This is a genomic window from Pseudomonas sp. Marseille-Q0931, assembly GCF_940789645.1.
Lineage (GTDB): Bacteria > Pseudomonadota > Gammaproteobacteria > Pseudomonadales > Pseudomonadaceae > Aquipseudomonas.
The window spans coordinates 115,344-172,215 of record NZ_CALNWT010000013.1; the positions used below are offsets into that span (position 1 = coordinate 115,344).

General features: G+C 64.8%; 50 protein-coding genes (2 of these 50 only partly in view). 27 read left to right on the forward strand and 23 right to left on the reverse strand.

Annotated elements, in window-relative coordinates; genetic code table 11:
* Window positions 1-433, reverse strand: partial view of a DNA repair protein RadA gene (radA, locus tag P3C50_RS19500; protein WP_275547223.1) — the start only. It extends 926 nt beyond the left edge of the window; the window shows 433 of its 1,359 coding nt (coding positions 1-433); it begins with the start codon at window positions 431-433; its stop codon lies beyond the left edge, outside the window.
* A 92-nt stretch (window positions 434-525) separates the two neighbouring features.
* Between radA and P3C50_RS19505 the strand changes: the two genes are divergently transcribed.
* Window positions 526-1,020, forward strand: coding sequence for a GNAT family N-acetyltransferase (locus tag P3C50_RS19505; RefSeq protein WP_275547224.1), 495 nt, complete (start codon window positions 526-528; stop codon window positions 1,018-1,020).
* Window positions 1,021-1,117: 97 nt separating this feature from the next.
* Here the strand turns inward: P3C50_RS19505 and P3C50_RS19510 are convergent, their stop codons facing one another.
* Window positions 1,118-1,396 (reverse strand): YdcH family protein, encoded by a 279-nt coding sequence (locus P3C50_RS19510; RefSeq protein WP_275547225.1) that lies wholly within the window; start codon window positions 1,394-1,396, stop codon window positions 1,118-1,120.
* 79 nt (window positions 1,397-1,475) lie between these two features.
* Window positions 1,476-1,718: a YdcH family protein gene (locus tag P3C50_RS19515; RefSeq protein ID WP_013714008.1), complete on the reverse strand. Its 243-nt coding sequence runs from the start codon at window positions 1,716-1,718 to the stop codon at window positions 1,476-1,478.
* Window positions 1,719-1,913: 195 nt separating this feature from the next.
* Between P3C50_RS19515 and P3C50_RS19520 the strand changes: the two genes are divergently transcribed.
* The gene (locus P3C50_RS19520) at window positions 1,914-2,939 is read left to right on the forward strand and encodes a CNNM domain-containing protein (RefSeq protein ID WP_275547226.1); all 1,026 of its coding nucleotides are present in this window, start codon (window positions 1,914-1,916) and stop codon (window positions 2,937-2,939) included.
* On the opposite strand, the gene P3C50_RS19525 is transcribed toward P3C50_RS19520, so the two are convergent.
* Window positions 2,940-3,716: a ferredoxin--NADP reductase gene (locus P3C50_RS19525; RefSeq protein ID WP_275547227.1), complete on the reverse strand. Its 777-nt coding sequence runs from the start codon at window positions 3,714-3,716 to the stop codon at window positions 2,940-2,942.
* A 69-nt stretch (window positions 3,717-3,785) separates the two neighbouring features.
* On the opposite strand from P3C50_RS19525, the gene P3C50_RS19530 reads away from it, so the two are divergent.
* From P3C50_RS19530 to P3C50_RS19540, 3 genes are all read left to right on the forward strand, one after another.
* Window positions 3,786-4,910 (forward strand): class I SAM-dependent methyltransferase, encoded by a 1,125-nt coding sequence (locus P3C50_RS19530; RefSeq protein ID WP_275547228.1) that lies wholly within the window; start codon window positions 3,786-3,788, stop codon window positions 4,908-4,910.
* A gap of 68 nt (window positions 4,911-4,978) precedes the next feature.
* Window positions 4,979-5,236 carry a type II toxin-antitoxin system Phd/YefM family antitoxin gene (locus P3C50_RS19535; RefSeq protein WP_197859164.1) on the forward strand — a complete coding sequence of 86 codons (258 nt, stop codon included), beginning with the start codon at window positions 4,979-4,981 and terminating at the stop codon, window positions 5,234-5,236.
* Window positions 5,224-5,520 carry a type II toxin-antitoxin system RelE/ParE family toxin gene (locus P3C50_RS19540; protein WP_275547229.1) on the forward strand — a complete coding sequence of 99 codons (297 nt, stop codon included), beginning with the start codon at window positions 5,224-5,226 and terminating at the stop codon, window positions 5,518-5,520. Before P3C50_RS19535 ends, P3C50_RS19540 begins: the two co-directional genes overlap by 13 nt.
* Window positions 5,521-5,523: 3 nt before the next feature.
* Here P3C50_RS19540 and P3C50_RS19545 read toward each other — a convergent pair whose 3' ends face one another.
* The 9 genes from P3C50_RS19545 to P3C50_RS19585 form a co-directional block, all read right to left on the reverse strand.
* Complete coding sequence (locus P3C50_RS19545; protein ID WP_275547230.1) at window positions 5,524-6,843, reverse strand: TldD/PmbA family protein; 1,320 nt, start codon at window positions 6,841-6,843, stop codon at window positions 5,524-5,526.
* Complete coding sequence (locus P3C50_RS19550; RefSeq protein WP_275547231.1) at window positions 6,843-8,285, reverse strand: TldD/PmbA family protein; 1,443 nt, start codon at window positions 8,283-8,285, stop codon at window positions 6,843-6,845. The genes P3C50_RS19545 and P3C50_RS19550 overlap by 1 nt, the downstream gene beginning before the upstream one ends.
* Window positions 8,286-8,389: 104 nt before the next feature.
* Window positions 8,390-10,792 (reverse strand): TonB-dependent receptor, encoded by a 2,403-nt coding sequence (locus P3C50_RS19555; protein WP_275547232.1) that lies wholly within the window; start codon window positions 10,790-10,792, stop codon window positions 8,390-8,392.
* A 743-nt stretch (window positions 10,793-11,535) separates the two neighbouring features.
* A complete protein-coding gene (locus tag P3C50_RS19560) occupies window positions 11,536-12,456 on the reverse strand; it encodes a FecR family protein (protein ID WP_275547233.1) in 921 nt (306 codons plus the stop codon).
* A complete protein-coding gene (locus P3C50_RS19565; RefSeq protein WP_275547234.1) occupies window positions 12,446-12,946 on the reverse strand; it encodes an RNA polymerase sigma factor in 501 nt (166 codons plus the stop codon). Before P3C50_RS19565 ends, P3C50_RS19560 begins: the two co-directional genes overlap by 11 nt.
* Before the next feature lie 119 nt (window positions 12,947-13,065).
* Entirely contained in the window at window positions 13,066-13,215 is a 150-nt protein-coding gene (locus P3C50_RS19570; RefSeq protein WP_197859157.1) for a DUF2474 domain-containing protein, read from the reverse strand.
* A gap of 192 nt (window positions 13,216-13,407) precedes the next feature.
* A complete protein-coding gene (gene cydB, locus P3C50_RS19575) occupies window positions 13,408-14,415 on the reverse strand; it encodes a cytochrome d ubiquinol oxidase subunit II (RefSeq protein WP_275547235.1) in 1,008 nt (335 codons plus the stop codon).
* 2 nt (window positions 14,416-14,417) lie between these two features.
* A complete protein-coding gene (locus P3C50_RS19580; protein WP_197859155.1) occupies window positions 14,418-15,860 on the reverse strand; it encodes a cytochrome ubiquinol oxidase subunit I in 1,443 nt (480 codons plus the stop codon).
* 417 nt (window positions 15,861-16,277) lie between these two features.
* Window positions 16,278-17,555 carry an acetyl-CoA C-acetyltransferase gene (locus P3C50_RS19585; RefSeq protein WP_275547236.1) on the reverse strand — a complete coding sequence of 426 codons (1,278 nt, stop codon included), beginning with the start codon at window positions 17,553-17,555 and terminating at the stop codon, window positions 16,278-16,280.
* Window positions 17,556-17,858: 303 nt separating this feature from the next.
* Here P3C50_RS19585 and P3C50_RS19590 point away from each other — a divergent pair, with 303 nt between their 5' ends.
* The gene (locus P3C50_RS19590; protein WP_275547237.1) at window positions 17,859-19,214 is read left to right on the forward strand and encodes a 3-oxoacyl-ACP reductase; all 1,356 of its coding nucleotides are present in this window, start codon (window positions 17,859-17,861) and stop codon (window positions 19,212-19,214) included.
* Between the two features lie 105 nt (window positions 19,215-19,319).
* On the opposite strand, the gene P3C50_RS19595 is transcribed toward P3C50_RS19590, so the two are convergent.
* The gene (locus P3C50_RS19595; protein ID WP_275547238.1) at window positions 19,320-20,312 is read right to left on the reverse strand and encodes an AraC family transcriptional regulator; all 993 of its coding nucleotides are present in this window, start codon (window positions 20,310-20,312) and stop codon (window positions 19,320-19,322) included.
* A 187-nt stretch (window positions 20,313-20,499) separates the two neighbouring features.
* Here P3C50_RS19595 and P3C50_RS19600 point away from each other — a divergent pair, with 187 nt between their 5' ends.
* From P3C50_RS19600 to P3C50_RS19630, 7 genes are all read left to right on the forward strand, one after another.
* Entirely contained in the window at window positions 20,500-21,357 is an 858-nt protein-coding gene (locus tag P3C50_RS19600) for a MaoC/PaaZ C-terminal domain-containing protein (RefSeq protein ID WP_275547239.1), read from the forward strand.
* Between the two features lie 323 nt (window positions 21,358-21,680).
* Window positions 21,681-21,986: a nucleotide pyrophosphohydrolase gene (locus tag P3C50_RS19605; RefSeq protein ID WP_197859150.1), complete on the forward strand. Its 306-nt coding sequence runs from the start codon at window positions 21,681-21,683 to the stop codon at window positions 21,984-21,986.
* The gene (locus tag P3C50_RS19610) at window positions 21,983-22,732 is read left to right on the forward strand and encodes a methyltransferase domain-containing protein (RefSeq protein WP_275547240.1); all 750 of its coding nucleotides are present in this window, start codon (window positions 21,983-21,985) and stop codon (window positions 22,730-22,732) included. Before P3C50_RS19605 ends, P3C50_RS19610 begins: the two co-directional genes overlap by 4 nt.
* Window positions 22,733-22,807: 75 nt before the next feature.
* Window positions 22,808-23,386, forward strand: coding sequence for a DUF4136 domain-containing protein (locus P3C50_RS19615; RefSeq protein WP_197859148.1), 579 nt, complete (start codon window positions 22,808-22,810; stop codon window positions 23,384-23,386).
* 21 nt (window positions 23,387-23,407) lie between these two features.
* Window positions 23,408-23,962, forward strand: coding sequence for a DUF4136 domain-containing protein (locus P3C50_RS19620; protein WP_197859147.1), 555 nt, complete (start codon window positions 23,408-23,410; stop codon window positions 23,960-23,962).
* Window positions 23,963-23,976: 14 nt separating this feature from the next.
* Window positions 23,977-24,462: a GNAT family N-acetyltransferase gene (locus P3C50_RS19625; RefSeq protein WP_275547241.1), complete on the forward strand. Its 486-nt coding sequence runs from the start codon at window positions 23,977-23,979 to the stop codon at window positions 24,460-24,462.
* A 42-nt stretch (window positions 24,463-24,504) separates the two neighbouring features.
* Window positions 24,505-24,954: a DMT family transporter gene (locus tag P3C50_RS19630; RefSeq protein WP_197859145.1), complete on the forward strand. Its 450-nt coding sequence runs from the start codon at window positions 24,505-24,507 to the stop codon at window positions 24,952-24,954.
* Between the two features lies 1 nt (window position 24,955).
* Here P3C50_RS19630 and P3C50_RS19635 read toward each other — a convergent pair whose 3' ends face one another.
* Window positions 24,956-25,888 (reverse strand): SdiA-regulated domain-containing protein, encoded by a 933-nt coding sequence (locus tag P3C50_RS19635; RefSeq protein WP_275547242.1) that lies wholly within the window; start codon window positions 25,886-25,888, stop codon window positions 24,956-24,958.
* Between the two features lie 251 nt (window positions 25,889-26,139).
* Between P3C50_RS19635 and P3C50_RS19640 the strand changes: the two genes are divergently transcribed.
* Window positions 26,140-27,267 carry a sensor domain-containing diguanylate cyclase gene (locus P3C50_RS19640; protein ID WP_275547243.1) on the forward strand — a complete coding sequence of 376 codons (1,128 nt, stop codon included), beginning with the start codon at window positions 26,140-26,142 and terminating at the stop codon, window positions 27,265-27,267.
* A gap of 117 nt (window positions 27,268-27,384) precedes the next feature.
* Here P3C50_RS19640 and P3C50_RS19645 read toward each other — a convergent pair whose 3' ends face one another.
* The 4 genes from P3C50_RS19645 to P3C50_RS19660 form a co-directional block, all read right to left on the reverse strand.
* Complete coding sequence (locus P3C50_RS19645; RefSeq protein WP_275547244.1) at window positions 27,385-29,316, reverse strand: methyl-accepting chemotaxis protein; 1,932 nt, start codon at window positions 29,314-29,316, stop codon at window positions 27,385-27,387.
* Between the two features lie 198 nt (window positions 29,317-29,514).
* Window positions 29,515-31,839: a peptidoglycan glycosyltransferase PbpC gene (gene pbpC, locus P3C50_RS19650; protein ID WP_275547245.1), complete on the reverse strand. Its 2,325-nt coding sequence runs from the start codon at window positions 31,837-31,839 to the stop codon at window positions 29,515-29,517.
* A 72-nt stretch (window positions 31,840-31,911) separates the two neighbouring features.
* Window positions 31,912-32,442: an REP-associated tyrosine transposase gene (locus P3C50_RS19655; RefSeq protein ID WP_275547246.1), complete on the reverse strand. Its 531-nt coding sequence runs from the start codon at window positions 32,440-32,442 to the stop codon at window positions 31,912-31,914.
* A gap of 82 nt (window positions 32,443-32,524) precedes the next feature.
* Window positions 32,525-37,423, reverse strand: coding sequence for an alpha-2-macroglobulin family protein (locus tag P3C50_RS19660; RefSeq protein WP_275547247.1), 4,899 nt, complete (start codon window positions 37,421-37,423; stop codon window positions 32,525-32,527).
* Window positions 37,424-37,577: 154 nt separating this feature from the next.
* On the opposite strand from P3C50_RS19660, the gene P3C50_RS19665 reads away from it, so the two are divergent.
* Genes P3C50_RS19665 through P3C50_RS19675 form a run of 3 tightly spaced genes read left to right on the forward strand, consistent with a single transcriptional unit; the run spans window position 37,578 to window position 40,443 of the window.
* Window positions 37,578-38,924 (forward strand): MATE family efflux transporter, encoded by a 1,347-nt coding sequence (locus P3C50_RS19665; RefSeq protein WP_275547248.1) that lies wholly within the window; start codon window positions 37,578-37,580, stop codon window positions 38,922-38,924.
* A 13-nt stretch (window positions 38,925-38,937) separates the two neighbouring features.
* Window positions 38,938-39,975: a sensor domain-containing diguanylate cyclase gene (locus P3C50_RS19670; RefSeq protein WP_275547249.1), complete on the forward strand. Its 1,038-nt coding sequence runs from the start codon at window positions 38,938-38,940 to the stop codon at window positions 39,973-39,975.
* A gap of 12 nt (window positions 39,976-39,987) precedes the next feature.
* Entirely contained in the window at window positions 39,988-40,443 is a 456-nt protein-coding gene (locus P3C50_RS19675; RefSeq protein WP_275547250.1) for a DUF2214 family protein, read from the forward strand.
* Window positions 40,444-40,517: 74 nt separating this feature from the next.
* Here the strand turns inward: P3C50_RS19675 and speA are convergent, their stop codons facing one another.
* The 4 genes from speA to P3C50_RS19695 all read right to left on the reverse strand — a co-directional run bounded on the left by speA (window position 40,518) and on the right by P3C50_RS19695 (window position 44,836).
* Complete coding sequence (gene speA, locus P3C50_RS19680) at window positions 40,518-42,431, reverse strand: arginine decarboxylase (RefSeq protein ID WP_275547251.1); 1,914 nt, start codon at window positions 42,429-42,431, stop codon at window positions 40,518-40,520.
* 120 nt (window positions 42,432-42,551) lie between these two features.
* On the reverse strand, window positions 42,552-42,923 hold the full coding sequence (locus tag P3C50_RS19685) for a translation initiation factor Sui1 (protein ID WP_275547252.1): 372 nt from the start codon (window positions 42,921-42,923) through the stop codon (window positions 42,552-42,554).
* Between the two features lie 312 nt (window positions 42,924-43,235).
* Window positions 43,236-43,784, reverse strand: coding sequence for an NUDIX hydrolase (locus P3C50_RS19690; RefSeq protein ID WP_275547253.1), 549 nt, complete (start codon window positions 43,782-43,784; stop codon window positions 43,236-43,238).
* A complete protein-coding gene (locus P3C50_RS19695; RefSeq protein ID WP_275547254.1) occupies window positions 43,784-44,836 on the reverse strand; it encodes a DUF2333 family protein in 1,053 nt (350 codons plus the stop codon). Before P3C50_RS19695 ends, P3C50_RS19690 begins: the two co-directional genes overlap by 1 nt.
* A 257-nt stretch (window positions 44,837-45,093) precedes the next feature.
* Here P3C50_RS19695 and P3C50_RS19700 point away from each other — a divergent pair, with 257 nt between their 5' ends.
* The 10 genes from P3C50_RS19700 to dusB all read left to right on the forward strand — a co-directional run.
* Window positions 45,094-46,707 carry a response regulator gene (locus tag P3C50_RS19700; protein WP_275547255.1) on the forward strand — a complete coding sequence of 538 codons (1,614 nt, stop codon included), beginning with the start codon at window positions 45,094-45,096 and terminating at the stop codon, window positions 46,705-46,707.
* A 108-nt stretch (window positions 46,708-46,815) separates the two neighbouring features.
* Entirely contained in the window at window positions 46,816-48,780 is a 1,965-nt protein-coding gene (locus P3C50_RS19705; RefSeq protein ID WP_275547256.1) for a methyl-accepting chemotaxis protein, read from the forward strand.
* A 181-nt stretch (window positions 48,781-48,961) separates the two neighbouring features.
* A complete protein-coding gene (locus P3C50_RS19710) occupies window positions 48,962-50,746 on the forward strand; it encodes a protein-disulfide reductase DsbD (RefSeq protein ID WP_275547257.1) in 1,785 nt (594 codons plus the stop codon).
* 165 nt (window positions 50,747-50,911) lie between these two features.
* Window positions 50,912-51,358 (forward strand): type II 3-dehydroquinate dehydratase, encoded by a 447-nt coding sequence (aroQ, locus tag P3C50_RS19715; RefSeq protein ID WP_275547258.1) that lies wholly within the window; start codon window positions 50,912-50,914, stop codon window positions 51,356-51,358.
* Window positions 51,359-51,408: 50 nt separating this feature from the next.
* On the forward strand, window positions 51,409-51,873 hold the full coding sequence (gene accB / locus P3C50_RS19720) for an acetyl-CoA carboxylase biotin carboxyl carrier protein (protein ID WP_275547259.1): 465 nt from the start codon (window positions 51,409-51,411) through the stop codon (window positions 51,871-51,873).
* 17 nt (window positions 51,874-51,890) lie between these two features.
* Window positions 51,891-53,246: an acetyl-CoA carboxylase biotin carboxylase subunit gene (accC, locus tag P3C50_RS19725; RefSeq protein WP_275547260.1), complete on the forward strand. Its 1,356-nt coding sequence runs from the start codon at window positions 51,891-51,893 to the stop codon at window positions 53,244-53,246.
* A gap of 75 nt (window positions 53,247-53,321) precedes the next feature.
* Window positions 53,322-53,993 (forward strand): DUF4272 domain-containing protein, encoded by a 672-nt coding sequence (locus P3C50_RS19730; RefSeq protein ID WP_275547261.1) that lies wholly within the window; start codon window positions 53,322-53,324, stop codon window positions 53,991-53,993.
* An 83-nt stretch (window positions 53,994-54,076) separates the two neighbouring features.
* A complete protein-coding gene (gene prmA / locus P3C50_RS19735) occupies window positions 54,077-54,955 on the forward strand; it encodes a 50S ribosomal protein L11 methyltransferase (protein ID WP_275547262.1) in 879 nt (292 codons plus the stop codon).
* A 139-nt stretch (window positions 54,956-55,094) separates the two neighbouring features.
* The gene (locus P3C50_RS19740) at window positions 55,095-56,363 is read left to right on the forward strand and encodes a DUF3426 domain-containing protein (RefSeq protein WP_275547263.1); all 1,269 of its coding nucleotides are present in this window, start codon (window positions 55,095-55,097) and stop codon (window positions 56,361-56,363) included.
* 229 nt (window positions 56,364-56,592) lie between these two features.
* Window positions 56,593-56,872 carry the beginning of a tRNA dihydrouridine synthase DusB gene (gene dusB / locus P3C50_RS19745; RefSeq protein ID WP_275547264.1) on the forward strand. It continues 719 nt past the right edge of the window, so the window shows 280 of its 999 coding nt (coding positions 1-280); it begins with the start codon at window positions 56,593-56,595; the stop codon falls past the right edge of the window.

The window sequence follows — 56,872 nt, forward strand, 5'->3', positions numbered from 1 at the left end:
TGAGCTTGTCCTGTGGCAGGTCCAGGCGCCGCGCGCGCATGGCCACCTGCTGCTGCGACTCCTCGCCGGTAACGTACAACGCTGGGAAATGCTGAGCGACATTGCACAGGGTCTGCAACAGGATGGTCGACTTGCCGATGCCCGGGTCGCCGCCGATCAGCACCACCGAACCATCGACCAGGCCACCACCGAGTACCCGGTCCAGCTCGCTGGAGGCGGTAGAGAAACGCGGAATTTCCTCGACACTGACCTCGGCCAGGGTCTTGATATTGGCCTTGTCCCCGGCCCAACCGGTGCGCCCGCTGGGCGTGGCGCCCTCGACCACGGTTTCCACCAGGGTGTTCCAGGCGCCGCACTCACCACACTGCCCCGCCCACTTGGGAAAGGTGGCGCCGCACTCGGTGCAGCCGTACATGCGTTTTGCCTTGGCCATTGCGATCGATCCTGCCGCTGAACGAAGGCTGGAACGATACCGAACAACTGGATAAATTTACAGACCACGTCCACTTCGCTCGGAACGCTTCCATGCAGATCCAACTGCTGCCAACCACTGCCGAACAGCTGCCGCTGCTGGCCAATCTGTACCAGTTCTATGCCTATGAAAGCTCCGACTGGGAGCAGGAAGACGTGGAAACGGACGGTCGTTTCTATATCCACCAGCCACACTTGCAGCGCTACTGGCAGGAGCCGGGCTGGAGCGCGCAACTGATCCTCGCTGATGGATTCATAGCCGGTTTTCTGTTGATCGAGCGCAGCGAATTGCCGGGTATCGAGGCACCGGAGTTCGCCGACCTGTTCATCCTGAAAAAGTATCGTCGTCGCGGCATCGGCCGTGCACTGATGCAACAGGTCATGGGCGACGGCCGCCCGTGGCTGCTGCGCTACTACCGCCAGGACGAGCTGGCGTGCGCCTTCTGGCAGCAGCTTCTGGGCGAGTGGCCGAGACCGGCGCGCACGGTGTGGACGGAAGAAGAGGCGGACGGGCTGCTCACCTACCTGATCAACCCGCCCGTGCATTGAAGCGGGGTCACCCCGCAATGGCGGTAGGAGTAGCTTCAGCCACGAACAGCTGTGCAGCGAGATTTGCGGCTGAAGCCGCCCCTACGGAGGTTTGCCGTCAGCCGCCACAACCATTGCCACAACCGCAGCACTGACCACTTGCGCGCTTGAGCTGTCTCGCCAGTTCGTCCTTGAGGGCGACGCGGTTGAGCTTGAGCGCCTGCAACGAAACATCGTCGAGTAGCTCGATACCGTCCTCGATGCGGCAAATGCGCTTGTCCAGTGCCTCGTATTCCTCAGCCTGGCGGGCGAACAGCGCATCTTCCTGACGCAGGCGTTGCAGTGCTTCGCGATCTTCGGAGAAATCATGGACAAGCGGGTGGTGATCGACGTGCATGGCGCAGCTCCTGAGTAAGGTGTTACTCGCAGGCTAGCCGGTCTACCGTGCATCTCCCTTGATCCCGATCAAACCCGCCTCAGGTAGCCCCGTGCAGCAGGCCGGCAATCTCATCCTTGAGGCCAACGCGCTGTAGCTTGAGCCCCTGTAGCGTCAGATCATCGGCCGCCGAGCGACCGTCCTCTATCTCGTAGATGCGCTTGTCCAGCGCTTCATACTCCGCCGCCAGGCTGGCGAAGCGCGCATCGCCCTGCATCAGTTTGCGCAACGCATCGTGATGCTGTGGAAATTCTCGATTGAGCGGATGATGTTCAAGCGGCATGAAGAATCCTCCCCGGACATAGTTCCTACTTAGCCTAGCCGAAGCTGAGCCGGGTGCAGCCCTCTAGCGATGCCGGGCCGAGAGCCGCGGTAGAATAGGCCGGACCGGCAATATGAAATGAAATGTTGCAGCTTTCCTGCATATTCCTCTGTATTTCCGCTAAATTGGCTGCCCCTTGGTCACTTATCCCCCTACATGACACTCCTGATAGCGTTCGCTGTCCTTTCCATTCTGGTTTCGTTCATCTGCTCCATCCTCGAAGCCGCCCTGCTCTCCCTAACGCCCAGTTACATCGCTCAGCAGAAGGTCGAAAAGCCTCAGCTGTACGAAAGGCTGAAAGAGCTCAAAGACAAGATCGACCAGCCGCTGGCGGCCATCCTGACCCTCAATACTGTGGCGCATACCGTTGGTGCGACCGGTGTCGGTGCGCAGGTGGCAATCGTCTTCGGTGACGGTTACCTGGGTATCGCCTCGGCGGTCATGACCCTGCTGATTCTGGTGCTCTCGGAGATTCTGCCGAAGACCATCGGCGCCCGTTACTGGCGCACCCTGGCGCCCTTTCTGCCGAGCCTGCTGCGGGCGATGATCCTGCTGCTCAAGCCATTCATCGTACTGTCGGACCTGATCATGCGCCTGTTCGGCGGCAAGGAGCCGGAGCATGACATTCGCCAGGAAATCAAGGCGCTGACCCTGCTCGGCCGCGAGGTGGGCAAGCTCGACGAAGACGAGCAGCGGGTGATCGGCAATATCCTCGACCTGCACGAGATTCGTCTGCGCGACATCATGACGCCGCGCATCGTCTGCGAGTCGGCCGCACCGGATGAGTCGATCGCCGCGTTCAAGGCACGTGCCCGGGAAAGCCAGTTCTCCCGCTACCCGGTCATTGGCGAAGACGAATCACCACTGGGCGTGGTGTTCCGTTACGACGCCCTGGCCGCGGAGAACGATGCCGAGCCCATCACCCGGATCATGAAGCCGCTCAAAGTCGTGCCGGAAAGCATGAACGTGGAAAACCTGATGACCCTGTTGATGCAGGAACGTCAGCACATGTGCCTGGTGTACGACGAGTTCGGCAGCTGGCGCGGCCTGGTGACGCTGGAAGACATCATGGAAACCATCATCGGCAAGCCGATTCTCGACGAGACCGACGATATCCCCAACATGCGCCGCTTCGCCAAGCGCCGCTGGGAGCACCGGATCAAATCGATCCGCGAAGATTGATCACCAGTAGTTTTCGACTGCCACCTGACCCGGCCTGCGGGTCAGGCTCAGGTTAAGCCCCCGCGCCTTCAGACGCTGACGAATATCGTCGATCATCTGCGGGTTGCCGCAAATCATCACCCGCGAATGCTCAGGCGTCAGCTCAAGCCCGGCGGCCTGCTCCAGCTCGCCACTGTCGAGCAGATCGGTAACGCGCGCGTTCAGGCAATCCGGCGCCTGCTCGCGGGTGACCACCGGCAGGTAGGTGAGCCTGTCAGCGAACTCGGCCAGATACTCAAGCTCGGCAAGCCCCCTGATCAGCGGTTGATACGCCAGCTCGGCACAGGTCCGGGCGCTGTACACCAATACGATGCGCTCGAAACGCTGCCACACCTCGAAATCCTGCAGGATCGACAGGAACGGCGCGATGCCGGTGCCACTGCCCAGCAGCCACAGGTCGCGACCATCGACGAAGCGGTCCAGGGTCAGGTAGCCGGTGGCCATTTTCTCCACCAGCAGGCTGTCGCCAACGACCAGACGGCTCAGCTCGCTGGTGAACTCGCCGCCCGGTACCACGATGGAGAAGAACTCGAGAAACTCGTCATGCGGCGCCGAGACCAGCGAATAGGCGCGCCAGACCAGACTGCCGTCGGCCTTTTCCACCCCCAGGCGTACGAACTGCCCGGCGCGAAAACGAAAACCGGCATCACGGGTAGTGCGTAAGGTAAACAGGCTCGGCGTCAGGCTGTGTACCTCGAGTAGCGTCTGACGGGTGAACTTGTCTTCGCTGACGGTCATAATCGCCCCCTTGTTCGAATCTGCTGCCAGTGTCGCGCATTGTGCGGCCGGCAAACACTGACGGTTTCCATGCCTATTTTCACGACTCCCTTCGCCAGCCTCGAGCTGCTGCGCCAACCGCATCAGGCGAACGAGCCTCTGCAAGCTTTCGACGCCGCGGACGAGTATCTGCTCAACCATCTGTACGAGCAGGGCCTGCGAGCCGAGGACTCGGTGCTGCTGCTCAACGACAGCTTTGGCGCCCTCGCCTGTTCGCTGGCCAGGCGTTGCCGGGTGACCAGCAGCAGCGATTCGCACCTGGGGTTCCTCGCACTGCAGAAGAACCTCGCGGCCAATGGTTTGGGCAGCGATGCAGTGTCCTTTGTGCCGAGCTGCGAAACACCGCAGGGACCGTTCGACTGGGTGCTGATCCGCGTACCCAAAACCCTGGCGCTGCTGGAGGAGCAACTGATTCGCCTGCATGGCCAGTTGACGCCGAACGCCCGCGTGGTGGCCGGGGCGATGGTCAAGCATCTGCCGCGTGCGGCGGGTGATCTGCTGGAAGAATACGTCGGCCCGGTCCAGGCCTCGCTGGCGGTGAAGAAGGCGCGCCTGCTGACGGCCACGCCAGAAGTAAAGGCAGCTCCAAGCTCGCCCTACCCCACGCGTTACCGTCTCGACAAACCGGCCATCGAACTGCTCAACCACGCCAATGTGTTCTGCCGCGACGGCCTGGACATCGGCACGCGCGCCTTCCTGCCGCACATGCCGAAGCACCTCGGGCGCACCCGCGTCGCCGACCTTGGCTGCGGCAACGGCGTGCTCGGCATCGCCTACGCCCTGGGCAGCCCGCAGGCGCAGTTGACCCTGGTGGATGAGTCGTACATGGCCGTGCAGTCAGCCCAGGAGAACTGGCGCGCGGCGCTCGGCGAGCGCGCCGTGGAGATACGCGCCGGAGACGGCCTGGCAGAGCAGCCGGCCGACTCGCTGGATCTGGTGCTGTGCAACCCGCCGTTCCATCAGCAGCAGGTGGTCGGCGACTTTCTCGCCTGGCGCATGTTCCAGCAGGCCCGCGCGGCACTGGTCAGCGGTGGCGAGCTGTGGATCGTCGGTAATCGCCACCTCGGCTATCACGCCAAGCTGGCGCGCCTGTTCCGCGGCGTTGAGCAGGTAGCGGCCAACCCCAAATTCGTGGTGCTCAAGGCAAGCAAGTGATAGACGAATTGTAACGATGGCAGAGTATCACTAAAGTAGCACTTTCAATCGAACGCCGGTCAGCCATCATGAAAGTCGAGTTGGTAACCAACCTGAAGCGACATGCCACCAAGATCCTCGCGGACCTGCAACAGACCAAGGAAGCCGTGCTAATTACCGAGCATGGGCAACCCTCGGCCTATCTGGTGGATGTTCAGGACTATGAATTCATGCAGAAACGCCTCGCGCTGCTGGATGCCCTGGCACGCGGCGAACGGGCCATTGTGGAAGGCAATACCCTTAATCACGATCAGGCCAGGGAGCGGCTGGGCAAGTGGCTGAAATAGTCTGGACAAGCCCCGCCCTGGAGCAGCTCAACGACCTCGCCGAATACATAGCCCTCGATAACCCCGATGCCGCCAGAGCGCTGGTAGGCAGGGTCATGGACACCGTGTCGCGGCTAGCTCAGTTTCCTCTCTCCGGCCATGTACCAGAGGAGCTTCCTGGCTCCGTCTATCGCGAAGTCGTGGTGCCCCCTTGCCGCATCTTCTATCGGCACAGCGAGGAAAGAGTTTTCATCATCCACATCATGCGAGAGGAGCGCATGCTGCGCGCTCACATGCTCGGTTGAAACTCACAGCGTCAGGGTAAAGCGCGAAAGCAGCGCCCCCGGCAACGCCATGGAACCCGTCTGTCTGGCGCCGTAGGTGCCACTGGGCAGCAGCAGTTCCGGTTCGCGGGTCAGCGCCTCCAGTTGCGGGCCGAGGAACTCGAACAGCGAGTCGTCGAAGCGCATGGTGTCGACGGGCGCCTGGATCTGCCCGTCCTCGACCCAGAAGGTGGCGAAGCGGGTCATGCCGGTCAGGCGTCCGGCCGGCAGGTCGGAGAAATTGCCGTACCACAGGTTGCCGATGTACAGGCCGGTGCCTAGCCGTTGCAGCACCTCCTGCTCGTCCAGCTCACCACCGTGCATGCGCAACGACAACGGGTACTCGCCTCGGCAGGCGCCATTGGCGATCAGCCCGTACTCGGCGGCGCTACGCGAGCTGACCAGGCGCTCGCCGGATCGCCCCTGGCTGATCAGGCGCAACGGCTGGCGAGGTCCTTCGGCGGTGAAGGCTGGAGCCAGGCCGCCTTCGATGCGCTCTTCCATGGTCACCCGCGGGCTGAGTTCAGCCTTGCCATTGAACAGGCGCTGCAGGGGGCTGCCGCCGGAGGCCAGCGCCTGCGCGCCGAAGCCCCAGCAGAACAGGCTGACCAGCTCTTCCAGCGCCGCAGGCGTCAGGTAGGCACGGTAGGCCCCGGGCTGCAGCGCCCTGGCCGGGCGACCGAGAAATTCCAGCTGCTGCCGGGCGCCATCGAGCTTGCGGGCGAACGCCTGAGCGTCCCACTGCTCGCCGGCATAGGCACTTTTCACTGCCTGGCCGTTGTCGTGGAACAGGCTGAACTCAAGGTTGAAACTGCTCGCCGCGTACCAGCCGAACGCACCCCAGGAGCTGGCGAAGCCCTGATACTGCGGGCCGACAGCGAGGAATCCGACCAGGTCCAGGCCGCGCGCCGCGGCGACCACCTGCTGCGCCATGGCCGCACTGTCCAGCGGCTCGCCCACGGCCGCCAGTTCACTGCGCCAGGCCTCGCGGTTCAAGCGCAGATAAGGGTCATCATGCAAGGTCGGCAGCACGGCGCGCAGTTGCTGCAAGGCCTGCTGCAGGCGCGACGCGTCCTCGTCGAGCACACCGCTGAGCGCCAGCTTGTGCTCGGCGTGACGCTGCCCCTGGTACAGCGACAGGGTGGCGTACGCCTGCTGTACCTGCCCCGCCTGGCGCACCTGCCCGTGATTGAAACGGATGAAGCTGGAGTCCTCGGCGCCATAGGCCAGGGTGAAGCCCTCCTCGCTGCCGACCTGCGCCTGCAGTCGAGCCAGCAAGGCGCTGAAATGTTGCCGTGCGTCCATCAGGCAGCCCCTCCGAATACATCGATATCGGCGAATACGCAGGCGGGCGAGGCATGCCCGACGCGGATCACCTGGTTGGGCTCGCCCTTACCGCAGTAGGGCGTGCCGAGTACCTCGAAGGTACTGGCATCGCCCACCGCACGCAGGTTGCGCCAGAAGCGCGAGCTGATGCCGCGGTAGTTGGGGTTCTTCACCACGCCCTTGAGCTCGCCGTTCTCGATCAACTGGCCCCATTCGCAGCCGAACTGGAATTTGTTGCGCGCGTCATCGATCGACCAGGAGCGGTTGTTGCTCATTAAAATGCCGCGCTCAATGCCGCCGATCAGCGCGGCCAGGCTCTTGTCGCCCGGCTCCAGGTTGAGGTTGGCCATGCGGTCGATGGGCGGCCGGTTCCAGCTGCACGCGCGGCTGTTGGCGACGCCCGGCAGGCCGCTGCGCCACTGCGACAGCGCGCCGCCCAGCGGTCGCTGGAGAATGCCGTCACGGATCAGCAACTGGCGCTCGGCCGGCGTGCCATCGTCGTCATGACGATAGCTGGACAGCTCTCCCGGCACGCCCGGGTCGAAACTGACATTGAGTAGCGGCGAACCGTAGCGGTAGTGACCGAAGTCTTCCTGGCGAATGAAGCTGGTGCCGGCGAAGTTGCGCTCGTCACCGAGGATGCGATCCAGCTCCAGCGGGTGGCCGATCGATTCGTGAATCTGCAGGATCATCTGGTCAGGCATCAGCAGCAGGTCACGCGAGTCGTTCGGCGTGTTCGGCGCCAGCAGCAACTGCAACGCCTCATCGGCGATGCGCGCGGCACTGCCCGGCACACCCAGTTGATCGAGCACCTCGGCGCCACCCTGGCGCGCCAGGTGGCTGCCGCCGAAGCTGCGGCTCTGGCTGTCGCGCTCGTCACTGGCGGTCACGCCGACTTGTGGAAAGACATAACGCTGGGCTCGGCGCAGACGGGCGCCGGCACTGTTGAGGTAGATCTGTTCATGGCAGGTGAAGGTCAGCCCGACATGGCTGTCGACCAGACGCGCATCGCGGGGAATCAGCGCCGATTCGGCCATCAGCGACTCGAACCAGTGCGCGGCACCAGCCACCGGCTGGTCGTAACCGGGCATCACGTCATCGCTCAGCTCGGCCGGTTGCGCCAGGCTGGCGAGATCCAGCAGGTTATGTCCGGCCAGGGCTCGGGCCATCCGCTCGGCTCGCTCCAGCGCGGCCTGCAGGCCGGCCTGGCTGATGTCACTGGTGGCCACATAGGCCTCAACGCCGGCGATGCGCACGGTGAGCATGGCGCCGGCGTCATCGACGAAGGACGGTGCCTGCGCGACCCGCCGGCGCACCCAGTAGGACTCCCGGCTCTCCTGCACATGGCGCAGCGAGTGGAAATCGGCGGTGGTTCTCAGCGCGGCAAAGCGCCGCTCCAGGGTGTCGCTGAGGGCGAACATCGGGCCTCCTCGGCATGCGGCAAAGGAGGTCAGTATGAAAACAATCGTCCGGCGGGATCAACCGCCGGGCGAACACAGGCAGCTTATGCGCGGCGGCGGGCGTCTCAGAAATCGACGGTCGCCGACACCTTGAAGGTGCGCGGCGCGCCCTGGGTCAGGTAACCGCCGTTGGCCGACGCCCAGTAGTTCTCGTCGGCGACGTTCTCCAGTACCGCGTTGAAAGTCACCGCGCGCTCGTCCAGGCGTGTTTTGTAGCGTGCGCCCAGGTCGACGCGGGTCCAGGCGGGAATGCTGTAGTCGTTGCCGGCGTCGACGAACTGGCCACCGGTGCGCAGTAACAGGCCATTGAGGCTCAGACCGGGCACGCCCGGCACGTCCCAGTCGGCCGCGACGTTGAACTGGAACTCGGGCACCCCGACGGCCTGGTTGCCATCATTGGCACCACCAGCGGTGCCGCGCAGCTCCGCCTCCGTCCAGGTTGCTCCGCCCAGCAGACGCAGGCCGCTGAGCGGCTCACCGAACAGGCTCAGCTCGACGCCGCGGTTGCGCTGCTCGGCATCCACGCCGTAGTTGCCGTTGCCATCGATCACGCCCTGTGGCTGCTCGATGCGAAAGACGCTCAGGTTGCCGCCAAAGCGCCCCCAGTCCAGCTTCACCCCGAGCTCGGTCTGCTTGGAGCGATATGGCGCGAACATCGTCCCGCGGTTGTTCGCGGCATTGGGCGCGGTTGGGCCCTGCTGCAGCGATTCCACGCGGTTGGCATAGAGCGACAGGTACTCGAAGGGCTTGATCACCAGGCCGTAGGCCGGTGTGGTGATGCTCTCCTGGTAGTTGGAGGTACGGCTGCCATTGGCTGCGCTCCAGGCATCGGCACCGATGGTCTGGCGCCGAACGCCCAGGGTCAGCAGCACACGATCATCGTAGAAGCCCAGGGTATCGGACACGGCCAGGCTTTTGTTCTGCACCTTGGCAGTGGTATCCGGATCGTGCAGGTCGCCGGAAGGCGGGCTGGCCGCGGGCACCGGTACGGGCAGGCCCTCGTAGAGGTTGCCGTAGCCACGATTGCCAACAGCGGTGGACTCGAAGGCATTGCGCTTTTCCTGCCAGATGCCGTTGGCTGCCAGGTTGAGCTTGTGGCTGACCGGCCCGGTCAGCAGCTCGCCACGTAGGCCGGTGGCCACGCTCAGGGTTTCCTGATCCAGCGGCGAATACAGGCGACCGATGCGCGCCGCGCCATCGGCACCGTACACGTAGCTGGAGGCGTATACACCATTCTCCCGCGTGTACTTGCCGCCACCGATGAGGTAGGCCGTCCAGGACGGCGACAGGTCATACTCGGCGCTGAACATGCCGTAGGTATCTTCCAGCTGCGACCAGCTCCAGGGCTGCGCGTAGTTGTGACTGGAGTCCGGCGCCGAGGGCACCTTGCCGTTGAGGGTGGAGGTCGCGCCAGTGGTGGTCAGGTACACCACGGACCGGCCTTCGTTCACACGCTGCTTCTGGTAGCCCAGATCCGCCGCCAGGCGCAGGCGCTCACCACGGTAGTCCAGCGCCATGCTCGCCAGGCCGAAGCGCGAGTGTTCGTCATCGATGCCCGTCTCGCCCTCACGCTGCGCCAGGTTAACCCGTACACCGAAGCGGTTGTCCTCGCCGAAACGCTGGCCGAGATCCAGGTGCCCGCCTACCCGGCTATCGTTGGCGTAATCCAGGGTGAAACTGCGCGTCGGGGTATCCTCGGCGCGTTTGGACACCACATTAATCGCCCCGCCGACGCCGCTGCCACTGGGCGACACGCCATTGAGAAAGGCATTGGCGCCCTTGAACACCTCGACCCGCTCGACCGACTCGGTGGAGATGATCTGCCGGGGCAGGATGCCGTACAGGCCATTGAAGGCGATATCGTCGCTGAACAGCTGAAAGCCGCGCACGACGAAGACCTGGGAGAAGTTGCCGAAACCGTAGGACTGGCGCACACCCGGATCGCTGGCCAGCACGTCGGCCAGGGTCCGCGCCTGGCGCGTCTCGATCAGTTCGCTGGTGTAGCTGGAAAAGGCGAAGGGCACGTCCTGCATGTCCTGGTTGCCTAGCAAACCGATATTGGCGCCGCGCGCCACCTGGCCACCGGCGTACTCACTCGGCAGGTCGCGGCGGCCGTCGGCCTGGCCACTGACGGTAGTGGCACCCAGCTCCAACACGTCGTCATCCGCGGGGCGCGGGATCAGCGTAACGGTGCCATCGGCGCCGATGCTGAAGGTCAGGCCGCTGCCCTGTAGCAGCTGCTGCAACCCGTCACTGACGGAGTAGTCGCCCTTCAACGCGCTGCTGCCGCCCACGCCACGGGTCAGGCTGGCGTCGTACAGCAGGCGGACGCCGGCCTGCTCGGCGAAATCGGTGAGCGCCGAATCCAGGGGCTGGGCCGGAATATCGAGTTCGACGGCCTGTACCTGCGCGGCGGCAAGACCAAGGGAAAGCGCGATCAACGTCGGGAGGAAGGGAAACGAACGCATGCGGGTGTCCTGTGCTCTGCTGGCTAGTCATGCGAAGAAGTCGCATTTGCAGAAACAGAAGACGAAGGCGATTCGCATTCCTGAACCGGAAGCGCGATATTTTTGCGAAGAGAGGCCCGACACCGAGAACGTAGCCCGGATGAAATACGGGAGTGGTAGCGCGAATTGTTCCCCGGATTGCATCCGGGCTACGGATTTACCTGGTAATAGCCGTTCGCTTGCGCTCAGTTCGCGGACAAGTCCGCTCCCACGAATTCAGATATGTGGCCCGGATGAAATCCGCGGTGGTAGCGCGAATTATTCCCCCGGATTGCTTCCGGGCTACGGATTGATCTGGCGATGGCCGTTCGCTTGCGCTCAGATTCGCGGACAAGTCCGCTCCCACGAATTCAGATATGTGGCCCGGATGAAATCCGGGGTGGTAGCGCGATTGTTCCCCCCGGATTGCATCCGGGCTACGGATTGACCTGGCGATGGCCGTTCGCTTGCGCTCAGCTCGCGGACAAGTCCGCTCCCACAAATTCAGATATGTGGCCCGGATGAAATCCGGGGTGGTAGCGCGAATTATTCCCCCGGATTTGCATCCGGGCTACGGATTGACCTGGCGATGACCGTTCGCTTGCGCTCAGTTCGCGGACAAGTCCGCTCCCACAAATTCAGCAGCGCCGCTTGTCCTGTGGGAGCGGACTTGTCCGCGAGTTTTTCTGCTGCAGCCCGAGCGGTCCGATCCTACGCCCAGCTCATCAGCTGCGCGACGACACCAGCAGGACGCCCGGCAGCCGGGTCAGCTTGACCGGCAGGGCGGTCTCGATGGCGTGCAGAACCGCCTGCGGATCGTCCAGGGCGAACACCCCGGTCACCTTCAGCGCACGCGCCTGCGCGTCGAGGAACAGCACCTGCTGCGACTGCTGGCGCTGTAGCTCCTCGAACACTTCGGGCAGCGGGCGATCGCGGAACACCAGGCGGCCACGCTGCCAGGCCAATGCCCGGGCGCGGTCCAGCGGCTCCAGGGACTGCAGGCGCCCGCCTTGCCAGGCGATCTGCTCGCCGGCCTGCACGGCCCGCTCGCTGCCGCCAGCATCGCTGACCTGCACATGCCCCACGGTGACTGCGAGCAGTACCTGATCGCCCAGCAGGTTGACGTCGAAGCGGGTACCGGTGACGAGGATGCGCGCTTCGCCGGCCTCGATCACGAAGGGACGCGCCGCATCGGCGGCCACCTGGAAATCCACCTGGCCGCGGTAAAGGCGCACGCGGCGCAGGCCATCGGCGTTGGCGTCCCAGTCCAGGGCGGTGGCGCCGTTGAGCTGCAGCTGCGAGCCATCGTCCAACGTCACCTCACGGACCTCGCCGGCCTCGGTACGCACGTCGGCATGCCAGCCGGGCGGCGCCAGCCACAGAGCCAGCAGCAGGCAGGCCGCGGTGGCCAGGGGCAGCGGCCAGCGCCGCACACGACGCGGCATCGCCTGCACCACGGCAGGCGGGCGCTCGACCTGGCCGAGCAGCGTCCACAGGCGTTCCACTTCAGCCAGGGCGCTGGCGTGCTCGGCACTGGCATGGCGCCAGCGCTCGGCTGCCGCGCGATCGGCCGCGCTGGCCCGCCCGGAGTTCAGCAGCACCAGCCACTCCCGGGCCTGGCTGCGCAAATCCGCCTCAGTTGTCATCCATGCGTTCCTGGCAATATTCGAGGGCCTTGAGGATATAGCGTCCGGCCATACTTTCCGAGACGCCAAGGCGCTCGCCGATCTCACGCTGCGTGAGGCCGTCCAGGCGATTCCACAACAACGCCTGGCGCAGATGCTCGGGTAGCTCGCGCATCAGCGTCTGCAGACGAGCCAGGCGGCGGCTGTCCTCGGTGGCGCGTTCGGGTTCGGGGAGTTCGCTTTCCAGCGCCTCGTCGAGCGGCGCCAGTTGCGGGCGAGCCTGCTGCTGGCGGTGGTGGTCGATGAGCAGGTTGCGGGCGATACGGTAGAGAAAGGCGCGCACGTTGCCGATCTCCTCGGTCCGGCGCCCTTGCAGGCGCAGCCAGGTTTCCTGGCGCAGGTCGGCGGCGAGTTCGCTGCAGCGTGTCTGCCGGGTGAAGAAACGCAACAGCTCCGAGGAATGGCGCCGGAACAGCTCTTCGGGGGGCTGAGGATCGACAGGCAGGGACACGAACGCTACTCGGTGCCGGGAAAGGCCGAGAAAATATTACAGTTGGAAATGATTTTCAAACATATCCGACAGGCTATCGCACCCCTACTGACTCATGGGGGCGCCAGCCTTGCCAGCGTTCAACCCGGCGTACCGAGCCCCGCCGCGCTCATGAACTGGCGCAGCAGCCAGGCCACCGCGCCCAGCGTCAGCACGCTGGCCGTCCAGATCAGCACCAGCCAACCCAGACGCTGCAACAGGGGTTTCTTCTCTTGCTCGACCTTGGTCATATCGCCTCCTTCGAACTGATTCAACGCCTCGCGCTAGAGCCATGCGAGGCACAACGTAAGTAACGACCTCCGGCTAATCAAAGCAGGCGAGGATCGGCCGGAGTCGCGCTCGGTTTGACGAGCTGTAAATAAGCTGGCCGAGCCTGCTTTTAACGCCGCAGGGACGACGTACAGCAGGCTTTGGACCGGATCTCAATGATAACCGTCGTCCTGGGTCACCTTGCCGCGGAACACGTAATAGCTCCACGCGGTGTACATCAGGATGAAGGGGATGATGAGCAACGCGCCGACCAGCATGAAACCCTGGCTCTGCGGCGGTGCGGCAGCCTCCCAGATGCTGATCGATGGCGGGATCACGTTCGGCCACAGGCTGATGCCCAGGCCGCTGTAGCCGAGGAAGATCAGCACCAGGGTGAGCAGGAACGGCGAGTAGTTGCGGTTGTCGGCCACCGCCCGCAGCAGCGCGTAGGTGCACAGCAGCACCAGCACCGGCACCGGCATGAACCAGAACAGGTTGGGCAGGCTGAACCAGCGCTCGGCGATCGCCGGGTGCTCCAGCGGCGTCCACAGGCTGACTATGCCGGTCACCGCCAGCACCACGAATACCAGCGGCCGCGCCATATCGTGCATCTGCTGCTGCAGGCGGCCTTCGGTCTTCATGATCAGCCAGGTGCAGCCAAGCAGCGCGTAGGCCACGATCAGTGCCAGGCCGCAGAACACCGAGAACGGCGTTAGCCAGTCGAAGGCGCCACCGGCAAAGGTCCGGTCGACCACCTCGAAGCCGTCGATGTAGGCCCCCAACGCCACGCCCTGGCAAAAGGTGGCGGTCAGCGAACCGCCGATGAAGGCCTTGTCCCACAGGTGACGTTTCTCGGCCTTGGCCTTGAAGCGGAATTCGAAGGCCACGCCGCGGAAGATCAGCCCCAGCAGCATCAGGATCAGTGGCAGGTAGAGGGCGCTCAGCACCACCGAGTAGGCCAGCGGGAAGGCGCCGAACAGGCCGGCGCCACCGAGCACCAGCCAGGTTTCGTTGCCATCCCATACCGGTGCCACGGTGTTCATCATCACATCGCGCTCGCCCTCGTTCCTGACGAAGGGAAAGAGGATGCCGATGCCCAGATCGAAGCCGTCCATCACCACGTACATCATCACCCCGAAGGCGATGATCACTGCCCAGATCAGCGAAAGATCGATACCCATGTTCAACTCCTTTCCGGCAGCGTGTCGGACTCACCGTCTTGCGTACCCTCATCGGCAGCCGACAATGGCCGCGCCGGAGTACGAGGCTTGCCAGGCCCGCCTTCTTGAGGGGCTTCATCCCCCTCGTCGAGCTGCGGTCCCTTGCGCACCAGGCGCATCACGTAGCTGATGCCGGCGCCGAACAGGGCGAAATAGACCACCACGAACAACGCCAGGGTAAAGCCCAATTGGGTCGCGCTATGACCGGAGGAGGCGTCGGCGGTGCGCATCAGGCCATGGACGACCCAAGGCTGACGGCCGATCTCGGTGGTGTACCAGCCGGCGAGAATGGCAATCACACCGCTCGGCCCCATCCACACCGCCAGGTGCAGGAATGGCCGGCACGTGTACAGCCGATCACCACGACGCAGCCAGGTGCCCCACAGTCCGGTGAAGATCATCATCAGGCCCATGGCGACCATGATGCGGAAGGTCCAGAAGACGATGGTGGAGTTGGCGCGATCCTCCGGCGGGAAGTCCTTCAGCGCCGGCACCTGCTTGTCCAGGCTGTGGGTCAGGATCAGGCTGCCGAGCGCGGGAATCTCCACCTTGAAGCGGGTTTCCTCACGTTCCATGTCCGGCCAACCGAAGAGGATCAGCGGGGTCGGCTCGTCGCCAACGTTCTCCCAGTGGCCCTCGATGGCGGCGATCTTCGCCGGCTGGTACTTGAGCGTGTTGAGGCCGTGCAGGTCACCGATGACGGCTTGCACCGGCGCCACCAGCAGCGCCATCCACAGCGCCATCGAGAGCATCTTGCGGATCGCCGGGTTGTCACGGCCGCGCAGCAGGTGCCAGGCCGCCGAGGCACCGACGAAGAAGGCGGTGGCGAGGAAAGCCGCGGTGGCCATGTGCGTCAGGCGATAGGGAAACGACGGGTTGAACACTACGGCGAACCAGTCCACCGGTATCACCCGACCGTCGACGATCTCGAAGCCCTGCGGGGTGTGCATCCAGCTGTTGGAAGCGAGGATCCAAAAGGTGGAAATCAGCGTGCCGATGGCCACCATCACCGTGGAGAAGAAGTGCAGGCCCGGCCCGACGCGATTCCAGCCGAACAGCATGACGCCGAGGAAGCCCGCCTCGAGGAAGAACGCGGTCAGCACCTCGTAGGTCAGCAGCGGCCCGGTCACCGCACCGGCGAAGTCGGAGAAGGCGCTCCAGTTGGTGCCGAACTGATAGGCCATGACCAAGCCGGAGACCACGCCCATGCCGAAGTTGACTGCGAAGATCTTCGACCAGAAGTGGTAGAGATCGCGGTACAGCGTATTGCTGGTCTTCAACCACAGACCTTCGAGCACCGCCAGGTAGCTGGCCAGGCCGATGGTGATGGCCGGGAAGACGATGTGGAAGGAAATGGTGAAGGCAAACTGGACTCGGGCGAGATCGAGCGCCTCTAGGCCGAACATGTCACATCCTCATTCAGGGTTATTTCGGCCCCAGCACGCAAAGCCGATCCATAGACTCCAGTCTTGGAGTCAAACGAGCTGAAATTGTTCTTATTGAAGTGAACTGCAGCCAAAAGGCTACTGAGCAAAACACGAAATGACGCATTGATCTGGATCAATGCGCACTAAAAGACTAGCCGCTAAAGACACCGCAAGCGCTGTGGTGATTTGCCGCGCGACAGGCCACCGCAGCGTTCACCAAAAAAGCTTCGCCCCGACGCGGGGCTCCTACGAAAAGCGGTGGCCCCTACCTGTAGGAGCGGCACCCCGCCGCGAACGTGCGCGCAAAAAAAAGCGGCCACGCGCTAAGCGGGCCGCCAGAATCACGGAGTTGCTTACATCGAGTGAACGCGATGACTTACGCTCACCCGTATTGGATTACCGTTCGAGGATCGCGGTCACACCCTGACCGCCGGCGGCGCAGATGGAAATCAGACCGCGCCCCTCTCCAGCCACCGAGAGCAGCTTGGCCAGGTTGGCGACGATACGCCCGCCCGTGGCCGCGAATGGATGGCCGGCGGCCAGCGAACTGCCCTTGACGTTCATCTTGCTGCGGTCGATGGAACCCAGCGGCGCGTCCAGGCCTAGGCGCTCCTTGCAATAGTCGGCGTCTTCCCAGGCCTTGAGCGTGCACAGCACCTGGGCGGCGAAGGCTTCGTGAATCTCGTAGTAATCGAAGTCCTGCAAAGTCAGGCCATTGCGCGCGAGCAGACGCGGCACCGCGTAGACCGGCGCCATCAGCAGGCCCTCCTTGCCCTGAACGAAATCCACCGCCGCCGCCTCGCCATCGCGCAGGTAGGCCAGTACGGGCAGACCATGGGCCTGGGCCCACTCCTCGCTGGCCAGCAGCACCACAGAGGCGCCATCGGTCAGCGGCGTGGAATTGGCCGGGGTCAGGGTGCCGCGCGGGCCGCGCTCGAAGCAGGGCTTGAGAGAGGCGAGCTTCTCTGCGTTGATGTCCGGGCGCAGGTTCTGGTCGCGAGTCAGGCCGAGAAACGGCGTCATCAGGTCGTCCTGCCAGCCTTCGGCGTAGGCCGCGGCCAGCTTCTGGTGGCTGGCCAGCGCCAGCTGATCCTGCTCGTCGCGCGGGATGGCCCAGCGCTGCGCCATCAGTTCGCAGTGCTCGCCCATCGACAGCCCGGTGCGCGGCTCGCCGTTGCGCGGGATGTGCGGCGCCAGGTGGCGCGGGCGAATCTTCAGCAGGCTCTTGACCTTGTCACCGGTGCTCTTGGCCCGGTTGGCTTCCAGCAGAATCTGCCGCAGCCCCTCGTTGACGCCGATAGGCGCGTCGGAGGTGGTGTCGACGCCGCCGGCGATGCCGCAGTCGATCTGCCCGAGGGCGATCTTGTTGGCCACCAAAATCGCTGTTTCGAGGCCGGTGCCGCAGGCCTGCTGCAGGTCGTAGGCCGGGGTTTCCGGCGCCAGGCGCGAGCCCAGCACACACTCGCGAGTCAAGTTGAAATCTCGCGAATGCTTGAGCACCGCACCGGCCACCACCTCGCCTAGGCGTTCGCCGTGCAGGTTGAAGCGCTCCACCAGCCCTTCGAGGGCGCTGGTCAGCATCTCCTGGTTGCTCGCCCTGGCGTAGACGGTGTTGGAACGGGCGAACGGAATACGGTTGCCGCCTACGATGGCGACCCGGCGCAACTGGGCCATGAGGACTCCTTGCTGGTCGAAGAGCTGAATGAAATCAGGCATACACTTTAGCCTGCCGGCCACACAGGCAGGGCAATCGCCTGACCGGAAGGCCAATGTGGCTGAGCAAAAACCTGTGACACCTTGTAGGAGCGAATTTTTCGCGAATGAATTCGCGCCCACATCTTTTGGTCCAACAGGCTAAACCTCAGGCAGGCACGAACATTGGCCGCCTTGCCGGTGCATGAGGCAACAGAGTCAATTGCGCTTTGCCTGTCGCCGCGTACAGTGACACGACTTTCGATTCGCCCGCAGGAGTCTTTCATGTCCGATCGTTATCTCGCCTTCGCCAACTCCTCCACCGGCCGCCGCCTGGTTGGTGCCCTTGGCCTGCCGGCGCCAGTGCGCCTGGAACGCTGGATGGCCGGCCGCGTGAGGCCGGTGGACGGCGCGCTGCTGCTGGGCGGTGACGGCGAACTGCTGACGGCCGTGCTGCCTTTCGCCAACAAGCTCACTGATCAATTGTTCAGCGCTCGCGAGGGCCAACTGCAATTGCCACGCTGGACCGCCGAGCACGGTCCGAAGCTCAAGGCCCTGGTATTCGACGCCAGCCACCTGACCCGCTTCGAGCAACTGATCGAGCTGCGCGACTTCTTCCAGCCAACCTTCAAAGGCCTGGCCAACAGCCCGCGCGTGGTGGTGCTGGGCCGCGCCCCCGAGTCGCTCAAGGATCCCGTCGCCGCCAGCGTGCAGCGTTCGCTGGAAGGTTTCACCCGTTCGCTGGGCAAAGAGATTCGCCGCGGCGGCAGCGTGCAGCTGCTGTACGTCGGCAAAGGCGGCGACCAGCAGCTGGAAGGCGCGCTGCGCTTCTTCCTCTCGCCGAAGAGCGCTTACATCTCCGGCCAGGTGCTGCGCCTGGGCGCCTGCACCGAACAGGTCAGGGACTGGACGCGCCCGCTGGCCGGCAAGAAGGCGCTGGTCACCGGCGCCTCGCGCGGCATCGGCGCCTCCATCGCCGAAGTGCTCGCCCGTGATGGCGCCGACGTGGTGCTGCTCGACGTACCCCAGGCTGCCGACGCACTGCAGGCTCTGGCAGCGCGCCTGGGTGGGCAGGCGGTGACCCTGGATATCTGCGCCGAAGACGCGCCGCAGCGCTTGGTCGAGGCGCTGCCCGAAGGCCTGGATATCGTCGTGCACAACGCAGGCATCACCCGCGACAAGACCCTGGCGAAGATGAGCGATGCCTTCTGGAACTCGGTGATCGACGTCAACCTCAAGGCCCCGCAGGTGCTGACCCAGGCGCTGCTGGAGGCCGACAAGCTGCACGACAACGGCCGCGTGGTACTAATCGCCTCGATCAGTGGCATCGCCGGCAACATGGGCCAGACCAATTACGCAGTGAGCAAGGCCGGCGTGATAGGCCTGGCCCAGGCCTGGGCGCCGGCCCTGGCGAAGAAAGGCATCAGCATCAATGCCGTGGCGCCGGGGTTCATCGAAACGCAGATGACCGCGGCCATTCCGCTGGGTATCCGCGAAGCCGGGCGACGGATGAACTCCATGAGCCAGGGCGGCCTGCCGCAGGATGTTGCCGAAGCCGTGGCCTGGTTCGCCCAGCCCGGTTCGGGGGCGCTGAGCGCGCAGGTGCTGCGCGTGTGCGGGCAGAGTCTGCTGGGCGCCTGAGACCGCGGCGAGGGGCTGAAGCGGATCGCCGCCCAGGCGATTGACTGTGGTGGGAGGCGCTTCAGCGGCGACTGTCGCGGCTAAAGCCCCTCCCACAGGATGGCATCAGCCCTTGCCGCGCTTGCGAAACTCCACCGGCGTTTCGCCGACCCAGCGCTTGAACGCGCGGTAGAAGGTACTCGGCTCAGAGAAACCGGTGCGCTCGACGATCACCTCGATACGCTCGTCGGTCTTGAGCAGCAGCTCCTTGGCCAGGCGACAACGGTAGTCGGTGATCAGGTCGTTGAAGCGCACGCCAGCCATGGCCAGGCGCTCACGCAGGCGCCGCGCCGGCATGTTCAGGCGAGCGGCCACCTGCTCCAGCGTTGCGCCGCCGTCGACCAGCAGCTCGGCGATCAGCTCACGCACCTGGCGCACCAGATCCAGCCTTTCCACCTCTGCCAGTTGCCGCCGCGCCAGCGACTCATGCATGCGCAGCAGCTCCGGTGCCGCGTGGCGCGAGGCCTTGTCCAGCACTGCGGCGTCGAACAGCAGCGCGCAGTCCTCGGCGCCCAGGCGCACCGGGCAGCCGTAGATCGCCTGGTAGCGCTCGGCGGACGCGCCCTCGGCATGTATAAAGCGCACTTCACGCGGTCGGAAATCGTTTTCGGTCAGCGCGGCGAACAGGCGGATCACCGCGCCGGCGAGCATCTCCGGGAAGTGCCGCGGCGTATCGGCCTCCACGCCCAGGGTCAGCACGGCTATCTCGCCGTCTACGTCCAGCCGCGCATTGAGGGTATCGGAGAGCAGGCGCACGTAGCGCAGCGCATGGCGCAGTCCGGCGCCGAAGGTTTCGCTGGAGAGGAACAGGTATTCCAGCAGCAGGCCGTGAAAGGCCGGCAGGTGCTGGGCCAGGTACAGGCCGACATGCTCCTCGCCGCACTCTTCGCTGGCGGCCTTCCAGAACACGGCCTGGGCGGCATGAGGGAAACGGCCAGCGGGCAGCCCGCCGGGAGGCAGGCCGACATGCACCAGCACGCGGTCAGGATCGTTTCCGCTGGCGCGCAGGGCATCGATTACCGGGCGCATCAGCGCCACATCGTCGGTCAGATCACGCATGATTTCTGCTGTTGTTCTTATTCGTGAGCATTATTCGTGGGCCGCACCATCTTAGGGCTGCGGACCACCGTGCGCAAACACGCAGCAGACCGATTGACTGACCTGCACAGACGCCAGGCAGAACAGCCAATGACAGCGCAGGTCTGAGGGTTAAGCTGCTGTCATCCATTTGCCAAGGAGTTCGCCAATGGCCATCGACTGGCTCGATCTCGATACCCCACCGGCCCTGCCCGGCCTATTTCTGCGTGCCGCGCTGCGGCGCAAGGTGACAGGCCGTCAATTACCCGATATTGGCCTGCGCTGCCCAGTGATCGTGGACCCGAAGCACCTGGCGCGCTATCGCCAGGTCTGCGGCCTTGCCGAGAGCGCCTATCTGCCGCCGGTCTACCCGCACATCCTCGCCTTCCCACTGCAGATGCAGCTGCTCACCGACCGCCGCTTCCCCTTCCCATTGCTGGGTCTGGTGCATCTGGAAAACCGCATCCGCGTGCTGCGCCCGCTGGGTGGGTTGGGCCCGTTCCAGGTCAGCGTGCAGGCGACCGACCTGCAGCCGCACGACAAGGGCGCCACGTTCAGCGTGATCACCCGTCTGGAAGACCAGCTCGGCCTGCTCTGGCAAGGCGACAGCCGCATCCTTTGCCGCGCCCTGCGCCTCGACGGACAGCCGCAGCCCCGAGCCGAACAGGAGCCCCTGCCGCTGGCGCCGCTGACCGACTGGGCCGCCCCCGCCGATACCGGCCGGCGTTACGCCCGCGTGGCCGGCGACTACAATCCGATTCACCTGCATGCGCTGACGGCACGACTGTTCGGCTTCCCTCGCGCCATCGCCCACGGTCTGTGGAACAAGGCGCGCAGCCTGGGCGCGCTGCAGGCACACCTGCCGCAGGCCGGCTACGAAGTGCAGGTGCGCTTCCAGAAACCGGTGCTGTTGCCCACTCACCTGGCGCTACAGGCCAGCGAACCGGCTGCAAGCGGCCAGTTCCGCCTGATTGGTGAAGACGATACGCCGCATATGGTCGGAAGCTGGCAGCCGTTGATTGCCTGACGTAGCCCGGATGCAATCCGGGTGGATATTCTCGACACGCGCCCCCGGATTGCATCCGGGCTACGGGCCATGCTGGGGAGAATGATTCAAGCGGCGCCAGTATTACCGGGTAACCCTCTCCCCCGGCCCTCTCCCGCAAGCGGGAGAGGGGAGACAACCCGCGCGCCCTTCTAGCCTGGATGAAATCCGGGGCTGCCCGCCGCTGGCTGGATTGATCGCGGCTGAAGCCGCTCCTACACCATGCAAGCCCCGCCTTTCGCGCACCACACCTTGCAGCGCGTAGCGTTCGAGCCGAAGCTATGCGGCTCGAAAGGAGCCGCCCCATGAACATCGCTGCACTCACCGCGCGCATGCACGCCATTCGCGATCACAACGACTGGCGCCGTTACCAGAGCCCGAAGAACCTGGCCATGGCCGCCAGCGTGGAAATGGCCGAGCTGGTGGAAATCTTCCAGTGGCTGAGCGAGGAACAATCCCGCCAGTTGCCTCCCGACCAGCTCGCGCATGCCGGCCAGGAAGTGGCCGACGTGGTGCTCTACCTGCTGCAACTGTGCAGCGAGCTGGGTCTGGATATGAATCAGGCCGTGCTCGACAAGCTCGCAGACAACGAACGGCGCTTTCTCAAATGAGCGACCGCCACTTCGACGAACTCGCCACCCGCTTCGCCGAGAAGATCTACGGCGGCGCCAAGGGGGCCATCCGCCTCGCCGTGCTGCAGGCCGACCTGGCCGAAGCGCTGCCGGACCGCCCGTTGCGCGTGCTGGATGTCGGCGCAGGGCTTGGCCACATGAGCCTGTGGCTGGCCCAGCGCGGCCATCAGGTCACTCTGGCAGAACCTGCCGAACCCATGCTCACCGGGGCACGTCAACGCTTCGCCGAAGCCGGGCAGAGCGCCACCTTCATCCAGGCGCCCTGGCAGGAGCTGCTCGGCCAGCTGCAGGGACCCTTCGATCTGGTGCTGTGCCATGCCGTGCTGGAATGGCTGGCCGAGCCGGCGGCCATCCTGCCGCTGCTGCACCAGCTGACGGCCAAGGATGGATGGCTGTCGCTAGCCTTCTACAACAAGGACGCGCTGATCTATCGCAACCTGCTCAAGGGGCACTTCCGCAAACTGCGCAAGGAACGCTTCGCTGGCGAAGGCCAGAGCCTGACCCCGCAGCGCCCGCTCGATCCGCGCGAGCTGGACACGCAACTCAGCGAATACTGGCAGGTCGAAAGCCGTAGCGGCGTGCGCGTATTCCACGACTACATGCCGCAGGAATTCCAGGCCAAGGCCGAGCTGATCGACCTGCTGGAAATGGAGCTGGCCCATCGGCGCCACCCCACTTTCGCCGGCCTGGGCCGCTATCTGCACTGGATCTGTCGGCCGACCTGAGCACATTGGACGAAGCCGACAGCCCGGCGTAGCCTGAAGCCATCGGGGATGTCGCGCGCGACCACGGAGACGACCATGCGCACTGCCATAGCCATACTCATCCTGCCGCTGCTGGCCGCCTGCCAGAGCCAGAACCCCTACCAGGCCGAGTCGCTACCCATGCCACCGGCGCCGCCCGAAGCGGCCACGACCTTCGACCGCAGCGCCTACCCGGCAGCGCCGCGCGATTACGGTCGCTACCGCAACTGGAGCTGGCTGGACGGCCGCGTGCCCAGCAGTGAACTGGCCGACGGCGTCAGCGCCGGTCTCGATCAATACGGCCTGCGCCCGGCGCTCAACGGCCCCGGCGATGTGCTGGTCAGCGCTCGCATCAGCCAGGAAACCCGACTGCGCCAGTATCAGGACAACGTCGGCGGCTACTATGGCACCGGCAGCGACTGGGATCGTCGCTACGGCGCCTACGGCAGCGTACCCATCGTGCGCACCTACGAGCAGAAAGTGGCCGTGGTGCGCATCGAACTGATCGACCCACGCGACCGTCAGGTGGTCTGGTCCGGTAGCGGTGAAGCCGTGGCCGGCAAGGATCAGGCGGCCCAGACCGATGCCATGCGCGTGGCTATCCGCGCAGCGCTGGACGGTTATCCCCCTTATTGATCGACCGTTCTGGAGAACGACATGCGTACCCTGCCCTACCTGCTTCTCGCCTTGCTGCTGAGTGGTTGCGCCAGCGTCAGCCTGGAGCGCGACTTCGACCCCAGTCGTGATTTCGCCGCCTATCGCACCTGGAGCTGGATGGACGACAAGCTCGCCTACCAGCCCGATGACGCCCGCCTGAAGAGCGACATCACCGAGGCGCGCATCAGCCAGGCCGTGGCCGAACAACTCGACCAGCGCGGCCTGCGTCAGGCCACCGATGGCAAGGCCGACCTCAAGGTGCAGAGCGTGCTGATCGTCGACCAGCGCCAGGACCAGATCACCACCCAGTACGGCGGTGGCTGGGGTGGCTATTGGGGCGGTTACTGGGGTGGCCCGGCCTTCACCGAAACGCGCCGCGTGGACTACAAGGTCGCCACTTTGCAGATCGACCTGTACGACGCCAGGGACGGCAAGCTGGTATGGCGCGGCAGCGGCGAGCAGATCATGCGCAGCCAGCCGCCGACACCCGCCGAACGCGAACGGGCGATCCGCGAAACCGTGGCCCAGGTGCTCTCGCAATATCCACCGCGCTGACAGGGCCAACCGGTTTGAACGCGAACCTGCAACACCGCCCGGCCACGGCCGCCGACCTCGGCGTCGTGGCCGGTTTCCCGCAGAACCTCGATGAGCTGTTCTTCTGCTACCCCAGGGCCACCTGGCCGCTGGGCGTCGACCAGCTTGCCGCCACCGTCGCCGAGCGGCGCGAAAGCACCGTGGCCGAACTTGCCAGCAGAGTCGTCGGCTTCGCCAATTTCTACCAATGGCAGCATGGCGAATTCTGCGCCCTGGGCAACCTGATGGTGGCACCCTGGGCCCGCAGCCAGGGCGTGGCCCAGTACCTGGTGGAAGTGATGGAAACTTTCGCGCGGGAACGCTATAAGGCGCCGCTGATGAAGGTGTCCTGCTTCAACGCCAACGCCGGCGGCCTGCTGCTCTACACCCGCCTCGGCTACCGCGCCGCCGGCATCGTCGAACGCCGCGCGCCGGACGGCAGCCGCGTGGCGTTGGTGCAGCTGGAAAAAGCCCTGCTGTAACGCCCTCGCCGCAAAACCCGATTGTCCTCCCTGGAGTTACCCATGAACCATCTCAGCGGCTGGTTGCTGGCCCTGCCCTTTCTCGCTGGCGCGGTGCTGCCTCTGCAGGCCGGTATCAATGGCCAACTTGCCCGTCACCTTTCCAGCGTCTTCGCCGCTGCGCTGATTTCCTTCGCCGTTGGCAGCCTGGCGTTGCTGCTGATGACCCTGAGCCAGCGCGAGCTGCCCGGCCTTGGCGCGCTCAAGGAGCTGACCTGGTGGCACTGGAGCGGCGGCCTGCTCGGCGCCTTCTTCATCGCCACCGCAGCCTTCGCCGGGCCGCGTGTTGGCGCGCTGCTGTTCATGGTGCTGGTGATCGCCGGCCAACTGGCCATGGCCATCACCCTCGACCATTTCGGCTGGGCCGGCTTTCGCGAATCCCCCGTCACCCTGGGCAAGGTGGCAGGGCTGGCATTGATCGTCGCCGGAATCTGGATGATCCGGCGCGGCTGAATCACTTGCGCTCAAAGCGGTAGAACAGGTTGGGCTCGCTGGCGAGGTACAGGGTGCCCTGGTCATCGAAGGTCACCCCTTCGCCCTGCGGCACGCTGTCCTGCAGGCCGGCAAAGCCCCCAAGCAACGAGCGGAAGCTGACCAGGCGGCCGTCACGATCCAGCTCGACCAACAGCTTGGATTCGTCGCTCAGCGCCACCAGATGGCCGGTGCGGTCATCGAAGTGCACCGATGCCAGGTCGGTGACCGGCATCTGCTCGACCCATTCCTGTCGATCTATGATTTCCAGGTCGAAGTCGCCAGCCATGCTGCGCTTGAGTCCGCGAATCTCGTAGAGCTTGCGCGGCGAGTGTTCCTTGACCACGAACAGGCGGTCACCCGCACGGTCGTAGCCCAGCCCCTCGAAGCCCTCGTTGCCCCCCAGGCCGATGCCCAGCGTCAGCGCACGACAGTCCTCGCGAAACAGCGGCCCCGGTTTCTCCGGTGCCCGCACCATGACCAGCGCGTGGTTGCGCTCCTCGGCCAGCAATAGCAGGCCGTCGCCGAGATAGGTCACACCTTCGACATCGGAAAAACCGCTCAGGGGATAACGGCCCAGCAGCTCGCCCTCACGATCGAGCAGCAACAACTGCTCCGGATTGTTCACCACCGCCCAGATCTGCTGACGATCGTCGTCGTAGCTCAAGCCGGAAAAATTGTCGGTCACGCCGCCAACAGCTTTGGCATCGATGCTCACGCGGTATTCGGGTAGCCACAAACTGCGCGGTTCCCAGGTGTCTTCGTACCAAATGGTCTTGGCCCAGAAATACAGGCGATCATCCAAATGCAGATCGCGCACCTGATGAATGGCCAGCAGCGAGAACAACAACAGCGCCCATTTCCATGGACTCACGACAGGTAGCCTTCCTAGCCTCCCCATAATGGCGGACAGCATCGAAAGCTCTCGCATTAAGTAGTGGATACGCCGCAGTGTGCCGGACCGATGTTGCAGTTGGTCGACTCCCAGGCACATTTGGGACAGCCTGATGTTAGAGCGGTTCAGCCCGCCAAGCGGAACAAAGGTAACCAAGCGTGATTAGCACTCTCGCCAACGTCTACTTACCGCACGGCGGATACTGGCATTGCGACATGATTTGCCTCGTCAAACGCGCTATGCTCCGGCGAGCAGCTTCTGTGATCACAAAAATGACCAATGCCGAAGTACCGCTCCAGCCCAATACCTTTGCCCTGTGGCGTGAAGTGGATGACACCCGAATTCGCACGCGCCTGGGGGGTATCTTTTATCTGCTCGCCTGGCTTCTGACCTGGGTCTTCAGCGCTGCGCCGGGCGAGCTGATTCTTGGCGGAGTGCTAGGTTGCGCGCTATTCGGCGCACTCCTGGCGGCACGTCTGCTGCACCGGCCCGATGGTCTGAGCAAGCCCGAGCAATTGCAGCGCTGGCTGGATCGTCACTGGGGGCTGATCCTCTTGACCGCGCTGTGCTGGGGCCAAGCTCACGCCCTGGCGCTTTACAACGATGCCTATAACGATTCGGAAATGGTCGCCACCCTGGCCACGGTGGCCTTCAGCACGGCGATGACCTTCAACTTCGCCATGCGCCGTGGCCGCGCGCTGCTGGCGCTGGGGCTGCTCTACCTGCCAGGCCTGCTGGTGATGGCGCTGAACTGGCAGCAACAGCACGCGATGCTGATCACGCTGACCTTTTACCTCGGTTATCTGGTGCTGGTACTCGGCCGCAATCACCGCGAATACCGCGCCACGCTCGATTTGGAATTGAAGCTGCTCGAGCAGCAAAATCAGCTCGACCTGCTCAGCCGCACCGATAGCCTGACGCAGCTGGGCAATCGCTATCAGTTCAACAACCTGTTCCCCAGCCTGGTGGCCAACGCCGTGCGCCAGGGCGAACCGTTATCGCTGGTGCTGATGGACATCGACTTCTTCAAGAAAGTGAACGATGAGCATGGCCATGCCGGCGGCGATGCCTGCCTGAGCGCGTTCGCCGAGCGCATGCGTAAGGTGTTCCGTCGCGATGCCGACGCACTGCTGCGCCTTGGTGGCGAGGAATTCGGTGTATTGCTGCCCGGCACCACCCTGGCTCAGGCATGGGACCTGGCAGAGCACTTTCGTCAGGAACTGGAGAACGAAGGCCTGCTGCTGGCCGGCCAGCGCCTGGAGCTAACGACCAGCCTCGGCGTCGGTTGCTTCAGCAAACGGCACGATGGCGACGCCGACGCCTTCTTCCGGCGCGTGGATGGCGCGCTGTATCGCGCCAAACGTGAAGGCCGCAACCGCCTAGTCGCGGCCGATCACTGAGGCACGGCGGCCTCAGGATCGCGCGGGGTTTAAGTAGGGCTCGCAGGGCCGCCCAGGCTGGGCGCACCCGAGCGGTGATAATCGCTGCGACAGCGAACCCTACGAAAGCCATCACCACTAGAGACGGAACTTGCCCATCTGCCCGGTCAGATCGTCAGCCAGGCGGCTCAGCGTCTGACAATCCTCGCGACAGGCGCGTACCTCACCGGCGGTAGCGTGCGCCAGATCGGCGATGCCCTGCACGTTACGATTGATCTCCTCGGTCACCGAACTCTGCTCTTCGGTCGCTGCCGCCACCTGGGTATTCATATCACTGATGCGTTCGACCTGTTCGGTGATGGCCCGCAGAGACTGCCCGGTACGCTGGCTGGACTCGACGCCGGTGCTGGTAGCCGACTGGCCGGCGTGCATCGAGCTGACCGCGGTTTCCGCGCCCTGCTTGAGGCGCTGGATCATCTGCTGGATCTCGTCGGTCGAGGCCTGGGTACGGCTGGCCAGAGTGCGTACCTCATCGGCCACCACGGCGAAACCGCGGCCCATTTCCCCGGCCCGCGCCGCCTCGATGGCGGCGTTCAGCGCCAGCAGGTTGGTCTGCTCGGAGATTCCGCGAATCACCGCCAGTACCTGATCGATGGACGCAACCTGCTCGGCCAATTCGGTTACCGCATCCGCGGCGCTGCCGATATCGGCGGACATCCGTTCGATATGGGCGATGGACTGCCCGACCACCTGACGCGCGCTCTGCGCTTCTTCGCGGGCGCTGTGCGAGGACTGCGCAGCGTCGCTGGCGTTGCGCGCGATTTCCTGCACGGTCAAGCCCATCTCGTTCACCGCGGTAGCCACCATATCGGTCATATCCTGCTGCTGGCCCGCGCGCCCAGCGGTGTTCTCCACCACCCGCGCCACCTGACCGACAGCAGTGCGCAGGCGCTCGCTGGTGGCTAGCACATCACCGATCAAATCGCGCTGGCTGGCGAGAAAACGGTTGAAGCCACGCGCCAGGTCGCCCAGCTCATCAGCCCGCGATTCATCCAGACGCCGCGTCAGGTCGCCCCCACCACCCCCGATCTCCACCAGCGCCTGGGTCACCTGACGGATCGGCCGTACCAGGCCGCGCGCCAGCAGTACCACCAGGCCAAGGAACAGCAGTGCCACGGCCACGCCGATCAGGCTGGTCATCAGCAGCGCCTGACGCGCCTCGGCGTAGACTTCGGCCTCCGGCACTTCGCTGACCAGCAGCCAGTCTATGCTGGCGAACTTCTGCGCCACGGCAAGAAAGGTCTCGCCATTGCGCTCGAAGCGCAACGCACGGCTGTCGCCAGCCAGAACCTGGCGACTGGCATCGGCGCCGAACAGCTCGCCGAGCTTGCCACTGCCGCTCAGCTGCGAATTGGGATGGACCTTGATGTTGCCCTGGCTGTCGATCAGGAACACCTGGCCACGCTCGCCGAAGCGGAAGTCGCTGATCATTTTCGACATGTCCGCCAGGCTATAGCCCAAGCCAGACACGCCAAGCGTCTTGCCGCCGCGCTTGATGCGCTGGTTGATGAACAGCGTGGGCTGCCGTGTGGTCTTGTCGATGTCGATCTCCAGCACGCGGTCGCGCTCGCCGTCGATCAGGCGGTAGAACCACTGGTTCTCCGCCTGGCTGCGGTCGAGCGTGCGCACCAGCCCTTCGCCGGTGGTGTAGTTGCCACTGGCCAGGGCGACGATGGAAGTGGTCATGGCGTTCTGCTGGGCGCGCACGCTTTCGAGATAACGAGCGAACTCGTCGCGCCGTGCGGCCTCCTCGCCCGCCGCAAGCCAGTCCTGCACCAAACTGTTCTCGGCAATCGAGGCGTTGGCGGTAATCGGCGCGGTCAGCACTCGCTCCAGGTCGTTGCGAATCGCCAGTACCCGAGCCGGCAGCGCCTCTTCGATCAGGTAGCGCTCGGTCAGACGGTCCACCACCGCGGAGTAGATGCCGACGACGATAAGAATGCTGGTCAGCAGGGCCGCGCCCATGCTGAGGATCAATTGCCACTGAATACTGCGTTGCCAGAGGCGCATGGGGGCTTCTCCCGGTTGTTCTTGTAATGGGCCAGGCAATTGGATACAAAAATGTACACAAATTGCAATTGCTTACCGCCTGGTTTCATATCGGCGGCGCACGGCCAGGCTTTATTCACAAGATTCGGCACCATGGGCAGCACTGACCGGTGCTGATGCCAGAGCGGCCGCTGGCCGCGGGTTGGCGGACGACTCGCCTCAGGGCCCGACGCTAAATTCCAGACGAGCGGTCTGCCCGCCTTCGTCGAGCACGCTCAACTGATGCCGGCCACTGTCGAAGGCGTGACTGAAGGACGCATCCACGGCACTATCGCCCACTGGCTGGCCATCGAGAAACCACCAGCGCCGGCCATTGCCGCCCAGAGCGGACAGGCTGAGGCGCAGCGGTTCGTGACTGCCCTGCGGCCGGCGCAGGCGATCACCATCGCGTACACCGACGATGGAAAGCGGCGCCACCTGGCTACTGCGTGGCGGTGGACAGCCCGGATCTATACTCGGCAAACGTGCAGTACGTCGTTCCCGTCGTGGCAACCAGGGTTCCAGCGGCGCCGGCCACAACGCCAGCTCGCGCGTCTCGGCACCCGCACAGGCAGGCCCGACGCGATGCCCCTCGGCATTGATCCAGTAACGTTCGCGCAAGCCACTGCCCAGCGGCTGATCGGCGGCCTGCAAGGTCGGTGGCGTGGTGCCCTCCAACGTCCAGGCGAAACGCAGGCGTCGACAGTTGGGATCGTCCCTGCTCATTGGCTGGCCCAGCGGCCAGCAGATGGCGGCCACGCCAACCTCGGCCGGCTGCGGATCGGCCGGCGCCGCGATGCCCCGCTGACTGTCGCGGTTGACCAGCAGATCATGCACCTGCAGCAATAGCGGCGCGGCCGAGGCCAGACCGAACTGGCCGGGCACAGGGGTGCCGTCCGGGCGACCGATCCAGATGCCGATCAGATGGCGCGGACCGACGCCAATGGCCCAGGCGTCGCGAAAGCCATAGCTGGTGCCGGTCTTCCAGGCCAGGGTCGGACGCTGCGCCAGCTGCGCGCGCGGATCGCGATCCGGCCGCGCCTGGCCGCTGAGGATGCGCCGGATGATCCAGGCCGAACCGGGCGACAGCAGCCGGCGCTCGCGCAGCTCGTCATCCGGCTGCAGACGCGGGCGGGCGGCCATGCCGCCACGGGCGAAGGCGCTGTAGCCGGTCACCAGCGACTCCAGCCGCGAGCCACCGCCACCGAGAATCAGCGCCAGGTTCGGCTCGGCCAGCGCCGGCAGACGAATCGGCAGCCCCGCGCTGCGCAGCTCGCCGGCGAAGCGCTTCGGCCCGTAAGCTTCGAGCAGCTGCACGGCAGGCAGGTTGAGCGAGGTGGCCAGGGCTTCGCTGGCCGACACCGGACCGATGAAGCCGGCGGCGAAGTTGCCGGGGCGGTAGTCACCGTAATGCCGCGGCACGTCCTGCAGCAGTGACTCGGAGTGGATCAGCCCGGCATCCAGCGCCATGCCGTAAAGAAAGGGTTTGAGCGTCGAGCCGGGCGAACGCAGGGCGCGCACCATGTCGACGTGGCCAAAGCGCGAGGTGTCGCCGATATCCACCGAGCCGAGATAGGCGCGAACCGCCATGCTCTCGTGCTCCACCACCAGGATCGCCGCCGAGGTGCGCTCGGGCAGGCGCGCACGCCAGCCCAGCAGCAGGTCTTCCAGGCGCAGCTGCAAACCGGCATCGAGGGTGGTGCGAATCAGCGGCGGGCTGCCGGCACGGTTCAGCCGCCGCGCCAACAAGGGCGCCAGGCTCGGTTCGCGGCGCGGCGCGAGAAACACCGGCTCTTCCAGCGCTTCGTCCACCTGGGTCTGCGGCCAAACCTGGAACTCACCCAGGCGGCGTAGCACCTTGTCGCGCGCCGCCTGGGCACGCTCGGGATGGCGATCCGGACGCAAGCGGCTGGGTGCCTGCGGCAGCACGGCGAGCAGCGCGGCATCGGCGCGGGTGAGCTGGCTTGGCGGCTTGCCCAGATAACTCCAACTGGCAGCGGCCACGCCCTGCAAGGTGCCACCGAAGGGCGCACGATTCAGATACAGGGTGAGGATTTCGTCCTTGGACAGATGCCACTCCAGCTGCGCGGTGCGCCATAGCTGCTTGAGCTTGCCGGGCAAGTCACGGCCATGCGGATCGAGCAGCCGCGCCACCTGCATCGACAGCGTGCTGCCACCGGACACCACACGCCCGCCGGTCAGGTTCTGCCAGGCCGCACGCCCCAGCGCCAATGGGTTAACTCCGGGATGATGGCGGAACCAGCGATCCTCGTAGGTCAGCAGTGCTTCGAGGTAGTAGGGCGATACTTCTTCCGGCGTCACCGGGTAGCGCCACACGCCGTCATGGTCGGCGAAACGCCACAGCGGCGTGCCGTCTTCGGCCAGCACCACGCGGGCCAGGTCGTCCTCGGGCAGGGGCAGCGGGAACAGGCGGTCGGCGAGCCAGAGCAGGGCCAGGGGTATGCAAGCGAGTATGAGCCAGCGACGCAAGTGGCTGGGTCGCATGGTCAGTACAAGCTCCCGGATTGCATCCGGGCTACAGCCGCCCCGTAGCCCGGATGCAATCCGGGGAATTCCTCACTCGCCAGCATCTTGGATCTCAACTTCTGCTCCACCAGCCCAGTCAATGGGTAGCAAGCCTTGGCGCACATAATGGTGAAAGCTGGAAAATGGCCAATCCTGTACACGAGCGACCAGACCATGTTTGAGCGGATTGATATGGATGTAATCCACATGGTTGCGGTAGTTCTGCTCGTCACGAATCAGATGCTCCCAGAATCGTCGCTGCCAGATGTTAGCCTCACCTTTGGCGTTGGTGCGCACTTCGCTGCCAACCTGCTGGCGTAGTACTCCCACGAACGAGGCCTTGAGCATACGGATTCGCGCAGAGAAATCGGCGTCATCAGGTGGTAGAACCATCAGCATGTGCAGGTGATCTGGCAACACCACCAACGCAGGTACGCGAAAAGGCAGTCTTGCCTGCGTATCCTGCAAACATCGACGTAAAAGCGCCGCGGTTTTGCACAGCAGATCACTACGTCTGTCTTGCAGAGCCAGCGTCAAGAAATAGCAGCCGCCGGCTAACTTGGCTCTTCGGTATTTCACCATTCGGCACCTCCTTGTGCTCGAAAATCCCCGGATTGCATCCGGGCTACGTGATCTGTAGCACGGATGCATTCCGGAGTCGCTTTTAGCGCCCCCTGACCACCAGACTCTCCGGCGCACTCCCCAGCGCCTGCCAGCTCGGTCGGTACATCGACTCGACCTGCGGTGGCGGTACACGGTAGCTGCCGGGCGTCACGGCGCGAGCCAGGTAGAGCAGATGGGTGGTGCCGTAGCCTTCCACGTCCACTGCCGCCACGTAGCGATCACCACGGTATTCCTGGTGCTTGATCCGCGCATTCTGCATGGAGCGGCGCCATTCCTTGACGTTGCTGCCGGCGTCATCGAGGCTCGCCGCGCTTTGCGCGAGGTTCTGGTTCTCCAGCTCCAGGCCGGCCGGCAGCAGGTCCACCACCAGAGCATCCGGTACGCGCTGCGTGGCCCGCACGGCCAGGTGCACTAGCACCAGCTCGCCGCTGTCGAGGCGCTGCAGGTCGAGCGGACGGCCATCCATGCCGAGGTACTCACGCTCGATGCTGAGGTTCTCGCCACCGGCGCGCGGCGCCTGGCTTGGGTAACCGGACAGGGTCAGCTGCTGATACAGCTTGGAGCTGCCGGCGTTGCTCACGCTAAGCGGCTCGGCCAGTTCGCCGCGCTCAAGCTTGATGCCAGGCTGCTGATTGCTCAGTTCGAACTGGAAGGCGCCGCTGGCAAGCGCAGCGCTCCAGGCTTGCTCCGGCTTGCCGAGAATGCCGCGCCCGGCGAGGAACAGCGAGTTGCGCTCCTGAGTCGACAGCCAGCGCTGGCCGGCCAGCTCATCGGCCAGGTTGAACAGCCGCTGCTCGCGCTGCCCGGCCGCCAGGTCGTGCTCTTCCAGCAGGGCGAGAATCAGCGCCTGGTCACGCAATGGGCTGCCGTAGTCGGCCATCCAGCGTTCGCCATCGCGCGGCTGGATCAGCCCCTGGTTCAGCGCCTGCTCGGCACGTGGCGCATCACCCATCAGCTTCAGCGCAGCAGCCAGCTGTACCAGCGGCAGACCGGAACGTGCGTCGTTGCGACGGTCGAACAGGCTGCGCAGCGCACCCAGCGGCGCCTGCTGGCTGCGCGCCAGAACGTAGCCGGCGTAAGCCTGCACGGCGAAGCGGGTGTGAGCGAAGTCCTGGCTGTAACTGGCCTCGATCAGGCTGCTTTGCTGCAGGTAACGCAGCAGGCGATCATTGGCCTTTTTCAGCGCATCCGGCGGAACGCCGAAGCCCTGCTCGCGGGCACGCAGGAGGAAATCGGTGACATAGGCGGTGAGCCAGTATTCCTCTTCGCTCTCGGCGCTCCACAGGCCGAAGCCGCCGCTGTAGCGCTGCATGCCGAGCAGGCGCTCGATGCCCAGCTCGATGCTCTTGCGCCGTTGTTCGTCCGGCTCGCCCTGCAGGCCAAGCTTTTTCAGGCTGGCGGCATCGGCGTAAAGCGACGGATACAGGCCACTGGTGGTCTGTTCCAGGCAGCCGTAGGGGTAGGCCTTGAGTGCGCGAATCTGCTCGGCGAGGTTCAGCGGCGGCCGGCTCGACAGTGCCAGCACGGCTTCCAGCCCGGCAGGCTCGAACTGGTTCAAGGTTCCGGCAGGCAGGGTCCAGGGCTCGCCCTCCCCCAGCACTGCACGGAAGTGTTGCAGCTGCGCCGGATAGGCCGGGCGGATACCCAGCGTCCACTCACGACTGAAACCACCCAGCGTCTCGTTCGGCAGCACCAGCCCCTGCACCTCGACGTGGATACGTCCCTGCCCCAGACCACCTTCGGCTCGCACCGGAATGCGCAAGGTGGTGCGCTGGCCGTCGTTCAGGCGGATCGGTGCCTCGCCCTGGTTGAGCAGACGCAGCTGACCTTCAACGCCGACCTGCACCTCGAGCTGCTGTTCGGCACCGGACAGGTTGGTCAGGTCCAGCGCCAAGGTGGTTTCGTCGCCACCGGCGAGGAAGCGCGGCATCGACAGCTCGGCGATCAGCGGTGCGGCGACTACTGTCTTGGCTTCGGCCATGCCGAAACGCTCGTCGGTCCAGGCCTGGGCCATCAGGCGCAGCTCGCCATTGAAGTCGGGGATATCCAGGCTGACTTCGCCTTCGCCCTGGTCGTTCAGCTTCAGCGCATCGCTCTGCAGGGCGACGATCAGCACACTGGTATCGGGGCGCTTGCCACCGGCGGCAAGGCCGGCGTCACCACCGAAGGCCAGGCTGGCGACGCGCCCCTGGGCTTCGATCAGTTGGCCGTAGATATCCAGCTGGTCAGCGCCATAGGCCTTGCGCCCGAAGAAGTTGGCGAAAGGATCGGGCGTGGCATAACTGGTGATATTGAGGATGCCCACGTCCACCGCGGCGACCAGCACATGCACCTTGTCAGGGATGCTGCCGTCGGCATTACGTGCGCTGACCTTGACCTTCAGCGGCTGCTTGGGCCGCATCTTCTCTGGCGCCTCCAGGCTCACCGCCAGCTTGCGCGGAGCACGCTCCAGCGGCAGATGCAGCAGGCCGACCGCGCGTTTCGGGGTGACCTGCGCCTTGCGCTCACCCGGACGCACCACCAGGGCACTGAGGTAGAGGTCGTGGCGCGCCCATTTCTTGTCGATGGGCAGTTCGAAGGTCTTGCCCTCGGCCGGCACGCTGATTTCCTCCCACCACAGCGGCCCCTCGCTGGACTCGACCAGCAGGTAGCCATTACCGGCAGCCGGCGGGGTGACGGTGATTTTGGCCACATCGCCAGCGGAATAGGCGGGTTTATCCAGCGCCAGCTTGACCTGGTCCGGGCGCACCGCGCCGCCGTCGGCGTTGTCCTGCCAGCGGTAGCCTGCCCAGAAACGCAGGCTGCTGACCAGACCGGTCTGGTTGTCCACCACCTCGACCCGATACGGGCCCCATTCCACCGGGAAGCTGACCTTGGCGGTGCCGCCCGCGGCGACCTTCAGCGGCTCGTCGCTGAGAGTGAGGAATTTCTCGTTGTAGTTGTGACGCCAGCCTTCACCGTCGGAGAAGCTCCAGAAATAGTCGCGGCGTTCGCGCACCAGGCGCACGTTGAGGTTGTCGGCTGCCAGCTTGTTGCCGGCGGCGTCGGCCACCAGGATTTCGAATTCGGCCAGGCTGTCGGCGTCGACTTCCTCGCCGTCGAACAGGCCACGCAGGCCCGGCAGGCGCTCGGCCGGCCATACCGGCTGGACGATGCGACGGGTGATCGGGCGGCCACCGGACTCCTGCAGGCTGGCCTGGAGGATCAGACGCAGCGGCGATTTGGCGTCGCCCCAGCGGTTCTCCGGGCGCAGCATGGCGCGGCCCTGGTCATCCAGATTGACCTCGTCGAGTTCCTGATCCTGGCTCAGGTCGGCTTCGGTGACGTCGCCGAACTGATAGCCCGGCAAGCTCGCCACCGCCTCACGCAGCGGGCGCACGTAGAGCTGCCCGGTCAGGCGATTGCCTGCGGCCGGCGCTCCGTAGAGGTAACGCCCGGTCACCGCGAATTCGGCGCTGTCGCCCGGCGCGTAGGGCTGGTCCCGGCCTTTGAGTTCCAGGGCCATACGCTCGGGCAGGAAGTCCTCGACGAGGAATTCGTAGAGCTGCGGACTGCCATCGCCCAGGTCCAGCAACAACTGCCAGCGACCGGTCGGCGCCTCTTCGGCCAGCGGCAGCTGATATTGATAAAGACCGTCATCACCGGCATTCCAGACGAACTTGCGGCTGATCTGCTCATCAGGGCGGCGCACCTCAACGCTGACCGGCTGAGCCTTGACCGGGCTACCGTCGGCATCGCGCAGCAAGCCGTTGAGCAGCACGGTCTCACCAGGGCGATACAGATCACGCGGGCCGAACACGAAGAACTGCAGGGCATGCGCCTTGGGGCCGGTGATGTCGAACTCGGCCAGGTCCAGCGCCGGGGTGTTGAGACGCAACAGGCTGGTTTGTTCGTCCTGCTTGGCCAGCAGCACCTGGGCCTTGGCCGGCAGCGGCAACTGCGCATGGCCCGCCGAGTCGGTCTTGCCTTCGGCGAGCAGCGCACCGTCGCCATCGAGCAGTTCCAGCTGCACCCCGGACTGCGCCTTGCCACCTTCCAGTGCCTGAGTGAACACATCCAGACGGTCACGATAGCGATGCGCGGAGAGGCCGATATCGCTCAGGGAAAACAGCGTGGCCGGTTGCGAATAGCTGTAACTGCCAGCCTCGCGCATCACGGCCAGATAAACACCCGGCTGCTTGAACGGCTCCAGGCCGGCGATGGGCAAGAGCAGGGTTTCACGGGTGTTGCGCGCCGGGTTCAGGTCGAAGCGGCCGCCATAGACCAGCTCGGCCATCGGCAGCAGCTCGCGCGCCTCCCAGGTATCCAGATTGCTGGCGCGGCCCCAGCGCGAGAGGAAATTCGGCAACGCCTCGGGCTTGATGCGGAAGAACTCGACATTGACCTTGTCGACGTTCAGCGCGATCACCGGCAGGCCTTCGGCCAGGCGGGTCGGCAGCAGCGAGCCACGGCTGGCGAAACCGACGCTGGCCTGCAAATCGCGAGTCTCGAAGCGGCTGACATGCTCGGCAGCGAGCTTGCCGCCATTGATCGACTTGAGGCCGGCATCAATGGTCAGTACCAGTTTGCGCTGCGGCTCCAGGTGGCGCAGGCGCAGCTCGCTGAGGTTGTCGGTCAGCTCCCAGGCGCCATCGACCTTGCCAGAGACGCTATCGACCAGATGCAGGCGTTCGGCGAAGGGCTGGTCGGGGTCCAGCGGAATGGAGAAGGTCACCGACAGCGCACTGGCACCATCGAGCTGTACTTCGGAGACGTCGACCACCTCCAGCTCGCGCCCGGCGTAACGCTCGGCCAGCGCCTCGCGGTTGACCGCAGGCTTCGGCGCCTGTGGTTGTTGCGCGGCAGGAGCAGCGGGGGTCACCGTGGCAGGGGGTTCAGAAGAATCACAGGCGCTGAGCAGGGTCAGCGCCAAGGCCAGAAGCAGTCCTTTGTTCGGCATTGCGGGCTCCGGAATCAGGGGGGCGCAGAGGCCGACAACTATAGCCGAGGCGCCCTGAAGGCGACGAGTCATCCCGACGAATTCGCCAAACTACTCACACTCCTGGGGCCGCGCCGGCGCTGTGCCTATAATCGGCGTTTTGCCGGAGCTGCTCATGTCCGCCCTGCTCGATGCCTGGCGCCACGCCCCAACCCAGCGCAAGGTCTGGGCGCTGGCGGCGCCGATGATTCTCTCCAACCTCTCGGTGCCCATGGTGGCGCTGGTCGATACCGCCGTGGTCGGCCACCTGCCGCATGCTCACCAGCTCGCTGCGGTCGCAGTCGGCGGCAGCCTCTATACCCTGCTCACCTGGGCCATGGGTTTTCTGCGCATGGGCAGCACCGGTTTCGCCGCCCAGGCCGCAGGCCGCGAGGACGGCGGCGCCTTGCGCCAGGTGCTGGTGCAGGGGCTCGGCCTGGGCGTGTTCCTGGCGCTGCTCCTGGGTTTGCTGGCCGTGCCCTTCAGCAGCGCGGCGCTGAGTCTGATGCAGCCGTCGGCCGAACTGGACCAACTGGCGCGCCAGTACTTCCAGATTCGCCTGTTCGGCCTGCCCGCCAGCCTGGCAACCTACGCGTTGATCGGCTGGCTGCTGGGCACACAAAGCGCCCGTGGCCCGCTGGCCATTCTGCTCACCGCCAACCTGATCAACGTGTCGCTGGATCTGCTGTTCGTGCTCGGCCTCGAATGGGGCGTGGCCGGCGCGGCCTGGGCTTCGGTGATCGCCGAATGGAGCGGCGCCCTGCTCGGGCTGTGGCTGGCCCGCGGAGCACTGGCTCGCTATCCAGGCCAACTCGACGGCAGCGCGCTGAAAAGCTGGAGCAACTGGCGCCCGCTGCTGGTGGTCAACCGCGACATCTTCATCCGCACCCTGGCACTGCAGCTGGTGTTCTTCCTCATCACCGTACAAGGCACGCGCCTGGGCGATGCCACGGTGGCGGCCAATGCCCTGCTGCTCAATGGCCTGACCCTGACTGCCTATGCCCTGGACGGCCTGGCACATGCCGTCGAAGCCCTGTGCGGCCATGCCCTGGGAGCGCGAGATCGCGATGCGCTACGCCGCTCGCTATTGGTCGCCGGCACCTGGTCGCTGCTGGCCAGCGCCGGCTTTGCGCTGTTCTTCCTGCTCGGCGGGCACTGGTTCGTCGGCATGCTCACGAACATTGCCGAGGTCCGCGAACTGGCCCTGAACTTCCTGCCCTACCTGGCGCTGCTGCCTCTGCTGGCGGTGTGGAGCTATCTGCTCGACGGCCTGTTCATCGGCGCTACTCGTGCCCGGGAAATGCGCGACGCCATGCTCATCGCCCTGGCGTTGACGCTGCCGCTGGGCTGGTGGCTGCAAAGCCTGGGCAACCACGGGCTGTGGTTGGCATTTCTGGCATTTATGGGGCTGCGCAGCCTGGTGTTGGCTGGCTATGCTTGGCAATTGAGCCGTCGCGACCTGTGGTTCCCTTCCCCAGCTTAAGGAGAGATCGCTCATGCTCAGCGTGCCAGTCCCGTCGAATGAAGCCGAACGCCAGCAGGCACTCGATCGCCTCGAGCTGCTCGACACGCCTGCCGATCCCTATCTCGATACCCTGACTCGCCTGGCCCACGACCTGTTCCAGGTGAAGATGGCGCTGATCACGCTGGTCGACCGCGACCGTCAGTGGTTCAAGAGCCGCCAGGGGCTGGACGCCGCGGAAACGCCGCGCAGCCTGTCCTACTGCTCGCAGGCGGTACTGTACGACGAGCCGCTGATCGTCGAGGACAGCCAAGTAGACAAACGTTTCGCCGGCAGCGAGCTGGCGCGCAATACCCCGGACGTACGCTTCTATGCCGGCTGGCCGCTGCACGATGCCGACGGCATGCCGTTGGGCACCCTGTGCCTGGCGGACCCGAAGCCACGCCAGTTCGGCCACCAGGATCGATTCAAGCTGCGCGACCTGGCCTACCTCACCGAACACTACCTGCACCTGCTGCACTGCTCGCAGCAGGCCAGCGACCTGCGCGACGCCCTCAGCCGCGAGCAGCGCAAGGGCATGCTCGATGCGCTGACCCAACTGTGGAACCGCGCCGGGCTGCTGCACTTCCTGCCGCTGGAGCAAGCCGCTGCCGAGCACAACCAGCGGCGCCTGGGCCTGATCTATTGCGATCTTGACCACTTCAAGCAGGTCAACGACCGGTACGGCCACGATGGTGGCGACCACGTGCTGTGGGAAAGTGCGCGACGCATGAGTGCCGCGGTGCGCCCGCAGGATGTAGTCACACGCAATGGCGGCGAGGAGTTCGTCATCCTTACCCAGGTGCACGATGAGCAGGAGCTGCTGCAAATTGCCGAACGCATCCGCCTGGCCATCGCCAGCCAGCCGATGCAGCTGGAAAAGGCCGAATTGCAACAGACCGCCAGCCTCGGCTGCACGCTGCTCGGCGTAGGCGAGAGCGCCATGGACGCACTAAAACGTGCCGATCAGGCGCTGTACCGGGCCAAGCACGGCGGTCGCAACCGCAGTGAGCTCGCCCCCAGCGCCCACTGAAGGGAAGCAAACATGGCCGCCGCGTTCGTCGCCTATCTGCACTACCTGTCGATCTTCGCCCTGTTCGCCCTGCTGAGCATCGAGCACGTGCTGTTCAAGGCGCCGCTGGATCTGTCGCGGGCACGCAGCCTGATGATCGCCGACCTGGCTTACGGCATCTGCGCCGGCCTGGTGCTGATCACCGGTATCGCCCGCGTGCTGTGGTTCGGCAAGGGCGCGGCCTACTACATGGGCAACAGCCTGTTCCATGCCAAGCTCGGCCTGTTCATCCTGGTCGGCTTGCTGTCGATCCTGCCTACCCTGGTGTTCATCAAGTGGCGTAGCGCTGTGAAGGCCGGCCAGGTGCCGACGCCAAGCGCACGGCAGGTGCGCCTGGTAACCTGGAGCATTCGCGTCGAGCTAATGCTGTTGCTGGCGATCCCGCTGCTGGCAACGCTGATGGCACGTGGCCACGGCATCATTGGCTGAACCGAGAGACGTAAAGCTTCGCCGCTAAAGCGCCTCCCACAGAGCAGCAGCGTAGCCCGGATGCCGTCGGTGGCTTACGAGGCCAGGTAGGACGAGCGGGTCAGCCCCAGGCGCAGCGCATCGAGGAACTGGGTACGCTCACGCGCGCTGATCCTGGCGCTGGCCACCTTGTCGCGGTAGTGGGTCATCAGCTCCTCGGGCGACAGGTGCACGTAGCGCAGCATGTCCTCGATGGTGTCGTGAGTCTCGATACCGGCGTGCACCACGCTGCCGTCAGCGGCCTGGTAGATGTTCACCGAGTCGGTGTCGCCGAACAGGTTGTGCATGTCGCCGAGAATCTCCTGGTAGGCACCGACCAGGAAGATGCCCAGCACGTAGTCCTCGCCCTCGCGAATCTCATGCACCGGCAGACTGGTCTCGATGGACTGCTCGTCGACGTACTGACGGATCTTGCCGTCGGAGTCGCAGGTCAGGTCCTGTAGCACGGCGCGGCGCAGCGGTTCCTCGTCCAGACGCGACAGCGGCAGGATCGGCAGGATCTGGCCGATGGCCCAGGTGTCCGGCAGGCTCTGGAACACCGAGAAGTTGCAGATGTACTTGTCGGCGAGCTTGTCGTTGAGTTCGTCGAGCACGGCACGGTGCGAACGCTGGCGCGCCTTGAGTTGGTTGTGCAGGCGACGGCAGATGGCGAAGTAGCACTGTTCGGCCAGCGCCTTCTGCGCCAGGCTCAGCTTGCCGGCGGAATACTGCGCGGCCACTTCCTCGATGTAGTGGGTGGCCCGCCAGTAGGTCTCGGCGACCATTTCCGGGTCGCTGTCGTCGAGCAGCTCGATCAGCCAGTGCAGCACTTCCGGCTGCTCCACGCTCGGGTCGATCTCCGGCACCTTGTCGTTGTGCCGCTCGACATCGGTGACCTGCACCAGCAGCACGGCGTGGTGCGCGGTCATCGCCCGGCCGCTCTCGGAGAAGATGTGCGGGTGGGGGATTTCCTGGCGGTCGCAGAACTCCTTGAGCATGTCCACCACGGCATCGGCATAGTCCTGCATGTCGTAGTTGATCGAGCTGGCGTTGCGCGAATGCGTACCGTCGTAGTCCACACCCAGGCCACCGCCGACATCGATGTGATCGACCGGCAGGCCCATGGCACGCAACTCGCCGTAATAGCGGATGGCCTCGCGGAAGCCCTTGCGGTAGTCGGCGATGTTGGCGATCTGCGAGCCCATATGGAAATGCAGCAGGCGAATGCCCTGATCCAGACCGGCCGCGCGGAAGCGCTCGACCACCTGCAGGATCTGAGCGGCGGACAGGCCGAACTTGGATTTCTCGCCGCCGGTGTCGGCCCACTTGGAGGATGCCAGCGAGGACAGGCGCACGCGCAGGCCGATCTGCGGCGCGACCTTGAGCTCGGCCGCTTCCTCGATCACCAGGGCGACTTCCGACTCCTTCTCGATGACGATGAACACGTTGTGACCGAGCTTCTGCCCCATCAGCGCCAGGCGAATGAACTCCCGGTCCTTGTAACCGTTGCAGACGATGGTGCCGCCCTTCGGTGCCAGTGCCAGCACGGCCAGCAGCTCGGGCTTGGAGCCGGCTTCGAGGCCGATGGAGACGTTCTGCGTGGCGATGATGTTCTCGATCACCGCCTCCTGCTGGTTGACCTTGATCGGGTACAGCGCGGTATAGCGGCTCTGGTATTCCAGGCGCTCGATACTGGCATCGAAGGCACCGGTCAGGCGGCGCACGCGGTCCTGCAGGATGTCCGGGAAGCGCACCAGCAGCGGCAGCGACAGGCCGCTCTGGCGCAGCTCGTCGACCTGCTGATAGAGGTCGATGGGCTGGCTGTCCGGACCGTTGGGGCGCACTTCGATACGTCCGGCATCGTTGATCGAGAAGTAACCGGCGCCCCAATGGCGAATGCCATAGACACTGCGGCTATCGGCTACGGTCCATTGGCTGCCGTCGTCTTTGCGGGTGCGTCGTGCGGACATCTAGTTCTCCCTGGAAATGGGTTTGCGCAACCGAAGGTCGCGTCAGAAATTAAAGGCGATAGATGACGGTTGCTCGGCGGTCGACCACCAAAGCTCGTCGAAAGTTTAGAAAAAGCTGGCTCAGCCGCCGGACTTCTTCGCGGTAAATCCGCGTTTGCTCAACTCGGCGAGCAGCAGTTCGACGTGGTCACCCTGAATCTCGATCACGCCGTCCTTGAGCGCACCGCCAGTGCCGCAGCGCTTCTTCAGCGCACTGGCCAGTTCCTTGAGCGGCTCCTCGGCCAGCGGCACGCCGCTCACCGTGGTGACGGTCTTGCCGCCACGGCCCTTGGTTTCACGACGAACGCGGGCAATGCCATCGCCTTCAGGGATGCGCGTCTGTTTGCAGATGCAGGCATCCAGCGGCTGATTGCAGTCCGGGCAATGGCGACCGCCATCGGTGGAATAGACGAGACCGCTAAGGGCCGAGAATGAAGAGGCTTTCTTGACCACCGGCTTGTCCTCATAGGGGTCAGGATAGCGATTGGCCGACAGGCGTCGACCGCGAAGCCCCACTCAGGCAGGGGCAGCGCAGGCGGACAGGCGTCCGCCGAAAAGGCCGCGCAGTGTAACGGCAAAGGCCAGGCTTGCTAAGTCCAGATTTGCGTCATTGTGCGGCACTTTGGCGACGCACCTGACACCCTGCCAGAGAACTGGTAGGGCGGGTGCAACCCGCCACAGCGAAAACTCGACGAAATACGGGAGCCGACACGACCACCCTCTCCCGCCCTTCGGGCACCCTCTCCCATAAATGGGAGAGGGACATCAGCCGGCCGCAAGCGGCCGGTTTATATAGCGCTGCAGCGCCGCCAGCGAGTCCGGGCAATATGGCAGGTGGCGAGTTTCCTCAAGCGCCTGTTCGATACTGATGAAGCGCGCCTCCAGCACCTCTTCCGGCTGCAACACCAGCGGCGCATCGGACACCGCCGAGTAGGCCATGCACCACAAGCGGCTTTCCGGCGCGTCGTAGAGAAAGTGCGCATGCTCGACCAACTCGGCGTCGACGATGCCCAGCTCCTCGGCCAGTTCGCGCTCGGCAGAAAGCCGATAGTCCTCGCCTTCCAGCACCATACCGCCAGCGGCGACATCCCAGTAGCCGGGATACAGCGCCTTGCTCAAGGTGCGCCGGTGTACGCACAGCAGACCGGCCGAATTGAACAACAGGATATAGGTGCCACGCCCGATCAGCCGGCGCTCGCGCAGCTCGGCGCGGGTGACGCCGCCCAAGGGCTGATCGCGCTCGTCGACCCAGGCGACCCGCTCCCGGTCCGAAGCAGCGCGATGCGCCGCCTCGGTCGCCGAAATCGCTTCCATCACCCCTGGCTCAGCAATTGGCGCAGGTCGATCAGGCCGGCGTTGGCACGAGAGATGTAGTTGGCCATCACCAGCGAGTGGTTGGCGAGAATGCCATAGCCGCTGCCATTGAGGATCATCGGGCTCCACAGAGTCGCCTGCGCAGCCTCCAGCTCACGGATGATCTGGCGCACGCTGACAGTGGCGTTCTTCTTCGCCAGCACGTCGGCGAAATCGACCTCGATAGCGCGCAGCAGGTGAGCCAGCGCCCAGGCCTGACCGCGGGCCTCGTAGAACACGTTGTCGATCTGCAGCCAGGGCGTCTCGTATACGCCGTCGCGCCCGACCAGGCCGGATTCTTCGGCGTCGTTGCCGACCTGCAGGTTCTCGTTCAGGCGCACCTGGCCGACGCTGGCGGACAGGCGCTGCGACAACGAACCAAGACGCGTGCCGGCATCGCCCAGCCAGTTGTTGAGGTTGTCGGCACGGGCATAGAACTGCGCATTCTTCTGGCTCAGGTCGGCCAGGTAGCGGTCCAGCGACTTGATGCCTTCGCGATACTCGGACTCGGATGCCGGCAGCGCCCAGCTCTTGTTGTCGAAGTGAAAGCGCGGCTCGGCCTTGGCCAGGTCCGGGTTCTCCGTGGACTGCGACTGCGAGCGGGCAAAATCCTTGCGCAGCGCGCGGGAGAAATCACGCACCTGCACCAGCACGCCGTATTCCCAGCTCGGCATGTTGTCCAGCCACAGGCCCGGCGGGGCCAGGTCGTTGGACAGGTAGCCGCCCGGTTTGTCGAGCAGCGTAGTGGCGACCTGCTTGAGGGTTTCCACCGTGGTGTAGCCGGTCACTATCTGCCGCTGCGCCTGCTGCGCCGCGCTCTGCGCGTGCTGCTGCACCTGGAAGGCAGACGGCTCCTGGCTCCAGTACCAGCCGACCACCAGGGCGATCAGTAGATAGACGCCGATCAGGCCGCCCAGCGCCCGGGCGATCAGGCTGCCGCCGCTGCGGCTGCCCCCTGAGGCCGCGGCAGCGCCGTCTGGCGAGTTCGTCGCACGATTCTTCCAATCCAGCATGGCAGTGTCCTTTTCAAACGAATTCGAGTGTTCGACCACAACCCGGGCAACGGGTTGCGACCTGTTGCGCACTATAAGACAAGCCCACAGCAAAGCGCAGGGAACAGAGGCAAACTTACCGTTGGTACGGGAAAACGCTATTTGTGTCGCTTATTCGACAGAAATACCGACGTCAATTGATCGACGGCAATGTCATCGCCACCCTCAAGTGATAGCATCAAGCCACCACGGACTTAACCACTTATAGAAGTCGGCCCATGACCGAGCACCCCGACCCCAGTCGCGATCGCCTCAAGCATCACTTCGCCCAGCGCGTGATTCACCAGGCACGTCAGGTGCTGGAAGTCTGGCAACGCCTACAACGCAGCGAATGGAACGATGTCGGCATGACCGAGCTGACCGAGGCCAACCTGCGCCTGCTGCGTTATGCCGAGCGCTTCGAACAGGTCGAGCACGCACAGCTGGCGCAAAGCATCGGCGCCAGCCTGGATGAAGTAGCGGAAAACCGTGGCCGACTCAACAGTAGCCTGATCGCTCGGCTCAATCAGGCCATGCAGCGCCTCTCACGTACCGGACTGCGCCACAGCGATGCCTTCGAGCAGACCTTTCTGCCGCCGCTGCGCAAGCCGGTCTACATCACCCTGCAGGATGCTCAGCGTGGCGAGCGCCTGGCCCAGCAGCTGGAGTTCTTCGGCCTCGCCGCGCAGGCGCTGAGCGATGAGCGCGCCTTCCGCGCCGCCATCACCGAACGCCATCCTGCGGCCATCGTCATGGACGTCGACTTCGCTGGCGCCGGGCTGGAACTGGCCAATTCGGTGCAGGAAGGCCTGGAACAGAAGATTCCGCTGCTGTTCTTCAGCCATTGCGACACCGACACGCCCACGCGCCTGGCCGCGGTACGCGCCGGTGGCCAGGAGTTCTTCACCGGCTCGCTGGATGCCTCGAGCCTGCTCGAACGCATCGAGGTGCTGACCCACGTTTCGCAGTACGACCCGTACAAGGTGCTGATCGTCGACGACTCCAAGGCCCAGGCGACTCACACCGAACGCGTGCTCAACAGCGCCGGCATCCTCACCCATACGCTCACCGAGCCGATCCTGGCGATGGATGCGCTGGCCGAGTTCCAGCCGGACCTGATCATCCTCGACATGTATATGCCCGAGTGCAACGGCACCGAGCTGGCCAAGGTGATTCGCCACAACGACCGCTACGTCAGCGTGCCGATCATCTACCTGTCGGCCGAGGACGACCTAGACAAGCAGCTCGACGCCATGAGCGAGGGCGGCGACGACTTCCTGACCAAGCCGATCAAGCCGCGCCATCTGATCGCCACCGTGCGCAACCGCGCGGCGCGCGCGCGCAACCTCAAGGCGCGCATGGTGCGCGACAGCCTCACCGGCCTGTACAACCACACCCACACCCTGCAGTTGCTCGACGACGCCTGCTACCGCGCGCGCCGCGAAGAGCAGCCGCTGGCCTTCGCCATGCTCGACATCGACCACTTCAAGAAGGTCAACGACACCTATGGCCACCCGATGGGCGACCGGGTGATCAAAAGTCTGGCGCTGTTCCTCAAGCAGCGCCTGCGCAAGACCGACCATATCGGCCGTTACGGTGGCGAAGAGTTCGCCGTAGTGCTGCCCGATACCGACGAGCAATCGGCGCTCAGGGTGCTGGAGGAAATTCGCCAACGCTTTGCCGAGATCCACTACCCGGCGCAGCCGCAGGACCTGTCCTGCACCTTCAGTTGCGGCATTGCCATGTTGCAACCGGGCCTCGACGGCAACTCGCTGTCCAAGCGCGCCGACGAAGCGCTTTACAAGGCCAAGCATGGCGGCCGCAACCGGGTCGAGCTATTCAGCGTCGATTGACGGCCGCTGCGGCTGCCCACGAAACGTGATGCAGCGCACGTCGTCATAAGCCTGTAATCAAACCGCAATAAGCTCGCGCGCATCGTTCAGTTGTCGATCGAGCCCGCCATGCGCCTCAAGCTGCTCACCAATCTCAACACTCTGCTGCTGGTCACCGTCTGCGTCGCCCTGGCAGCAACACTCTGGTGGTCGCAGCGTGCGTTGCAGCAGCCGGTGCAGTTGATGGAGCGCTACCTGACGCTGTCTCAGCAGTTCCAGCACGAAGTGGCGGACAACATCCAGGCCTACCTGGCCAGTGGCAATGCCGTGCAACACAGCGCCGCGACCCAGGCCATCGACGCCTTCGACGAATCCCTCGAACAGCTCCCGCAACAGCTGGCCAGTGAACTGCGCCCAAGCCTGCAACAGTTGCGCGAGTTCAGCGCCAACCAGTTACTCGCCGCCGGCAAGCTGGCGGGCGATCCGCAAGGGTTGCTGCTACAGGCCGAACGCGAAATGCTCGCCACGCTGGAACAACTGGGTCAGTACGTCGACAGCACCAGCAGCCCAGGCGCCGCCAGCTATCGCAAGCCGCTGCAGGAGGCAGGCTCACGCCTGCTGAAGCTGGCGCATGCTCGTGAACGCTTCACCAGCCAGGGGCGTAGCGAACTGCTCGGTGACGTCGAGCGTGAACTCAAGGCCCTGGGCCAGCAGGTGGAAGCGCTCGACAGCCTGCCACTGCTTGGCGTGCAGCAGGCCGACAGTTCCGCCAGCGCTGGCTTCGCCGCCCTGCTCGGGCTGGATGACGACGAGCAGGAGCAACAGACGCAGGACCGCGGTATCGACCTCAAGCGCGAGCTGAGCACGCTGGTGCGCCGCTATCCCGGTGAACTGCAGCGCACCCGGGAGCTGGTCGAGCAGCGCCAGCAACTGGCCGTGACCACGACCGAGCGCGTGAGCCAGGTGCAGCAGGCTCTGGCTGCGCTGGAGCCGCTGGTCAAAGGCGAGTACGCGCGCATTCAGGGCGAAGTGCGAGTGATCCAGGGCCTGATGATCGGCCTGATTCTGTTCATCGCCCTGCTCATCGACCGCATCCAGCGGCGCCTGTCGCAGGTGCTTGGCAACCTGGTCCCGGCCCTGTCGCGCTGGGCCGGCGGCGATTTCGCCACGCCGGTCTCGATCAACTCGCGCACCCGCGAGCTGCGCGACATCGAAGACTCCCTCAATCATCTGCGTCGTTATCTGGTGGAACTGGTCGCCAGCATTCGCGGCCATGCCGAACAGGTCGCAGGTTCCAGCCGCACACTGGCCGACCTCAGCGGCGGTCTGCACGGCGGCGCCGAACGCCAGGCCGGGGATACCGCGCTGATCCGCGATGCATTGGGCGAGCTGGAAGCGACCATCAGCCAGGTCGCCGAGGACGCCAGCCAGACCGCGGATGCCAGCCGTGACGCCGACCGTGCCCTGGTGCACGGCCAGCAGGTCATCGGCCAGAGTCTGGAGGGCCTGCATGCGCTGGTCAGCGAGGTACAGGACAATGCCCAGGCCATCGAGCGCCTGGCCAGCGAAACCGAGACCATTGGTGGCGTGCTGACGGTGATTCGCAGCATCGCCGAACAGACCAACCTGCTGGCCTTGAACGCCGCCATCGAGGCTGCGCGTGCCGGTGAGGCCGGCCGCGGCTTCGCCGTGGTCGCCGACGAAGTGCGCTCGTTGTCGAAGCGAACCGGCAGTGCCACCGCGGAAATCCAGGAGGTGATCGGTCGCCTGCAGCAAGCCGCCCACCAGTCCGTGCAGGCCATGCGCGCCCAGGTCGAGCATGCCGAAGCCACCGCCGGCAAGGCCGAGGCGGCTGATGGCGCGCTGGACGAGATCGTCAGCGCCATCCGCACCATCGCCAGCATGGCCGAGCGCATCGCCGAGGCCACTGCCCAGCAGAGCGGCGCAGTCGGCGAGATCCGCGAACATGGGGAACGCATCCATCAGTTAGGTGATGAAAATCTCGGTCTGATCGCCAGCGGACGCAACGAAAGCGAACGTCTGCTGCAGCTTGGCGGTCAGTTGCACAGCGCCGTGCAGGCGTTTCGCGTCTAGGCACTGAACGAACAGGGCCTGCGACACGGCAGCGCAGGCAACTCTCGGCAGGAACTCCCGCAGACCGGCCATCTCCAAGGTTCCGCTCATCCCCGGCATTCGACGCTCCGGCGTGGCGACAGCGATGCGGCTGAGCGCTTTCCGGTATCATGCCGCCACCTTTCGCCGAGATATTCGCCCGATGTCACTGCGTCGCCTGCTGCTTCCCCTGCTTCTGCTCTGCCTGAGCCTGCCTGCCAGCGCCGGCCTGTTCGATCAGCGCCCGGCCGCCTCGCCGCTTGGCGCCCCGCTGAATAACAGCAGCGATTTCCTGCCCGTGCGTGAAGCCTTCAAGCTGAGCCTGGTCAGCAGTGACACGCAGTCGGTGACGCTGCGCTTCGTCGCCACCGAGGGCTACTACCTCTACCGCCATCGTTTCAACTTCAGCATCGAGCCGGCCGACCTCACGCTCGGCGAGGCCGAGTTGCCCGCGGGCCAGGCCAAGCACGACGAATTCTTCGGCGATGTCGAGGTTTATTACGGCGTGCTGGATATTCGTCTGCCGCTGGAGAACCCTGACAACCGCCCGCTGCGCCTGCAGGTCGGCTATCAGGGCTGCGCCGACAAGGGCCTGTGCTACCCGCCGGAAACCGAGTTCATCGAGATCGGTGACATGCCCGCCGCCAGCGGCGATGCAGCACCCGTCGCGGCCGACTGGAACTGGAAGGAGCTGGCGCTGTTCTTCCTCGGCGGCCTGGCACTGACCTTCACGCCTTGCGTACTGCCGATGCTGCCGATCCTCTCCGGCGTGGTGCTGCGCGGGCAACTCGGTGGCCTGCGCAGCCTGACGCTGTCGCTGGCCTATGTGCTGCCGATGGCGATCTGTTTCGCCGTCCTCGGCACCCTGATGGGTCTGTTCGGTGCTGGCCTCAATCTGCAGGCGCGTCTGCAATCAGCCTGGGTGCTGGTGCCCTTCGCGGCCTTCTTCGCGGTGTTCGCGCTGGCCATGTTCGGCCTGTTCGAGTTGCGCCTGCCACGCTTCATCAGCGAGCCGCTGGATCGTCTCGCCGGCAAGACTCAGGGTGGTTCGCACGTGAATGCCGCCCTGCTCGGCGTCCTTTCCAGCCTGTTGGTCAGCCCCTGCGTTTCTGCACCGCTGGCCGGCGCGCTGCTTTATATCAGCGCCAGTGGCGATGCCCTGGGCGGCGGCCTGAAGCTGCTCGCGCTCGGCCTTGGCATGGGCACGCCACTGGTGTTGTTCGCCGTAGGCGGCGGTGCACTGCTGCCGAAAACCGGCACCTGGATGGTCACCGTGCGCAACGCCTTCGGCGTGCTGCTGCTGGCCGTTTCGGTGTGGCTGCTCGAGCGCGTCCTGCCGGGCAGCCTCAGCCTGGCACTCTGGGGCCTGCTGGCCGGCGGCGTGGCGGTGTTCCTCGGCGCGCTGGAGTTCGGACCCAAGACGCACCGGCAGAAGCTCGGCCAGATCGCCGGACTGGCGCTGCTGGTCTATGCCCTGGCCGCCTGGGTCGGCGCCCTGCAAGGCGCCACCGATCCGCTCAAGCCGCTCGGCCAGTTGCAGGCTGGCGTAAGCCAGAGCAGCGCCAAGAGCGGCGCCTGGCAAACCCTGAGCAGCCCGGCCGAACTGGACGCCGTCCTGGCCGAGGCCAAAGCCAGCGGCCAGCCGCTGCTGCTGGACTGGTACGCCGACTGGTGCATCAGTTGCAAGGTCATCGAACGCGAGGTATTCGGCAATGCCGAGGTCGGCAGCAAGCTGGCCGGCTGGCGCCTGATCCGCTTCGACATCACCGAAAGCAACGCCGCCCAGCGCACCCTGCTCGACCGCTACCAGCTGTTCGGCCCGCCCGCCATCCAGCTGTTCGCCGGCAATGGTGACGAATTGCTCGATCTGCGTGTCGTAGGTGAGGTCGATGCCGCCACCTTCGCCACCCGCCTGGACCGGGCCGCCAGCCGCCAGGCCGGCCGCTAGAGCGTCCGGCGCCCTCGTCGCACGCAGCCAGGCGGCCTGGCAACGACCGAAACCAGCGCTATAGTCATATTTCTGCCGCAAACGCCGGGCATCGTGTCGGCTATTGCCGATATCGTACGCGCTACGGCATAGTCCGGCGCAGCCCGAACAACAAGGAACGCGACCATGGCCACCCTACTGGTGCTGCACGGCCCCAATTTGAACCTGCTCGGCACCCGCGAGCCCGACAAATATGGCGCCACCACCCTCGCCGAGATCAATCAGGATCTGGAGCAGCGCGCCCGCGAGGCCGGTCACCATTTGCTGTACCTGCAGAGCAATGCCGAGTACGAGCTGATCGAGCGCATTCACGCCGCAAAGGGTGAAGGTGTCGACTTTATCCTGATCAATCCTGCCGCTTTTACTCATACCAGCGTCGCATTACGTGACGCGTTGCTGGCGGTGAGCATCCCATTCATCGAAGTGCACCTGTCCAACGTGCACAAGCGTGAACCGTTCCGCCATCACTCCTACTTTTCCGACGTTGCCGTAGGGGTGATCTGCGGGCTTGGCGCCAGCGGTTACCGGCTGGCCCTGGAAGCAGCACTCGAACAACTGACCGGGCGCGCCTGATGCGTAGCCTGGTAGACAAGTCCTACCTCACCTCTGGGAGTTGACCCTTCATGGATATCCGTAAAGTCAAGAAACTGATCGAGCTGCTGGAAGAGTCCGGTATCGACGAGCTGGAGATCAAAGAGGGCGAAGAGTCCGTACGCATCAGCCGTCACAGCAAGCAGCCGGCCTATGCCGCCCAGCCGATCTACGCCCCGGCACCCGCTCCAGCCGCCGCGCCTGTAGCCGCAGCCGCCGCTCCGGGCGCTGAAGCCGCTCCGGCCGCTGCGCCGAAACTGAACGGCACCGTGGCTCGCTCGCCGATGGTCGGTACCTTCTATCGCGCCGCTTCGCCAACCTCGGCCAACTTCGTCGAAGTCGGTCAGACCGTGAAGAAGGGCGACATCCTGTGCATCGTCGAAGCGATGAAGATGATGAACCACATCGAAGCCGAAGCCAGCGGTGTGATCGAATCCATCCTGGTGGAAAACGGCCAGCCGGTTGAGTACGACCAACCCCTGTTCACCATCGTTTGATGCACGGGGAGCCTGCAATGCAGAAGCTGGAAAAAGTCCTTATCGCCAACCGTGGCGAAATCGCCCTGCGTATCCTGCGTGCCTGCAAGGAGCTGGGTATCAAGACGGTGGCCGTGCACTCCACCGCCGACCGCGAACTGATGCACCTGGGCCTGGCCGACGAATCCGTCTGCATTGGTCCGGCAGCTGGCGCGCAGTCCTACCTGAACATCCCGGCGATCATCAGCGCCGCTGAGCTGACCGGCGCCACCGGCATCCACCCGGGCTACGGCTTCCTCGCCGAGAACGCCGACTTCGCCGAACAGGTGGAGAACTCCGGTTTCGCCTTCATCGGCCCGACCGCCAGCGTGATCCGTCTGATGGGCGACAAGGTGTCGGCCAAGGACGCCATGATTAAGTCCGGCGTACCGGTGGTTCCCGGCTCCGACGGCCCGCTGCCGGAAGACGAGGAAGAGGCCCTGCGCATCGCCCGTGAAGTGGGCTACCCGGTGATCATCAAGGCCGCCGGCGGCGGCGGTGGTCGCGGCATGCGCGTGGTGCACAAGGAAGAAGACCTGATCAAGTCGGCCAAGCTGACCCGCACCGAAGCCGGTGCCGCGTTCGGCAACCCGATGGTCTATCTGGAAAAATTCCTCGGCAACCCGCGTCACGTGGAAGTCCAGGTGCTCTCCGATGGCCAGGGCAACGCCATTCACCTGTATGACCGCGACTGCTCGCTGCAGCGTCGCCACCAGAAGGTGATCGAAGAGGCGCCGGCCCCGCTGATCGACGAGAAGGCCCGCGCCGAAGTGCTCAAGCGCTGCGTCGATGCCTGCATCGAGATCGGCTACCGTGGCGCCGGCACCTTCGAGTTCCTCTACGAAGACGGTCGCTTCTACTTCATCGAGATGAACACCCGTGTTCAGGTGGAGCACCCGGTCACCGAGATGGTCACCGGCATCGACATCGTCAAAGAGATGCTCAGCATCGCCGCCGGCAACCCGCTGTCGATCAAGCAGGAAGACGTGAAGATCCTCGGTCACTCGGTCGAGTGCCGGATCAACGCCGAAGACCCGGACAACTTCATGCCCAGCCCCGGCAAGGTCAAGCACTTCCATGCTCCGGGCGGCAATGGCGTTCGCGTCGACTCGCACCTGTACAGCGGTTACAGCGTGCCGCCGCACTACGACTCGCTGATCGGCAAGCTCATCACCTTCGGCAAGGACCGTGACGAAGCCATGGCGCGCATGCGCAATGCCCTGGACGAGATCGTGGTCGATGGCATCAAGACCAACGTGCCGCTGCACCGCGACCTGACCCGCGACAAGGGTTTCGTCAAAGGTGGCGTGAACATCCACTACCTTGAAAAGAAACTGGGTATGGACAGGCACTGAGCCGGTTCTTGTAGCATCGAAAGGGAGCGGCCATGGCCGCTCCCTTTTTCATTCCACTCCAGAAGGATGAACCACATGAACGGACTCACCCCCGCGGAGCGCAAGGCCGCCTCCATCGCCAGACTCCAGGCAGCCGGTATTCCCTACATCGACCACCTGCCGATGATCAAACCCGCCAGCGAGGTTCGCATACGCAGTGCAGAGGAAATCGCCCAGCGCGCCATTGCCTGCCTGATCACCATCCAGGCCGCCTGTGACCGCAATGCCGGCAACTACTCGCCCGACACGGCCCAGTGGTGCCAGCAACTGCTCGAGCAATACGGCATCACCCAGCTGACTCCCGCCGAGGTGCACATCCTCAGCAATCAGGGCGAGCAGCAGGACGTCATCAATATGGTCTGGAAGTACGAAGCCTACTGGGTACTGCTCTGGGCCCTGGGCATCGTCGAGACGCTGGATTTTCCCGACCACACCATCGACTGCGATTTCGCCATCGAGGCCGTTTCACGGCATGAGGATTTCGCGGCGTTCCTGCAGCACGTTCGGCTACGCGACATCCACAGCATCCTCGACGAAGCCGATCTTATCTATCGCTACCACTGGGCCTGCGTCGACGCCCGCCTGAAACAGGCGCCGATGCCCGCGGGCATGAACGCAAGCGTAGTCATGGAACGCCACGCCGCTTTAAACTGGCTAATCGATAACGATGGCCAGAACGACTGGGACAATCCCGACGTCAGTACCTGAGTAGCCCATTGTCCCGCCTTCGGGCGTCCGAACCAAACACGCCGCGCCCAGTTCGACCGCGCGGCTCGCACAGAGAGTTTCCCATGCCCTGGTTACAAGTCCGTCTCGCCATCACTCCCGAACAGGCGGAAACCTACGAGGACGCCCTGCTGGAAGTAGGCGCCGTATCGGTGACCTTCATGGATGCTGAAGATCAGCCGATCTTCGAGCCGGACCTGGGCACTACCCCGCTGTGGTCGCACACCCATCTGCTGGCCCTGTTCGAAGCCAACACCGACGAGACCGCACTGATCGCCCACCTGCAACTGCTGTGTGGCGGCTCGCTGCCGGAGCATCATGTCGAGCGCATCGAGGATCAGGACTGGGAGCGCAGATGGATGGACAACTTCCAGCCGATGCGCTTCGGCCAGCGCCTGTGGATCGTGCCGAGCTGGCATGCCGCACCGGAGCCGGACGCCGTGAACCTGCTGCTCGATCCAGGTCTGGCCTTCGGCACCGGCACCCACCCGACCACTGCACTGTGCCTGGAATGGCTCGACGGTCAGACGCTCGACAACTGCAGCGTGCTCGACTTCGGCTGTGGCTCGGGCATCCTCGCCATCGCCGCCCTGCTGCTCGGCGCACCGCAGGCCGTGGGCACCGATATCGACCCACAAGCCCTGGAGGCTTCGCGCGACAACGCTTCGCGCAATGGCATCGACCCGGCACGCTTCCCGGTCTACCTGCCGGCCGATCTGCCGCAGCAGCCGGCGGACGTGGTCGTCGCCAATATCCTCGCCGGCCCGCTGGTTTCCCTGGCACCTCAGATCACCGCGCTGGTCAAAGAAGGTGGACGCCTGGCGCTGTCAGGCATCCTCGCAGAACAGGCCGAGGAAGTCCGCGCTGCCTATGCCGGCGCCTTCGACCTCGACCCGACCGCCACCAAGGACGGCTGGGTGCGCATCAGCGGCGTCAAGCGCTAAGCACGCGGCAAGACTGGAGGCCGCAACCTGCAAGCGAGCCCGGATGAAGGCCGGGCTGCTTTGCCCTTACTTGCAGCTTGTGGCTTGCAGCCTGAAGCCGCTCCTTTAGACTAGCTGCTTGGATTTTCCGGACCCGCGCATGAGCGAAAGCCACGTCACCCAGTGCCCCCATTGCCGTACCAGCTTCCGTGTCAGCCAGGCACAGCTGGCTGCTGCCCATGGCGCCGTGCGCTGCGGGGCCTGCCTGCACGTGTTCAACGCCGCCGAACAGTTGTTCGGTTCCCGCGCGGCGACGCCAACGCCAAGTAAAGCGACGAGCGCTCAGGTCAGCCAGGTTCAAGCCGATACCAGTGCCAAGCCGGTAAAGAAGCCGGTCGACGATACCCTGTGGATCCACGATGACCTCGACCTGGACAGCCTCGATCTGGACGAGGAACTGGCCAGGCTGGAAGAGCAGGAGCAGCAACTGTCGCAGCAGTTCCTCGCCCTGGAGCGAGCGCCGCGCTACAGCGAGAACTTCGACAGCAACGCGGCGGATGAACGCGAAGAAGCGCATGACGAAGCCTGGGCCGAAGCCCTGTTGCGTGACGAGCCGGCGAAGCACGAGCGCGACAGCTTCGAACTGCAACCGACCGACCACCAGCCCGAACCGATTGCCGCACCTGAACCCAAGGTCAACGCCGAGTTCGCCTCGCCGGTCTCCCCCCGCAAGCAGGCCATCGACGAGGACCTCGACGAAACCGACGAGCCGCGCTTGGGCAATCTCGATGACGAACCCGATGAGCGCGAGCACCAGGATGAAGAGCTGCACAGCGAGCGTGAAGCGCCCAAGGTGACGCGCAACGAGCCTGGCCTGCGCGAGGAGCGACTGTTCGAACTGGACGACGAACCTCTGCAACTTGAATGGCGCCAGCCACAGGGCATCGCCTGGGGACGCGTGTTCGGCTGGGGCCTGCTCAACCTGCTGGCGGCGGGCGGCCTGCTGGCGCAGTACGTGGCATACAACTTCGATGAACTGGCGCGTCAGGAGCGTTATCGCCCCTGGTTCGAACAGCTGTGTCCGAACATCGGCTGCACCCTGCCGTCGAAAGTCGATATCGGCCAGATTCGCAGCAGCAACCTGGTGGTGCGCAGCCACCCGGAGTTCTCCGGTGCGCTGATCGTTGACGCCATCCTCTACAACCGCGCGCCCTTCGCCCAGCCCTTCCCGCTGCTGGAAATGCGCTTCGCCGACCTGGGCGGGCAATTGGTCGCCAGCCGTCGCTTCAAGCCCAGCGAATACCTCGCCGGCGAACTGGCCGGGCAGAGCGAAATGCCGCCGCAAACGCCCATCCACATCTCGCTGGACATCCTCGACCCGGGCCCCCGCGCGGTCAACTACAGCCTCAGCTTCCACTCCCCCGAGTAGCCTGAAGGCTCTGCGACCAGTGGTCGCAGAGCTTCCATCTAACTGCTGGCGATAAGCCCATAGCTGTTCAGAATTTGTTCAAAACGACCTTTATCCGGTCATCCAGAGCGGGTATCATGCCCACCCTTTCGCGAGCACCAACCCACCATCGTTTCCCCTGAGGACACAGTGGAGGCCAGGTGTTGATCGCTTACTGTCTCAACTGCGAACCAACAAGCAGGGACGCCCCATGTCGGCCCCACGTATTGGCCCCTACACATTGCCCAATCGGTTGATCCTGGCTCCCATGGCCGGCGTCACCGATCGCCCGTTCCGCCAGCTGTGCCGTCGTCTCGGTGCCGGCCTGGTGGTGTCGGAGATGGTCACCAGCGATGTGCGCCTGTGGAACAGCCGTAAATCCAGCCTGCGCCTGCTGCACGGCGGTGATCCCGAGCCGCGCTCGGTGCAGATCGCCGGTGGCGACCCGCAGATGATGGCCGACGCCGCGCGCAAGAACGTCGAACTGGGTG

What these genes read in the sequence shown, in the direction of transcription:
- P3C50_RS19530 (WP_275547228.1), top strand. Translation starts at nt 3,786, where the DNA reads ATGCCTATTTTCACGACTCCCTTCGCCAGCCTCGAGCTGCTGCGCCAA.
- P3C50_RS19505 (WP_275547224.1), top strand. Translation starts at nt 526, where the DNA reads ATGCAGATCCAACTGCTGCCAACCACTGCCGAACAGCTGCCGCTGCTG.
- P3C50_RS19605 (WP_197859150.1), top strand. Translation starts at nt 21,681, where the DNA reads ATGAACATCGCTGCACTCACCGCGCGCATGCACGCCATTCGCGATCAC.
- P3C50_RS19690 (WP_275547253.1), bottom strand. Translation starts at nt 43,784, where the DNA reads ATGGAAGCGATTTCGGCGACCGAGGCGGCGCATCGCGCTGCTTCGGAC.
- P3C50_RS19635 (WP_275547242.1), bottom strand. Translation starts at nt 25,888, where the DNA reads ATGCTGTCCGCCATTATGGGGAGGCTAGGAAGGCTACCTGTCGTGAGT.
- P3C50_RS19595 (WP_275547238.1), bottom strand. Translation starts at nt 20,312, where the DNA reads ATGCGTGATCTGACCGACGATGTGGCGCTGATGCGCCCGGTAATCGAT.
- P3C50_RS19665 (WP_275547248.1), top strand. Translation starts at nt 37,578, where the DNA reads ATGTCCGCCCTGCTCGATGCCTGGCGCCACGCCCCAACCCAGCGCAAG.
- P3C50_RS19525 (WP_275547227.1), bottom strand. Translation starts at nt 3,716, where the DNA reads ATGACCGTCAGCGAAGACAAGTTCACCCGTCAGACGCTACTCGAGGTA.
- P3C50_RS19740 (WP_275547263.1), top strand. Translation starts at nt 55,095, where the DNA reads ATGAGCGAAAGCCACGTCACCCAGTGCCCCCATTGCCGTACCAGCTTC.
- P3C50_RS19535 (WP_197859164.1), top strand. Translation starts at nt 4,979, where the DNA reads ATGAAAGTCGAGTTGGTAACCAACCTGAAGCGACATGCCACCAAGATC.
- P3C50_RS19515 (WP_013714008.1), bottom strand. Translation starts at nt 1,718, where the DNA reads ATGCCGCTTGAACATCATCCGCTCAATCGAGAATTTCCACAGCATCAC.
- P3C50_RS19695 (WP_275547254.1), bottom strand. Translation starts at nt 44,836, where the DNA reads ATGCTGGATTGGAAGAATCGTGCGACGAACTCGCCAGACGGCGCTGCC.
- prmA (WP_275547262.1), top strand. Translation starts at nt 54,077, where the DNA reads ATGCCCTGGTTACAAGTCCGTCTCGCCATCACTCCCGAACAGGCGGAA.
- P3C50_RS19620 (WP_197859147.1), top strand. Translation starts at nt 23,408, where the DNA reads ATGCGTACCCTGCCCTACCTGCTTCTCGCCTTGCTGCTGAGTGGTTGC.
- P3C50_RS19545 (WP_275547230.1), bottom strand. Translation starts at nt 6,843, where the DNA reads ATGGACGCACGGCAACATTTCAGCGCCTTGCTGGCTCGACTGCAGGCG.
- aroQ (WP_275547258.1), top strand. Translation starts at nt 50,912, where the DNA reads ATGGCCACCCTACTGGTGCTGCACGGCCCCAATTTGAACCTGCTCGGC.
- P3C50_RS19705 (WP_275547256.1), top strand. Translation starts at nt 46,816, where the DNA reads ATGCGCCTCAAGCTGCTCACCAATCTCAACACTCTGCTGCTGGTCACC.
- P3C50_RS19630 (WP_197859145.1), top strand. Translation starts at nt 24,505, where the DNA reads ATGAACCATCTCAGCGGCTGGTTGCTGGCCCTGCCCTTTCTCGCTGGC.
- P3C50_RS19560 (WP_275547233.1), bottom strand. Translation starts at nt 12,456, where the DNA reads ATGACAACTGAGGCGGATTTGCGCAGCCAGGCCCGGGAGTGGCTGGTG.
- P3C50_RS19700 (WP_275547255.1), top strand. Translation starts at nt 45,094, where the DNA reads ATGACCGAGCACCCCGACCCCAGTCGCGATCGCCTCAAGCATCACTTC.
- P3C50_RS19580 (WP_197859155.1), bottom strand. Translation starts at nt 15,860, where the DNA reads ATGTTCGGCCTAGAGGCGCTCGATCTCGCCCGAGTCCAGTTTGCCTTC.
- P3C50_RS19520 (WP_275547226.1), top strand. Translation starts at nt 1,914, where the DNA reads ATGACACTCCTGATAGCGTTCGCTGTCCTTTCCATTCTGGTTTCGTTC.
- P3C50_RS19590 (WP_275547237.1), top strand. Translation starts at nt 17,859, where the DNA reads ATGTCCGATCGTTATCTCGCCTTCGCCAACTCCTCCACCGGCCGCCGC.
- P3C50_RS19655 (WP_275547246.1), bottom strand. Translation starts at nt 32,442, where the DNA reads ATGGTGAAATACCGAAGAGCCAAGTTAGCCGGCGGCTGCTATTTCTTG.
- P3C50_RS19555 (WP_275547232.1), bottom strand. Translation starts at nt 10,792, where the DNA reads ATGCGTTCGTTTCCCTTCCTCCCGACGTTGATCGCGCTTTCCCTTGGT.
- pbpC (WP_275547245.1), bottom strand. Translation starts at nt 31,839, where the DNA reads ATGCGACCCAGCCACTTGCGTCGCTGGCTCATACTCGCTTGCATACCC.
- P3C50_RS19675 (WP_275547250.1), top strand. Translation starts at nt 39,988, where the DNA reads ATGGCCGCCGCGTTCGTCGCCTATCTGCACTACCTGTCGATCTTCGCC.
- cydB (WP_275547235.1), bottom strand. Translation starts at nt 14,415, where the DNA reads ATGGGTATCGATCTTTCGCTGATCTGGGCAGTGATCATCGCCTTCGGG.
- P3C50_RS19550 (WP_275547231.1), bottom strand. Translation starts at nt 8,285, where the DNA reads ATGTTCGCCCTCAGCGACACCCTGGAGCGGCGCTTTGCCGCGCTGAGA.
- accB (WP_275547259.1), top strand. Translation starts at nt 51,409, where the DNA reads ATGGATATCCGTAAAGTCAAGAAACTGATCGAGCTGCTGGAAGAGTCC.
- P3C50_RS19510 (WP_275547225.1), bottom strand. Translation starts at nt 1,396, where the DNA reads ATGCACGTCGATCACCACCCGCTTGTCCATGATTTCTCCGAAGATCGC.
- P3C50_RS19670 (WP_275547249.1), top strand. Translation starts at nt 38,938, where the DNA reads ATGCTCAGCGTGCCAGTCCCGTCGAATGAAGCCGAACGCCAGCAGGCA.
- P3C50_RS19610 (WP_275547240.1), top strand. Translation starts at nt 21,983, where the DNA reads ATGAGCGACCGCCACTTCGACGAACTCGCCACCCGCTTCGCCGAGAAG.
- P3C50_RS19730 (WP_275547261.1), top strand. Translation starts at nt 53,322, where the DNA reads ATGAACGGACTCACCCCCGCGGAGCGCAAGGCCGCCTCCATCGCCAGA.
- P3C50_RS19710 (WP_275547257.1), top strand. Translation starts at nt 48,962, where the DNA reads ATGTCACTGCGTCGCCTGCTGCTTCCCCTGCTTCTGCTCTGCCTGAGC.
- P3C50_RS19640 (WP_275547243.1), top strand. Translation starts at nt 26,140, where the DNA reads ATGACCAATGCCGAAGTACCGCTCCAGCCCAATACCTTTGCCCTGTGG.
- P3C50_RS19570 (WP_197859157.1), bottom strand. Translation starts at nt 13,215, where the DNA reads ATGACCAAGGTCGAGCAAGAGAAGAAACCCCTGTTGCAGCGTCTGGGT.
- P3C50_RS19600 (WP_275547239.1), top strand. Translation starts at nt 20,500, where the DNA reads ATGGCCATCGACTGGCTCGATCTCGATACCCCACCGGCCCTGCCCGGC.
- P3C50_RS19645 (WP_275547244.1), bottom strand. Translation starts at nt 29,316, where the DNA reads ATGCGCCTCTGGCAACGCAGTATTCAGTGGCAATTGATCCTCAGCATG.
- accC (WP_275547260.1), top strand. Translation starts at nt 51,891, where the DNA reads ATGCAGAAGCTGGAAAAAGTCCTTATCGCCAACCGTGGCGAAATCGCC.
- P3C50_RS19615 (WP_197859148.1), top strand. Translation starts at nt 22,808, where the DNA reads ATGCGCACTGCCATAGCCATACTCATCCTGCCGCTGCTGGCCGCCTGC.
- P3C50_RS19585 (WP_275547236.1), bottom strand. Translation starts at nt 17,555, where the DNA reads ATGGCCCAGTTGCGCCGGGTCGCCATCGTAGGCGGCAACCGTATTCCG.
- P3C50_RS19660 (WP_275547247.1), bottom strand. Translation starts at nt 37,423, where the DNA reads ATGCCGAACAAAGGACTGCTTCTGGCCTTGGCGCTGACCCTGCTCAGC.
- speA (WP_275547251.1), bottom strand. Translation starts at nt 42,431, where the DNA reads ATGTCCGCACGACGCACCCGCAAAGACGACGGCAGCCAATGGACCGTA.